Source organism: Streptomyces sp. NPDC056222 (assembly GCF_042264065.1).
Lineage (GTDB): Bacteria > Actinomycetota > Actinomycetes > Streptomycetales > Streptomycetaceae > Streptomyces.
Genome location: NZ_JBHJTL010000050.1, coordinates 1 through 57,386 on the forward strand (window position 1 = coordinate 1; position 57,386 = coordinate 57,386).

At 71.0% G+C, this 57,386-nt stretch carries 51 protein-coding genes (1 of these 51 running past the window's edge); 40 read left to right on the forward strand and 11 right to left on the reverse strand.

Annotated features, from left to right (window positions below; all coding sequences use genetic code 11):
- The 6 genes from ACFC0D_RS22805 to ACFC0D_RS22830 form a co-directional block, all read left to right on the forward strand.
- On the forward strand, positions 1-997 hold a 997-nt coding region (locus ACFC0D_RS22805), incomplete at its 5' end, for an ABC transporter permease (protein WP_376438842.1).
- Complete coding sequence (locus ACFC0D_RS22810; RefSeq protein WP_376438844.1) at positions 994-2,115, forward strand: ABC transporter ATP-binding protein; 1,122 nt, start codon at positions 994-996, stop codon at positions 2,113-2,115. The genes ACFC0D_RS22805 and ACFC0D_RS22810, both read left to right, overlap by 4 nt.
- Positions 2,085-3,269 carry an ABC transporter ATP-binding protein gene (locus tag ACFC0D_RS22815; protein WP_376438978.1) on the forward strand — a complete coding sequence of 395 codons (1,185 nt, stop codon included), beginning with the start codon at positions 2,085-2,087 and terminating at the stop codon, positions 3,267-3,269. The genes ACFC0D_RS22810 and ACFC0D_RS22815 overlap by 31 nt, the downstream gene beginning before the upstream one ends.
- Before the next feature lie 154 nt (positions 3,270-3,423).
- Positions 3,424-4,101 carry a trimeric intracellular cation channel family protein gene (locus ACFC0D_RS22820; RefSeq protein ID WP_376438847.1) on the forward strand — a complete coding sequence of 226 codons (678 nt, stop codon included), beginning with the start codon at positions 3,424-3,426 and terminating at the stop codon, positions 4,099-4,101.
- 23 nt (positions 4,102-4,124) lie between these two features.
- Positions 4,125-4,973 (forward strand): thioesterase family protein, encoded by an 849-nt coding sequence (locus ACFC0D_RS22825; protein ID WP_376438849.1) that lies wholly within the window; start codon positions 4,125-4,127, stop codon positions 4,971-4,973.
- 855 nt (positions 4,974-5,828) lie between these two features.
- A complete protein-coding gene (locus ACFC0D_RS22830; protein WP_376438852.1) occupies positions 5,829-6,992 on the forward strand; it encodes a cysteine desulfurase family protein in 1,164 nt (387 codons plus the stop codon).
- 44 nt (positions 6,993-7,036) lie between these two features.
- Here the strand turns inward: ACFC0D_RS22830 and ACFC0D_RS22835 are convergent, their stop codons facing one another.
- Positions 7,037-7,687, reverse strand: coding sequence for an N-acetylmuramoyl-L-alanine amidase (locus ACFC0D_RS22835; RefSeq protein WP_376438855.1), 651 nt, complete (start codon positions 7,685-7,687; stop codon positions 7,037-7,039).
- Positions 7,688-7,748: 61 nt separating this feature from the next.
- On the opposite strand from ACFC0D_RS22835, the gene mnmA reads away from it, so the two are divergent.
- Positions 7,749-8,876, forward strand: a complete 1,128-nt coding sequence (mnmA, locus tag ACFC0D_RS22840) for a tRNA 2-thiouridine(34) synthase MnmA (protein WP_376438857.1) — start codon at positions 7,749-7,751, stop codon at positions 8,874-8,876.
- A gap of 44 nt (positions 8,877-8,920) precedes the next feature.
- Here the strand turns inward: mnmA and ACFC0D_RS22845 are convergent, their stop codons facing one another.
- Positions 8,921-9,730 carry an alpha/beta fold hydrolase gene (locus tag ACFC0D_RS22845; RefSeq protein WP_376438860.1) on the reverse strand — a complete coding sequence of 270 codons (810 nt, stop codon included), beginning with the start codon at positions 9,728-9,730 and terminating at the stop codon, positions 8,921-8,923.
- 98 nt (positions 9,731-9,828) lie between these two features.
- Here ACFC0D_RS22845 and ACFC0D_RS22850 point away from each other — a divergent pair, with 98 nt between their 5' ends.
- From ACFC0D_RS22850 to ACFC0D_RS22930, 17 genes are all read left to right on the forward strand, one after another.
- Positions 9,829-10,392, forward strand: coding sequence for a TIGR00730 family Rossman fold protein (locus tag ACFC0D_RS22850; RefSeq protein WP_376438862.1), 564 nt, complete (start codon positions 9,829-9,831; stop codon positions 10,390-10,392).
- Between the two features lie 7 nt (positions 10,393-10,399).
- On the forward strand, positions 10,400-11,098 hold the full coding sequence (locus tag ACFC0D_RS22855) for an SDR family oxidoreductase (protein ID WP_376438865.1): 699 nt from the start codon (positions 10,400-10,402) through the stop codon (positions 11,096-11,098).
- 5 nt (positions 11,099-11,103) lie between these two features.
- On the forward strand, positions 11,104-12,117 hold the full coding sequence (locus ACFC0D_RS22860) for a methionine synthase (protein WP_376438868.1): 1,014 nt from the start codon (positions 11,104-11,106) through the stop codon (positions 12,115-12,117).
- 32 nt (positions 12,118-12,149) lie between these two features.
- Positions 12,150-14,330, forward strand: coding sequence for an NAD-dependent DNA ligase LigA (ligA, locus tag ACFC0D_RS22865; protein ID WP_376438871.1), 2,181 nt, complete (start codon positions 12,150-12,152; stop codon positions 14,328-14,330).
- Positions 14,331-14,569: 239 nt separating this feature from the next.
- Positions 14,570-16,684 carry a putative bifunctional diguanylate cyclase/phosphodiesterase gene (locus tag ACFC0D_RS22870; protein WP_376438873.1) on the forward strand — a complete coding sequence of 705 codons (2,115 nt, stop codon included), beginning with the start codon at positions 14,570-14,572 and terminating at the stop codon, positions 16,682-16,684.
- Between the two features lie 118 nt (positions 16,685-16,802).
- On the forward strand, positions 16,803-17,099 hold the full coding sequence (gene gatC / locus ACFC0D_RS22875) for an Asp-tRNA(Asn)/Glu-tRNA(Gln) amidotransferase subunit GatC (protein WP_015036350.1): 297 nt from the start codon (positions 16,803-16,805) through the stop codon (positions 17,097-17,099).
- 4 nt (positions 17,100-17,103) lie between these two features.
- Positions 17,104-18,597 (forward strand): Asp-tRNA(Asn)/Glu-tRNA(Gln) amidotransferase subunit GatA, encoded by a 1,494-nt coding sequence (gene gatA / locus ACFC0D_RS22880; RefSeq protein WP_376438876.1) that lies wholly within the window; start codon positions 17,104-17,106, stop codon positions 18,595-18,597.
- A 5-nt stretch (positions 18,598-18,602) separates the two neighbouring features.
- Entirely contained in the window at positions 18,603-18,836 is a 234-nt protein-coding gene (locus ACFC0D_RS22885; RefSeq protein ID WP_189513203.1) for a hypothetical protein, read from the forward strand.
- A gap of 16 nt (positions 18,837-18,852) precedes the next feature.
- A complete protein-coding gene (gene gatB, locus ACFC0D_RS22890; RefSeq protein WP_329115609.1) occupies positions 18,853-20,364 on the forward strand; it encodes an Asp-tRNA(Asn)/Glu-tRNA(Gln) amidotransferase subunit GatB in 1,512 nt (503 codons plus the stop codon).
- A 114-nt stretch (positions 20,365-20,478) separates the two neighbouring features.
- On the forward strand, positions 20,479-20,772 hold the full coding sequence (locus ACFC0D_RS22895) for a metalloregulator ArsR/SmtB family transcription factor (RefSeq protein WP_329115607.1): 294 nt from the start codon (positions 20,479-20,481) through the stop codon (positions 20,770-20,772).
- Complete coding sequence (locus tag ACFC0D_RS22900) at positions 20,769-21,155, forward strand: VOC family protein (RefSeq protein ID WP_376438881.1); 387 nt, start codon at positions 20,769-20,771, stop codon at positions 21,153-21,155. The genes ACFC0D_RS22895 and ACFC0D_RS22900 overlap by 4 nt, the downstream gene beginning before the upstream one ends.
- 174 nt (positions 21,156-21,329) lie before the next feature.
- On the forward strand, positions 21,330-23,420 hold the full coding sequence (locus ACFC0D_RS22905; RefSeq protein ID WP_376438883.1) for a phosphocholine-specific phospholipase C: 2,091 nt from the start codon (positions 21,330-21,332) through the stop codon (positions 23,418-23,420).
- 201 nt (positions 23,421-23,621) lie between these two features.
- On the forward strand, positions 23,622-25,892 hold the full coding sequence (locus ACFC0D_RS22910; RefSeq protein WP_376438886.1) for an MMPL family transporter: 2,271 nt from the start codon (positions 23,622-23,624) through the stop codon (positions 25,890-25,892).
- Positions 25,870-26,436, forward strand: a complete 567-nt coding sequence (locus tag ACFC0D_RS22915; protein ID WP_376438889.1) for a GNAT family N-acetyltransferase — start codon at positions 25,870-25,872, stop codon at positions 26,434-26,436. Before ACFC0D_RS22910 ends, ACFC0D_RS22915 begins: the two co-directional genes overlap by 23 nt.
- A 35-nt stretch (positions 26,437-26,471) precedes the next feature.
- Positions 26,472-27,059, forward strand: coding sequence for a hypothetical protein (locus ACFC0D_RS22920; protein WP_376438893.1), 588 nt, complete (start codon positions 26,472-26,474; stop codon positions 27,057-27,059).
- 129 nt (positions 27,060-27,188) lie between these two features.
- Positions 27,189-27,371, forward strand: coding sequence for a hypothetical protein (locus tag ACFC0D_RS22925; RefSeq protein WP_329115595.1), 183 nt, complete (start codon positions 27,189-27,191; stop codon positions 27,369-27,371).
- Between the two features lie 7 nt (positions 27,372-27,378).
- Positions 27,379-30,438 (forward strand): AAA family ATPase, encoded by a 3,060-nt coding sequence (locus ACFC0D_RS22930; RefSeq protein WP_376438897.1) that lies wholly within the window; start codon positions 27,379-27,381, stop codon positions 30,436-30,438.
- On the opposite strand, the gene ACFC0D_RS22935 is transcribed toward ACFC0D_RS22930, so the two are convergent.
- From ACFC0D_RS22935 to ACFC0D_RS22945, 3 genes are all read right to left on the reverse strand, one after another.
- Complete coding sequence (locus ACFC0D_RS22935) at positions 30,322-30,639, reverse strand: DUF6191 domain-containing protein (RefSeq protein WP_376438900.1); 318 nt, start codon at positions 30,637-30,639, stop codon at positions 30,322-30,324. The genes ACFC0D_RS22930 and ACFC0D_RS22935 overlap by 117 nt on opposite strands.
- A 10-nt stretch (positions 30,640-30,649) precedes the next feature.
- Positions 30,650-31,768 carry a PQQ-dependent sugar dehydrogenase gene (locus ACFC0D_RS22940; RefSeq protein WP_376438903.1) on the reverse strand — a complete coding sequence of 373 codons (1,119 nt, stop codon included), beginning with the start codon at positions 31,766-31,768 and terminating at the stop codon, positions 30,650-30,652.
- A gap of 68 nt (positions 31,769-31,836) precedes the next feature.
- Positions 31,837-32,838 (reverse strand): aldo/keto reductase, encoded by a 1,002-nt coding sequence (locus ACFC0D_RS22945; protein ID WP_376438907.1) that lies wholly within the window; start codon positions 32,836-32,838, stop codon positions 31,837-31,839.
- A gap of 75 nt (positions 32,839-32,913) precedes the next feature.
- Between ACFC0D_RS22945 and ACFC0D_RS22950 the strand changes: the two genes are divergently transcribed.
- The 7 genes from ACFC0D_RS22950 (at position 32,914) to ACFC0D_RS22980 (ending at position 43,405) form a co-directional block, all read left to right on the forward strand.
- Positions 32,914-33,876: a 2-hydroxyacid dehydrogenase gene (locus ACFC0D_RS22950; RefSeq protein WP_376438910.1), complete on the forward strand. Its 963-nt coding sequence runs from the start codon at positions 32,914-32,916 to the stop codon at positions 33,874-33,876.
- Positions 33,877-34,079: 203 nt separating this feature from the next.
- On the forward strand, positions 34,080-37,112 hold the full coding sequence (locus ACFC0D_RS22955; protein WP_376438913.1) for a putative bifunctional diguanylate cyclase/phosphodiesterase: 3,033 nt from the start codon (positions 34,080-34,082) through the stop codon (positions 37,110-37,112).
- 205 nt (positions 37,113-37,317) lie between these two features.
- Complete coding sequence (locus ACFC0D_RS22960; protein WP_376438916.1) at positions 37,318-39,201, forward strand: acetolactate synthase large subunit; 1,884 nt, start codon at positions 37,318-37,320, stop codon at positions 39,199-39,201.
- A gap of 32 nt (positions 39,202-39,233) precedes the next feature.
- Positions 39,234-39,758, forward strand: coding sequence for an acetolactate synthase small subunit (gene ilvN / locus ACFC0D_RS22965; RefSeq protein ID WP_215065241.1), 525 nt, complete (start codon positions 39,234-39,236; stop codon positions 39,756-39,758).
- A 128-nt stretch (positions 39,759-39,886) separates the two neighbouring features.
- Positions 39,887-40,888, forward strand: coding sequence for a ketol-acid reductoisomerase (gene ilvC, locus ACFC0D_RS22970; RefSeq protein WP_329115580.1), 1,002 nt, complete (start codon positions 39,887-39,889; stop codon positions 40,886-40,888).
- Between the two features lie 237 nt (positions 40,889-41,125).
- Positions 41,126-42,715, forward strand: coding sequence for a phosphoglycerate dehydrogenase (gene serA / locus ACFC0D_RS22975; RefSeq protein WP_376438921.1), 1,590 nt, complete (start codon positions 41,126-41,128; stop codon positions 42,713-42,715).
- 108 nt (positions 42,716-42,823) lie between these two features.
- Entirely contained in the window at positions 42,824-43,405 is a 582-nt protein-coding gene (locus ACFC0D_RS22980) for a TetR/AcrR family transcriptional regulator (protein ID WP_376438924.1), read from the forward strand.
- On the opposite strand, the gene ACFC0D_RS22985 is transcribed toward ACFC0D_RS22980, so the two are convergent.
- Together ACFC0D_RS22985 and ACFC0D_RS22990 are read right to left on the reverse strand one after the other, a co-directional pair.
- Entirely contained in the window at positions 43,377-44,369 is a 993-nt protein-coding gene (locus ACFC0D_RS22985; RefSeq protein ID WP_376438927.1) for an NAD(P)-dependent alcohol dehydrogenase, read from the reverse strand. The two genes, ACFC0D_RS22980 and ACFC0D_RS22985, sit on opposite strands and share 29 nt — an antisense overlap.
- A gap of 124 nt (positions 44,370-44,493) precedes the next feature.
- Positions 44,494-45,798, reverse strand: coding sequence for a PucR family transcriptional regulator (locus ACFC0D_RS22990; RefSeq protein WP_376438930.1), 1,305 nt, complete (start codon positions 45,796-45,798; stop codon positions 44,494-44,496).
- Positions 45,799-45,980: 182 nt separating this feature from the next.
- On the opposite strand from ACFC0D_RS22990, the gene ACFC0D_RS22995 reads away from it, so the two are divergent.
- From ACFC0D_RS22995 to ACFC0D_RS23010, 4 genes are all read left to right on the forward strand, one after another.
- Entirely contained in the window at positions 45,981-46,907 is a 927-nt protein-coding gene (locus ACFC0D_RS22995; RefSeq protein ID WP_376438933.1) for a proline dehydrogenase family protein, read from the forward strand.
- 30 nt (positions 46,908-46,937) lie between these two features.
- On the forward strand, positions 46,938-48,569 hold the full coding sequence (gene pruA / locus ACFC0D_RS23000; RefSeq protein ID WP_376438936.1) for an L-glutamate gamma-semialdehyde dehydrogenase: 1,632 nt from the start codon (positions 46,938-46,940) through the stop codon (positions 48,567-48,569).
- Positions 48,570-48,693: 124 nt separating this feature from the next.
- Positions 48,694-48,930, forward strand: coding sequence for a hypothetical protein (locus ACFC0D_RS23005; RefSeq protein ID WP_376438939.1), 237 nt, complete (start codon positions 48,694-48,696; stop codon positions 48,928-48,930).
- 495 nt (positions 48,931-49,425) lie between these two features.
- Positions 49,426-49,938: a hypothetical protein gene (locus ACFC0D_RS23010; RefSeq protein ID WP_376438942.1), complete on the forward strand. Its 513-nt coding sequence runs from the start codon at positions 49,426-49,428 to the stop codon at positions 49,936-49,938.
- Between the two features lie 160 nt (positions 49,939-50,098).
- Here the strand turns inward: ACFC0D_RS23010 and ACFC0D_RS23015 are convergent, their stop codons facing one another.
- The gene (locus ACFC0D_RS23015) at positions 50,099-51,031 is read right to left on the reverse strand and encodes an alpha/beta fold hydrolase (RefSeq protein WP_376438945.1); all 933 of its coding nucleotides are present in this window, start codon (positions 51,029-51,031) and stop codon (positions 50,099-50,101) included.
- A 79-nt stretch (positions 51,032-51,110) separates the two neighbouring features.
- Between ACFC0D_RS23015 and ACFC0D_RS23020 the strand changes: the two genes are divergently transcribed.
- The gene (locus ACFC0D_RS23020) at positions 51,111-51,680 is read left to right on the forward strand and encodes an aminoglycoside 2'-N-acetyltransferase (protein ID WP_376438948.1); all 570 of its coding nucleotides are present in this window, start codon (positions 51,111-51,113) and stop codon (positions 51,678-51,680) included.
- Positions 51,681-51,693: 13 nt separating this feature from the next.
- Here ACFC0D_RS23020 and ACFC0D_RS23025 read toward each other — a convergent pair whose 3' ends face one another.
- The 3 genes from ACFC0D_RS23025 to ACFC0D_RS23035 form a co-directional block, all read right to left on the reverse strand.
- Positions 51,694-52,419, reverse strand: a complete 726-nt coding sequence (locus ACFC0D_RS23025) for a hypothetical protein (RefSeq protein WP_376438951.1) — start codon at positions 52,417-52,419, stop codon at positions 51,694-51,696.
- On the reverse strand, positions 52,416-52,754 hold the full coding sequence (locus ACFC0D_RS23030) for a PadR family transcriptional regulator (RefSeq protein WP_376438954.1): 339 nt from the start codon (positions 52,752-52,754) through the stop codon (positions 52,416-52,418). Before ACFC0D_RS23030 ends, ACFC0D_RS23025 begins: the two co-directional genes overlap by 4 nt.
- Positions 52,755-52,837: 83 nt before the next feature.
- Entirely contained in the window at positions 52,838-53,845 is a 1,008-nt protein-coding gene (locus ACFC0D_RS23035) for a zinc-binding dehydrogenase (RefSeq protein ID WP_376438957.1), read from the reverse strand.
- A gap of 101 nt (positions 53,846-53,946) precedes the next feature.
- On the opposite strand from ACFC0D_RS23035, the gene ACFC0D_RS23040 reads away from it, so the two are divergent.
- The 4 genes from ACFC0D_RS23040 to ACFC0D_RS23055 form a co-directional block, all read left to right on the forward strand.
- Complete coding sequence (locus ACFC0D_RS23040) at positions 53,947-54,822, forward strand: LysR family transcriptional regulator (RefSeq protein ID WP_376438960.1); 876 nt, start codon at positions 53,947-53,949, stop codon at positions 54,820-54,822.
- Positions 54,823-55,031: 209 nt separating this feature from the next.
- Complete coding sequence (locus ACFC0D_RS23045; RefSeq protein ID WP_376438963.1) at positions 55,032-55,166, forward strand: hypothetical protein; 135 nt, start codon at positions 55,032-55,034, stop codon at positions 55,164-55,166.
- Between the two features lie 477 nt (positions 55,167-55,643).
- Positions 55,644-56,684 (forward strand): 3-isopropylmalate dehydrogenase, encoded by a 1,041-nt coding sequence (locus ACFC0D_RS23050; protein ID WP_329115547.1) that lies wholly within the window; start codon positions 55,644-55,646, stop codon positions 56,682-56,684.
- Positions 56,685-56,925: 241 nt separating this feature from the next.
- On the forward strand, positions 56,926-57,386 hold the 5' portion of the coding sequence (locus ACFC0D_RS23055) for a branched-chain amino acid aminotransferase (RefSeq protein ID WP_376438967.1). The gene runs 628 nt beyond the window's last position; only the first 461 of its 1,089 coding nucleotides appear in the window; it begins with the start codon at positions 56,926-56,928; its stop codon lies beyond the right edge, outside the window.

Sequence of the window (57,386 nt, forward strand, 5' to 3'; positions counted from 1 at the left end):
CAGTGCATATCTCGTCCGACGGCTGTTCGCCGTCGCAGTGATGCTGATGGTCGTCACCCTGGCGACGCTCAGCATCTTCTTCCTCATCCCCAAGATGACCGGCAGCGACCCTGCCGCGATGTTCGTCGGCAAGCAGGCGGATCCGGCTTCCATCGAAGCTGTCCGGCAGAAGCTGGGCCTGGACGAGCCGATCCTGGTGCAGTTCTGGCACTTCGTCTCCGGAATCTTCGTCGGCCGCGACTACACCGGCGGAGGCAGCACCATCCACTGCGAGGCGCCGTGCTTCGGCTACTCGTTCCGTACCGAGCAGGACGTCTCGACGATGCTGGTCGACGCCTTCCCGGTCACCATCTCCATGGTCATCGGTGCAGCCGTGCTGTGGCTGGTCATGGGCGTCTCCACCGGTGTGATCTCCGCCCTCAAGCGGGGCACCATCGTCGACCGCGCCGCGATGGTCACCGCCCTCGCCGGTGTCTCGCTCCCCATCTTCTTCACCGCCATGCTGGCGATGCTGATCTTCCGCACCCAATTGGGCTGGCTCAACGCTTCGTACGTGCCGATCAGCGAGTCCTTCGGCAGCTGGTTCGGCGGACTGCTGCTGCCCTGGATCACCCTCGCCTTCCTCTACGCGGCGATGTACGCGCGGCTCACCCGCGCCACCATGCTGGAGGTCCTCGGCGAGGACTACATCCGTACCGCACGGGCCAAGGGTCTGCCGGAGCGGGTCGTGCTCGGCAAGCACGCCATGCGCTCCACGATGACCCCCATCCTGACCATCTTCGGCATGGACCTCGGCGCCCTCGTCGGCGGCGCGATCCTGACCGAGACCGCGTTCAACCTCCAGGGCCTCGGCTGGATGGCGATCAAGGGGGTCAGCGAGCGCGACCTGCCGCTGATCATGGCGGTCACGCTCATCACCGCGGCCGCCGTCGTCATCGCCAACCTCGTGGTGGACCTTCTGTACGCGGTGATCGACCCCCGAGTGAGGCTCGCATGACGGACAAGCTGACCAAGACCGGCGCGGCGCTGGGAGAACCGGTCGCGTCCGGGAACGCCCCGTCCGACGCCTTCCTCGACGTCCGCGACCTGAAGATCCACTTCCCGACCGACGACGGTCTGGTCAAGTCCGTCGACGGACTCTCCTTCCAGCTGGAGAAGGGCAAGACCCTCGGCATCGTGGGCGAGTCCGGCTCCGGCAAGTCGGTGACCTCGCTCGGCATCATGGGTCTGCACACCGTCGGCCAGTACGGGCGGCAGAAGGCGCGGATCTCCGGCGAGATCTGGCTGAACGGCCGTGAGCTGCTCTCGGCCGACCCCGAAGAGGTGCGCAGGCTGCGCGGCCGCGACATGGCGATGATCTTCCAGGACCCGCTGTCGGCGATGCACCCGTACTACTCCGTCGGCGCACAGATCGTGGAGGCCTACCGGGTCCACCACCCGGTCGACAAGAAGACCGCCAAGAAGAGGGCCGTCGAACTCCTCGACCGGGTCGGCATCCCCGAGCCGGCCAAGCGCTTCTCCAACTACCCGCACGAGTTCTCCGGCGGTATGCGCCAGCGCGCGATGATCGCGATGGCGCTGGTCAACAACCCCGAGCTGCTCATCGCGGACGAGCCGACCACCGCGCTCGACGTGACCGTGCAGGCGCAGATCCTGGACCTGATCCGGGACCTGCAGAAGGAGTTCGGCTCCGCGGTCGTCATCATCACGCACGACCTCGGCGTCGTCGCCGAGGTCGCCGACGACATCCTCGTGATGTACGGCGGCCGGTGCGTGGAGCGCGGACCGGCCGAGGCGGTCTTCTATGAGCCGCAGCACCCCTACACCTGGGGCCTGCTCGGCTCGATGCCGCGGATCGACCGCGACCAGACCGACCGGCTCATCCCGGTGAAGGGCAACCCGCCCAGCCTGATCAACGTGCCCAGCGGCTGTGCCTTCAACCCCCGATGCCCGTACGCGGACGTGCCCAAGGACGGCATCACGCGCACCGAGCGCCCGGAGCTGCGGCTCGCGCCGACGGGCGGCGAGGGCGCAGACCGCCACTACTCCGCGTGCCACATGTCGTCGGAGGAGCGGACCCGGATCTGGACCGAAGAGATTGCGCCGAAGCTGTGAGCGACAACAAGAGCACTGAGCCCCTGCTCAAGGTCAACGGCCTGGTGAAGCACTTCCCGATCAAGAAGGGGCTGCTGCAGCGCCAGGTCGGGGCGGTCAAGGCGGTCGACGGCATCGACTTCGAGGTCTTCCCCGGGGAGACCCTCGGCGTCGTCGGCGAGTCGGGCTGCGGCAAGTCGACGATGGGCCGGCTGATCACGCGGCTGCTCGAACCGACGGGCGGCACGGTCGAGTTCGAGGGCGTGGACGTCTCGCACCTCGGTGTGGCCAAGATGCGCCCGCTGCGCCGCGACATCCAGATGATCTTCCAGGACCCGTACGGCTCCCTGAACCCGCGCCACACGGTCGGCACGATCGTCTCGGCGCCGTTCAAGCTCCAGGGCGTGGAGCCCGAGGGCGGGGTCAAGAAGGAGGTCCAGCGCCTGCTGGGCCTGGTCGGCCTGAACCCGGAGCACTACAACCGCTACCCGCACGAGTTCTCGGGTGGTCAGCGCCAGCGCATCGGCATCGCGCGGGCGCTCGCCCTGAAGCCGAAGCTGGTCGTCGCCGACGAGCCGGTCTCGGCCCTGGACGTCTCGATCCAGGCGCAGGTGGTGAACCTCCTGGACGACCTCCAGGAGGAGCTGGGTCTGACCTACGTGATCATCGCCCACGACCTGTCGGTGATCCGGCACGTCTCGGACCGGATCGCGGTGATGTACCTCGGCAAGATCGTGGAGCTCGCGGACCGCAAGTCCCTGTACGAGTCGCCGATGCACCCGTACACCCGCGCGCTGATGTCGGCGGTCCCGATCCCGGACCCCCGCCGCAAGGGCGCGAAGAGCGAGCGCATCCTGCTGAAGGGCGATGTCCCCTCCCCGATCGCGCCGCCGCCGGGCTGCCGCTTCCACACGCGCTGCTGGAAGGCGACGGAGGTCTGCAAGACGGTGGAGCCCCCGCTGATCGAGCTCCGCCCGGGGCAGCGCGTGGCCTGCCACCACCCGGAGAACGCGGACGGCCTGACGGTGCCGTCGGCGCGGGAGTCGGTGGAGGTGTCGGTCACGAAGCCGGAGGCGTCGGCTGCGGAGGCCGTCGCGAAGGCGGAGGCCCCGGACGTCCCGGCCAAGGACGCCGAGAGCGCCGAGAACACCGAGGGCGACGCCCCGAAGGCGTGACCTCACGCAAGGCCCCCGCCGCCCCACGGCAGCGGGGGCCTTGCCGTGCGCGGGGCGCCCGAGGCCGCCGCCCTGGAGGGTGCGGGCCGGGCCCGGGGCCGGGGAGCGTCGTACGGCGCCGTCGCCCCTGCGGGGACCCGTCACAATGGTCGCCGTGCTCCACGACCTCTTCAGCCCCTCCGTACAACACGCCCTCGACCTCGTCGGCATCTTCGTCTTCGCCATCTCCGGCGCCCTCCTCGCCGTCCGCAAGAACTTCGACGTCTTCGGCATCGCTGTCCTCGCCGAGGTCACCGCCCTCGGTGGCGGCCTCCTCCGGGACCTGATCATCGGCGCCGTGCCCCCGGCCGCCTTCACCGATCTCGGCTACTTCGTCATGCCGCTCGTCGCCACGGTCCTCGTCTTCTTCCTCCACCCCGAGGTCGAGCGCACCCAGAACGCCGTCAACGTCTTCGACGCCGCCGGCCTCGGCCTCTTCTGTGTCACCGGCACCACCAAGGCGTACGAGTACGGCCTCGGCCTCACCGCCTCCGCCGCGCTCGGTCTCGCGACCGCCGTCGGCGGCGGTGTCCTGCGCGACGTCCTCGCCAACGAGGTCCCCTCGCTCCTCCGCTGGGACCGGGACCTCTACGCCGTGCCGGCGATCGTGGGCGCCACGATGGTCGTCATCTGCATCCGCTTCGACGCCCTCAACACGTACACCACCGGTGTGGCCGTCGCCACGGCCTTCGTTCTCCGCCTGCTCGCGATGCGCTACCACTGGCGCGCGCCCCGAGCCTGGAACCGCCGCTCCTCCGCCCGCGAGGAGCCCGAAAAAGCTACCGCTCAGTAGTTTCCTGCTGTACCGTCGAAACCATGAGCACGAGCATCGAGACGATCGCGGGGACCAGCGAGTTCGACCGCGACACCGCCGTCACCCTCCGCGCCCCCGGCGTCTACGACGCCGATCTCTCCGCCGGGTGGACCATCATCAGCGCCGTCAACGGCGGCTACCTCCTCGCCCTGCTCGGCCGCGCACTCGGTGACCACCTCCCGCACCCGGACCCGTTCACGATCTCGGCGCACTACCTCACGCCGTCCGTGCCCGGCCCCGCGGTGATCCGCACCGAGACCGTCCGCACCGGCCGCACCCTCTCCACCGGCCAGGCGTCCCTCTTCCAGTACGCCGAGGACGGCACCGAGGTCGAGCGCATCCGGGTCCTCGCCTCGTACGGCGACCTCGACGCGCTCCCCGACGACGTCCGCACCACTGCAACGCCCCCCGCGATCGCGCCCATCGAGCACTGCTTCGGCGCCTCCGACGGCCCCAAGCCCCCGATCCCCGGATCCAGCGCCATCACGGAGCGGCTCGACCTCAAGCTCGACCCGGCCACCGTCGGCTGGGCGATCGGCGCGCCGTCGGGCAAGGGCGAGATGCGTGCCTGGTTCGGCCTCGCCGACGGCCGCGAGCCCGACGCGCTCTCCCTGCTCCTCACCGTCGACGCGCTGCCGCCGACCTCCTTCGAGCTGGGCCTCAAGGGCTGGACGCCGACCGTCGAGCTCACCACCCACATCCGCTGCCGCCCGGCCCCCGGCCCGCTGCGCGTCTCCATCACCACGCGCAACCTCGCCGGCGGCTTCCTGGAGGAGGACGCGGAGGTCTGGGACAGCGCGGACCGGCTCGTCGCCCAGTCCCGCCAGCTGGCCCGAGCGCCGCGCGGCTGACGCCGGCGCCCGCCTGGGGCCGCCCTCCTTTCACCACCCCGGGGTCGGTCCCGACCGGTGAAGTCCGACAGGCTGCTCTCGCCCTCCTGCTGCTCCTCCGCGCCCCGGGGCCCGGCCCCCGCCACGGAGCTCGCCGAGCGCCTCGATGTCTTCGTACGCACCATCTGCGGGGCGCCGGGGCGCTTTCGGCGTCCGGTGTGCGGCAGCCCGGCCGGGCCCGTCGCGCCGACACGGTGGCATCGCCCTCCTGCCCGGCTTCCGTACGGATGTCATGGGGCCGACCGGCGACGAGTCCCGTGCTCTTGTCCGTACGTGCCGCCCGGGGCGCCCACCGCGGCCCTGCGCAAGATGGCCGCTCCCGCCGCTCCCGCCGAACCCCACCGGCCCGCCACCGAACTGACGACCCGGCACGACCCGGCACGGGAAGGCGCCGAACTGGCCCATGCGTGGGAGCAACTGCGCCGCCGGTGTCCTGGTGCGGGCCCGGTGCCGGCACGAAGCCTGGACCCGAAGGGGAGCCGACGGAGGTGGAACCGGCCCCGCCACAGCAGTCCCCGAACCGGGCGACGCCCGCCCGCTGCTTGCCCTGGGCGGCAGTATGGAGGTCCTGGAACCACCGGAGGCGCGCACCCTGCCGGCGGAGGCGGCAGCGGAAATCCTCGCCCTGCGCGCAGATCCTCGCCGAGGGAACTCCCACGCCGCGCCGCGGCCGACGCCCGCGCCGACGGGCCCCGCGGCCGGCCTCCTCGACCGCTCGGCGCCACGCCCCGCCCGCGCCCAACCCCCCAAAGGCCGGCCCACCCTCCCCGGGCCCCCGACCAACCGGCCTCCACGCCCTCGTAGAATCGAGGCACCATGGCTTACCTCGACCACGCCGCGACCACGCCCATGCTTCCCGAGGCGATCGAGGCGATGAACGCCCAGCTCGCCGTCACGGGCAACGCCTCCTCGCTCCACGCGGCCGGGCGGCGCGCCCGGCGGGCCGTCGAGGAGGCGCGCGAGACCCTCGCCGCCGCCCTGGGCGCCCGGCCGAGCGAGGTGGTCTTCACCTCCGGCGGAACCGAGGCCGACAACCTCGCCGTCAAGGGCCTGTACTGGGCCCGGCGCGACGCCGACCCCGCCCGCATCCGCGTCCTCGCGAGCCCCGTCGAGCACCACGCCGTGCTCGACGCCGTGGACTGGCTCGCCACCCACGAGGGCGCCACCGTCGAGTACCTCCCGGTCGACCGGTACGGCCGCGTCCACCCCGACGCCCTGCGCGAGGCGATCGCGCGCGAGCCCGAGACGGTCGCGCTCGCCACCGTCATGTGGGCGAACAACGAGATCGGCACGATCATGCCGATCCGCGAACTCGCCGACGTGGCCCGCGAGTTCGACGTCCCGCTGCATGCCGACGCCGTCCAGGCCTTCGGCCAGATCCCTGTCGACTTCGCCGCCTCCGGCCTCGCCGCCCTGACCGTCTCCGGCCACAAGATCGGCGGACCCTACGGCATCGGAGCACTGCTCCTGGGCCGCGAGTACAGCCCCGTACCCGTCCTGCACGGCGGCGGCCAGGAGCGTCACGTCCGCTCCGGCACCCTCGACGTACCTGCCATCGCCGCCTTCGCCGTCGCCGGCCGGCTCGCCGCCGAGCGGCGCGAGGAGTTCGCCCGCGAGATCGGCGCCCTGCGCGACGAGCTCGTCGCCGCCGTCCGCGCCGCCGTCCCCGACGCCATCCTCGGCGGCGACCCGGACGACCGGCTCCCCGCCAACGCCCACTTCACCTTCCCCGGCTGCGAGGGCGACTCCCTGCTCCTGCTGCTCGACGCCCAGGGCATCGAGTGCTCCACCGGCTCCGCCTGCACCGCGGGCGTCGCCCAGCCCAGCCACGTCCTGCTCGCCACCGGCACCGACCCGGACCTCGCCCGGGGCACCCTGCGCTTCACCCTCGGCCACACCTCCACCAAGGAGGAGGTCGCGGCGGTCGCCGAGGCCATCGGCCCGGCCGTCGAGCGGGCCCGCACCGCCGGCCTGGTCTGACGAGTCAGGAGTTCCGTCGGGCGTCCACCCGGGCGACCTTCCGCTCAGGCGACCTTCTTCGAAGCCTCCCGTACCAGCTTCATGTAGCGGTTCCAGTCCCAGTGCGGCCCGGGGTCCGTGTGATCGGTCCCGGGCACCTCGACATGTCCGATGATGTGCTCCCGGTCGACGGGAATGCCGTACCGGGCGCATATCCCGGCCGTCAGCCGCGCCGACGACGCGTACATCGCCGGCGTGAAGTCCTGCGGCCGGTCGACGAAGCCCTCGTGCTCGATCCCGACGCTCCGCTCGTTCATGTCCCGGTTCCCGGCGTGGAAGGCCACGTCGAGCTCGCGGATCATCTGCGCCACATGTCCGTCCTTACGGACGACGTAGTGCGTGGCGGCGCCGTGCCCCGGATTCTTGAAGACCTTCAGCGCGCTCGCGTAGCTGCCCTGGACGACATGGATCACCACCCGGTCGATCGTGTAGTCGGCGGGCCGGTCGGCCCGTCGCCAGTTCGCCCGGGACGCGGCCGACCAGTCGGCCCCCTTGTGGTCGAGCTCGCCCTCCACCCGGTCCTTCTCGGTGCCGGGCAGCCGCCACCAGGCGCGCGCCAGCTCGTCGCGGGCCAGCGCCGCCGTACCCAGCACGGCCACGCCGCCGCCGAGCAGGACGGCCCGCCGCCCCACCCCCCGCTTCTTGTCAGTCCCCATGTGAACGTGAACGCATACTCACGCGACCACGGTTCCCGGAGCCCCGTACCCTGGTAGAGCTATGACTCAGACTCCGCCGCCGCGCCCCCTCCGTGTCCTCGCCGCCATGTCCGGCGGAGTGGACTCCGCCGTCGCCGCCGCCCGCGCCGCCGAAGCCGGGCACGACGTGACCGGAGTGCACCTGGCGCTCTCCGCGAACCCGCAGTCGTTCCGTACGGGCGCGCGCGGCTGCTGCACCATCGAGGACTCCCGCGACGCCCGCCGCGCGGCCGACGTCATCGGCATCCCCTTCTACGTCTGGGACCTCGCCGAGCGGTTCCGCGAGGACGTCGTCGACGACTTCGTCGCGGAGTACGAGGCGGGCCGCACCCCCAACCCGTGCCTGCGCTGCAACGAGAAGATCAAGTTCGCGGCGCTGCTCGACAAGGCGCTCGCGCTCGGCTTCGACGCGGTCTGCACCGGCCACTACGCCACGGTCGTGCTCGACGAGGACGGCTCGCGCGAGCTGCACCGGGCGTCCGACATGGCCAAGGACCAGTCGTACGTCCTCGGTGTCCTGGACGAGAAGCAGCTCGCACACGCGATGTTCCCGCTGGGCGACACCCTCACGACCAAGGACGAGATCCGGGCGGAGGCGGAGCGCCGCGGGCTCGCGGTGGCGAAGAAGCCCGACAGCCACGACATCTGCTTCATCGCCGACGGCGACACCCAGGGCTTCCTGGCCTCCCGGCTGGGCCGGGCGGAGGGCGACATCGTCGACGAGTCGGGGACGAAGGTGGGTACCCACGAGGGTGCGTACGGCTTCACCATCGGCCAGCGCAAGGGCCTGCGGATCGGCCACCCGGCGCCGGACGGCAAGCCGCGCTACGTCCTGGACATCTCGCCGGTGAACAACACGGTCACGGTGGGCCCGGTCGAGGCGCTCGACGTCACCGGCCTGACGGCGATCAAGCCCCGCTGGTGCGGCACGGCCCCGGAGGGCTCCGGCCGCTACACCGCCCAGCTGCGCGCCCACGGCGGCGAGACGGCGGTGACGGCCGCCCTGGAGGGCGGCGAGCTGACGGTCACCTTCGACGAGCCGGTCCGGGGCGTGGCCCCCGGCCAGGCGATCGTGCTGTACGACGGCACGCGCGTGGTGGGCTCGGCGACGATCGCGACGACGGTACGGAGCACGGCGGCGACGGTCTGACGCCGTAGCGGCGCTCCGACCCCGAAGGGCACCGCCCCTCACTCCTACTCCTCCTCGAAGAACTCCGCCAGGACCGGCGCCAGGACGTGTGGTGCCACCTGGTGCGTCTGGCCCGTCAGGGTGCGATGGCGGCCGCGGGGGAGGGACGTCGAGACGACGTGGGCCGCCCGGCGCATCCAGGCGGGGCTCGCGCCGCCGTCGACCACCAGCACGCGCGCGTGGAGCCGCCGCAGGCGCTTGGCCGGCACCGCACCGTCGCCCAGCAGCGCGTGGTCGTAGGCCAGGGTGTGCGCCACGGCCTCGAGCCGCGGCCACTCCGCCCCGCCGCGCATCCCGGCCGGCGCCCCCGGCGCCATCGCGTCGGCGAGGAAGAGTTCGAGCGCCGCCGCCCGCTGCCCCCGGTCGAGGAGACCCGTCAGCCGGCGCCGGTGATCGGTGTGCGTCTCGCGCGCCCCGGCCTCCGCCGAGAACGGCGGCTCGTAGACCGACAAGCGGTCGATCGGCAGCCCCGCGTCCGCCGCGGCCAGCGCCAGTGCCCCGCCCGACGACGTGCCGTGCACGATCACCCGGCCGCCCACCTCGTCGATCAGCGCCGCCAGATCGTCGATCTCCCGTTCCACGGTGTACGGGCCGGTGTCGCCGCTCCCGCCGCGCCCCCGCCGGTCGTAGGTCACGACAGAGAAGCGCGGTGCGAGGAGCTCGGCCAAGGGCGCCTCGGTCGCGGCGGTGCACAGGGCCCCGCCCACCAGGACCACCGGCTGTCCCTCACCGCACCGCTCGTACGCGATCCGGGTGCCGTCCCCCGATGTGACCCGGCCCCGGGACCTGCTCAGCGTGCTGTTCACCTCGTCCATGCCAGATAGGACCGGAGCCGCTCCCGGAACTCATCGCGACTCGGCGGGATTTCCCGGAAATTCTTGGAAGTCGCAGGTCGGCGCCTACCGTGGAGGCCATGAACATCTGCGTCTTCCTCTCCGCCGCCGACCTCGACGAGCGCTACACCGCCCCCGCCCGCGACTTCGCGGAACGCCTCGGAAAGGCCGGCCACACGCTGGTGTGGGGCGGCTCCGACGTCGGTCTGATGAAGGTCGTCGCGGACGGCGTCGAGGAGGCGGGCGGCCGGCTCGTCGGCGTCTCGGTCGACTTCCTGGCCGCCAAGGCCCGGCCGGGTGCGGACGAGATGATCATCGCCAAGGACCTCGCCGAGCGGAAGGCTCTGCTTCTGGCCAGGTCCGACGCGATCGTGGTCATGGTCGGCGGCACCGGCACCCTCGACGAGGCCACCGAGGTCCTGGAGCTGAGGAAGCACGGCAAGCACACCAAGCCGGTGGTACTGCTGAACACGGCCGGGTTCTACGACGGCCTGAAGACCCAGTTCCACCGCATGGAGGCCGAAGGATTCCTGCCTCTCCCGCTGACGGACCTGGTCTTCTTCGCCGAGGACGGCGTGTCCGCTCTCGCCTACCTGGAGGCTGCGACTTCGACGGCTGCCGCCGGGGGCAACGCCGCACAGTGATGGGACCATGGTCCCCATGGCTACACATGTGATCACCGGGGCTGGTTCCGGCATCGGCGCCGCCGTCGCCCGTCGTCTGCACGCGCGCGGGGACGAGCTCGTGCTCCACGCGCGCGATGCCGGCCGGGCCAAGGAGCTCGCCGCCGAATTCCCCGGCGCCAGGACACTCGTCGGAGACCTCGCCGACCCCGACCGGCTCTCCTGGGCGTTCTCGCACCAGAGCCTGCCCGAGCGGGTCGACAGCCTTCTGCACATCGCCGGTGTCGTCGACCTCGGGCCGGTCGGCGACCTCACCCCGAAGACCTGGCGCCACCAGCTCAACGTCAACCTCGTCGCCCCCGCCGAACTGACCCGGCACTTCCTGCCCCAGCTGCGCGTCTCCCAGGGACACGTGGTCTTCGTCAACTCCGGCGCCGGGCTCAACGCCCATGCCGAGTGGAGCGCCTACGCCGCCTCCAAGCACGGTCTGAAGGCGCTCGCCGACTCCCTGCGCCACGAGGAGCACGGCAACGGGGTGCGCGTCACCTCGGTCTACCCGGGGCGGACCGCCAGCCCGATGCAGGCCAAGGTCCACGCGCAGGAGGGCAAGGAGTACGACCCCTCCCGGTGGATCGACCCGGAGTCCGTCGCGACGACGATCATCACGGCCATCGATCTGCCGCGCGACGCCGAGATCAACGACCTGACAGTCCGTCCGGGACGGTAGGAACAGTGAGCGAGACCAGCGAGCAGGCAGAATTCACCTGGGGGCCCGCCACCGGCGTCGGCTCCCTGCCCGGTGGCGACGCCCGCGAGGCGGCCAGGACGGTCACGGGCTCCTTCGAGGACTTCCCCTTCCTGGCGGAGCTCCCTGCCCGCGGGCCCGGCGCCGACATGATCGGGCGGACCATCGGGATGCTCGTCGAGATGTACGCACACGTGGAGCCGAGCGGATGGCGGGTCAGCGACCGGCCGGGCCGCGACACCCGGCGCGCCCACTCCTGGCTCGGCGAGGACCTCGACGCCCTCGAGGAGTTCACCCAGGGTTACGAAGGCCCGCTGAAGGTCCAGGCCGTGGGCCCCTGGACGCTCGCCACCGCCCTGGAGCGGCGCGGCGGCGAGGCGGCGCTCGGCGACCCCGGCGCCTGCCGGGACCTCGTGGGCTCCCTCGCCGAGGGGCTGCGCGACCACCTCGCCGATCTCCACAAGCGGGTCCCCGGCGCCCGGCTCGTCCTCCAGCTCGACGAGCCCTCCCTGACGTCCGTGCTGCGTGGACAGGTCCGTACCGCCAGCGGCTACCGCACCTACCGCGCCGTCGACCGGCAGGTCGTCGAGAGCGCCCTGCGCGAGATCATCGCGGTGCACGACGGCCCGGTCGTCGTGCACTCCTGCGCCCCCGACGTCCCGTTCGGACTGCTGCGCCGTGCCGGCGTCGCCGGGGTCTCGTTCGACTTCGGGCTGCTCACCGAACGTGACGAGGAGCCCATCGGCGAGGCGGTGGAGTCCGGCACGAAGCTCTTCGCGGGCGTGGTGTCCTCGACCGACGCCCCATTGTCGGACCCGGGCGGTAGCGTCATGGGTGTCAGGACGCTGTGGCGCAGGCTGGGGCTGAATCCGGGGACTCTCGCCGAGTCCGTCGTGGTCACTCCGACGTGCGGGCTCGCGGGTGCTTCGCCGGCATATGCCAGGGCGGCGCTCGCCCACTGCGCCCGGGCGGCGAGATCGCTCGCGGACAACCCTGAGTGACGGGGTCCGAGTCAACGGGAGGACGAGTAACGGTGGCAGTCGAACAGGGGGCCCTGCCCGCCGAGGCACGGGAGAGGCACGCCGAGCTGGCCGAGCAGGTCGAGGAGCACCGCTTCCGGTACTACGTGAAGGACCAGCCCGTCATCAGCGACGGCGAGTTCGACAGGCTCCTGCGCTCCCTCGAGGCGCTGGAGGAGGAGTATCCCGAGCTGCGCACGCCGGACTCGCCGACCCAGAAGGTCTCGGGGGACTACGAGACGGGCCTGGCCAAGGTCGACCACCGCGAGCGCATGTACTCGCTGGACAACGCCTTCGACGACGCCGAGCTGTCCGCCTGGGCGGAGCGGGTGGCCAAGGACGTCGGCACGTCCGCGTACCACTTCCTGTGCGAGCTCAAGGTCGACGGCCTCGCGATCAACCTGACGTACGAGAAGGGCCGGCTCACCCGGGCCGCCACCCGGGGCACCGGCGTCACCGGTGAGGACATCACGCCCAACGCCCGGACCATCCACGGCATCCCGGACCGGCTGTCCGGCGACCGGATCCCGGACCTGGTGGAGATCCGGGGCGAGGTCTACTTCCCGATGGAGGCCTTCGCCGACCTCAACGCCCGCCGGGTGGCCGCCGGCGAGCAGCCGTACGCGAACCCGCGGAACTCCGCCTCCGGTTCACTGCGGCAGAAGGACCCGAAGGTCACGGCCACACTCCCGCTGCGCATGGTGGTCCACGGCATCGGCGCCCGCGAGGGCTTCGACATCGACCGCCTCAGCCAGGCCTACGACCTGCTGCGTGAATGGGGCCTGCCGACCGCCCAGCACAACCGGGTGGTCGGCTCGCTCGACGCGGTACGGGAGTTCATCGCGTACTTCGGCGAGAACCGGCACTCCGTCGAGCACGAGATCGACGGGGTCGTCGTCAAGCTCGACGAGATCCCGCTCCAGGGCCGGCTCGGCTCCACCGCGCGCGCCCCGCGCTGGGCCATCGCGTGGAAGTACGCGCCGGAGGAAGTCAACACCAAGCTCGTCGACATCAAGGTCGGCGTCGGCCGGACGGGCCGGGTCACCCCGTACGCCCAGGTCGAGCCGGTCAAGGTCGCCGGCTCGGAGGTCGAGTTCGCCACCCTCCACAACCAGGAGGTGGTGAAGGCCAAGGGCGTGCTGATCGGCGACACGGTCGTGCTGCGCAAGGCCGGTGACGTCATTCCGGAGATCCTCGGCCCGGTCGCCGATCTGCGGGACGGCACCGAGCGGGAGTTCGTGATGCCGGCCGAGTGTCCGGCATGCGGGACACCGCTGCGGGCCATGAAGGAGGGCGACATCGATCTGCGCTGCCCCAACGCGCGGACCTGTCCTGCCCAGTTGCGTGAACGTCTCTTCTACCTGGCCGGCCGCGAGTGCCTGGACATCGAGAACTTCGGCGCGGTCGCAGCAGCGGCGCTGACCCGCCCGCTGGTGCCTTCCGAGCCGCCGCTCGTCGACGAGGGCGATCTCTTCGACCTCACCATCGAGCAGCTCCTTCCCATCAAGGCGCACGTCCTCGACCAGGACAGCGGGCTGCCCAAGCGGGACCCGAAGACCGGCGAGGAGAAGGTCGTCACGGTCTTCGCCAACCAGAAGGGCGAGCCGAAGAAGAACGCGCTCGCGATGCTGGCGAACATCGAGGCGGCCAAGGCGCGGCCGCTCGCCCGGTTCATCAACGGCCTGTCGATCCGCCATGTGGGGCCGGTGGCGGCCCAGGCGCTGGCCCGCGAGTTCCGCTCCCTGGAGCGGATCGAGCAGGCGACCGAGGAGGAGCTGGCGGCCGTCGACGGGGTCGGCGGGATCATCGCGGCCGCGGTGAAGGACTGGTTCTCGGAGGAGTGGCACCGGGAGATCGTGCGCAAGTGGCGCGCCGCCGGGGTCACGTTCGAGGACGAGGGTGCCGGCGAGGAGCAGGGGCCGCGTCCGCTGGAGGGAATGACCGTCGTCGTGACGGGCACCCTGCAGAACTTCACCAGGGATGGCGCAAAAGAGTCGCTCCAGAACCTCGGGGCGAAGGTGACCGGTTCCGTTTCAAAGAAGACCGACTTCGTGGTCGTCGGTGACAACCCTGGTTCGAAGTACGACAAGGCGATGCAGCTGAAGGTTCCGGTTCTGGACGAGGACGGCTTCGCGGTGCTGCTCGCAGAGGGTCCCGAGGCCGCTCGGGAGGCGGCAGTCCCCGTAGCGGGATAGGCGGGAGAGAGGCAAGGGACAGCCGGGAACGTCACCCGTTCGGCGCATACCAGATCGTTAGGGGTGGCCGGGTCGCATTCGGGCAAGACATGGAGAGCGCTGCCCGTCGGAGCCCTCCGCGGCCTACTGTTGAGACCGTGCGTCTGCCGTGCACGGCCGTGTGAGGGCTCTGCCGGTCGTGGAGGCATGACAACGGCCCATCGCGTTGCGACGGCACCGCCGGCTGTGAGAGGGACGGAATGAAACCGACCGAGAGTGCCGCCCCGGTCTCACGGCCGCGTGGCCGTGAGACCTTCGTGGGCATCACCTCCGGGCTGCCCGGAGTCGTGGTGGGCATCGCCGCCGTCGTGCTCGCCACCGGGTTCTACCGGGCCCTGAGCACCGGCCACGGACTCTTCCCCGGCGGCGCCGCGGGCTGGTCCCTCGCCGTCCTCACCGGGTTCATCGTCGGACACCTGGTCGCCCTCGGCCGCGACCGCTGGTGGGGCGGCACCGGCTCCGGCGCCGCCCTCACCCTCGCGGTCCTGCTGCTCTACGGCTGGGTGCCCGCCGGCCTCGTCTCCATGGCCGTCGTCGTCCTGGTCGGCGCGGCCCGCCGCCACCGCTGGCGCCAGGGACTCCTGCACGGCGCCGTGGACGTCCTCGGCATAGGCGCCGCCGCCCTGGTCCTCGCCGCCTTCGGAGACGTACCGACCGTGGAGAGCCCCTGGCAGCCCCTCGACTGGGGGATCGCCGACGTACCGGAAGTCGCGCTCGCCGCGGCCGCCTATCTCGCGGTGACCCGGCTGCTCCTCTGGTACGCCCTCTCGCCCCAGGGCGGCGGCCTGCCGACCGTCGCCCGCACGGCCCTGCTCCGGCAGGGACTCGTCGCGGTCGCACTGCTCGGCATCGCCCCGCTGATCTGCGTCGTCGCGGTCTCCCAGCCGGTCCTGCTGCCGCTCTTCGCCGTCCCGCTCATCGCCCTCGACTCCACCCTCTGGATCGCCCGCGCCCGCGCCGAGGAGCAGCTGCGCGACCCGCTCACCGGACTGCCGAACCGTCAGTGGCTCCTGGAGCGGGCCTGGGCGGCCCTCGAGGAGGCCGAGGGGGAGGGCGCGCGCTCCGCCCTCGTCCTGATCGACCTCGACCGTTTCCGATCGGTCAACGACACCCTGGGGCATCTCGCCGGAGACCGGCTGCTGCTCCAGATCGCCGAGCGGCTCAAGCTCGCCCTGCCGCGCGGGGCGGAGGCCGCGCGGCTCGGCGGCGACGAGTTCGCCGTCCTGCTCCCCATCGCCGACTCCACCACCAGCGCCCAGCGCGTCGCCCGCCACCTCGTCGCCGAACTCTCCTCGCCGCTCGACCTCGACGGGCTCACGCTCGTCCTGGAGGCCAGCGCGGGCGTCGCCGTCTTCCCCGACCACGCCCTCGACGCCGAGGGGCTGCTGCGCCGGGCCGACGTGGCGATGTACCAGGCCAAGCGGGACCGTACGGGCGTGGAGGTGTACGAGTCGAAGCGCGACTCCAACACCCCCGACCGCCTCGGACTCCTCGGCGACCTGCGCCGCGCCCTGGACGCCGGCGAGGTCGAGCTCCACTACCAGCCCAAGGTCCGCTTCGACGGACAGGTCGCCGGCCTCGAGGCCCTGGTGCGCTGGGTGCACCCCGAGCGCGGCCGGGTCCCTCCGGACGAGTTCATCGCGATCGCCGAGTCCTCGGGCCTGATGCCCCACCTCACCGAGTACGTCCTCGAGACCGCGCTCGCGCAGGTCGCCCGGTGGCGGGCCCAGGGGTTGAACGTTCCTGTCGCCGTCAACGTCTCTCCCCGCGACGTCCACACCCCCGGCTTCGCCGGTGCCGTCGCCGCCCGCCTGGCCCGCCACGGGGTCCCGGCCGGCGCCCTGCAACTGGAGATAACGGAGCACGTGCTCCTGGAGGACCCGCAGCGGGCCGCGGACACCATGGCCGGCCTGACCGGCCACGGCGTGAAGATGTCGCTCGACGACTTCGGCACCGGCTACTCCTCCCTCGTGCACCTGCGGCGTCTCCCGGTGAGCGAGCTCAAGATCGACCGCTCCTTCGTCGCCCGGCTCGCCGTCGACGCCGAGGACGCCGAGATCGTCCGCTGCACCCTCGACCTCGCCCACTCGCTCGGCCTCCTCGTCGTCGCGGAGGGCGTCGAGGACGACGAGACCTGGGAGCGCCTGCGGGACCTGGGCTGCGACGCCGTCCAGGGCTGGCTGGTCGCCGCCGCGATGCCGCCCGGCGAGACCACGGCCTGGCTCCGTGCCCGCGGCGAGCACGGCTGGCGCCGCCCCTCGGAGGAGGCCGCGATCCAGGCCGTCGACCAGCCCACCGGACACGTGGTGCAGTAGCGGTGCGACGCCTCGGGGGCGCGCCCCCGAGGCAGCCGCGGCAAACCGTTTCACGGGTAGAGGTGCGGGCCCCATAGGATTGGGCCCAACACCATCAAACTCACCCCGTGAGGATCGCATGCCTGGCATCACGCGCGAGGAGGTCGCCCACCTCGCACGGCTGGCGCGTCTGGAGCTGAAGGGCGAAGAGCTCGATCACTTCGCCGGTCAGCTCGACGACATCATCGGCGCGGTCGCCCGCGTCTCCGAGGTCGCCGACCAAGACGTTCCGCCGACCTCCCACCCGCTGCCGCTGACGAACGTCATGCGCGCGGACGAGGTCCGTCCGTCGCTCACCCCCGAGCAGGCGCTCTCCGGCGCCCCGGCCCAGGAGCAGCAGCGTTTCAAGGTGCCGCAGATCCTGGGGGAGGACTAATCACATGACGGACATCATCAAGCTCACGGCCGCCGAGATCGCCGGGAAGATCGCCGCGGGCGAGCTCACCGCGGTCCAGGTGACCGAGGCCCACCTCGCCCGTATCGAGGCCGTCGACGAGAAGGTCCACGCCTTCCTGCACGTCGACCGTGAGGGCGCCCTCGCCCAGGCCCGCGCCGTGGACGAGAAGCGCGCCAAGGGCGAGAAGCTCGGCCCGCTGGCCGGCGTCCCCCTCGCGCTCAAGGACATCTTCACCACCGTCGGCATCCCGACGACCGTCGGCTCGAAGATCCTCGAAGGCTGGATCCCGCCGTACGACGCGACGCTGGTCAAGAAGCTGAAGGCCGCAGACGTCGTCATCCTCGGCAAGACCAACATGGACGAGTTCGCCATGGGGTCCTCCACCGAGAACAGCGCCTACGGCCCCACCGGCAACCCCTGGGACCTGACCCGGATCCCCGGCGGCTCCGGCGGTGGCTCCTCCGCCGCCCTCGCCGCGTACGAGGCCCCGCTCGCCATCGGCACGGACACCGGCGGCTCGATCCGCCAGCCCGCCGCCGTCACCGGCACCGTCGGCGTCAAGCCGACCTACGGTGGCGTCTCCCGCTTCGGCATGGTGGCCTTCTCGTCCTCCCTCGACCAGGGCGGGCCCTGCGCCCGTACGGTCCTGGACGCGGCGCTGCTCCACGAGGCCATCGCCGGGCACGACCCGCTGGACTCGACCTCCATCGACGCCCCGGTCCCGCCGGTCGTCGAGGCGGCCCGCAACGGCTCCGTCGCCGGAATGCGCGTCGGTGTCGTCAAGCAGTTCCGTGGCGAGGGCTACCAGGCCGGTGTCGTACAGCGCTTCGACGAGTCCGTCGAACTGCTGAAGTCGCTGGGCGCCGAGATCGTCGAGCTGGACTGCCCGACCTTCGACCTCGCCCTTTCGGCCTACTACCTGATCGCGCCGTCGGAGTGCTCCTCCAACCTGGCCCGTTTCGACGCCATGCGCTATGGCCTGCGGGTCGGCGACGACGGCACCAAGTCGGCAGAGGACGTCACCGCCCTCACCCGTGAGGCCGGCTTCGGCGACGAGGTCAAGCGCCGCATCATCCTCGGTACGTACGCGCTGAGCTCCGGCTACTACGACGCGTACTACGGCTCGGCGCAGAAGGTCCGTACCCTCATCACCCGCGAGTTCGAGAAGGCCTTCGAGCAGGTGGACGTGATCGTCTCCCCGACGACCCCCACCACCGCCTTCCCGATCGGCGAGCGCGCCGACGACCCGATGGCGATGTACCTCGCGGACCTGTGCACCATCCCGACCAACCTGGCCGGCAACTCCGCCATGTCGCTGCCCTGCGGCCTCGCGCCGGAGGACGGTCTGCCGGTCGGTCTGCAGATCATCGCCCCCGCCATGAAGGACGACCGGCTGTACAAGGTCGGCGCCGCCGTCGAGGCCGCCTTCGTGGAAAAGTGGGGTCACCCGCTGCTTGAGGAGGCTCCGTCGCTGTGAGTGCCATGGCAAAGAAGGCCAAGAACTTCAAGAAGTCGAAGACCGGCGTCTACGTCTCGCTGGCGACCACCGCGTTCGGTGCCATCAGCGTCGCGAAGCAGGCCAAGATGGCCCGCAACGACAACGACATGCTGCGGCTGATCGACTCCGCCGTGTCCGCCGCCGCCATCGTTACCGGCCTGGCGATCCTCTACCGGGAGCTGAAGCGCCTGGGCGACGACGACGTCCTGCTGGGCTGAGAGGGAAAGTCTCACTGTGACCGTCACTGAACTGCTGTCGTACGACGCGGCGCTCGCTGCGTACGACCCCGTCATGGGCCTGGAGGTCCATGTCGAACTCGGTACGAAGACCAAGATGTTCTGCGGCTGCTCGACCGAGCTGGGCGCCGAGCCCAACTCGCAGACCTGCCCCACCTGTCTCGGTCTGCCCGGCTCGCTCCCGGTCGTCAACGCGATCGGCGTCGAGTCGGCCGTCAAGATCGGTCTCGCGCTGAACTGCGAGATCGCCGAGTGGTGCCGCTTCGCCCGGAAGAACTACTTCTATCCGGACATGCCGAAGAACTTCCAGACCTCGCAGTACGACGAGCCGATCGCCTTCAACGGCTATCTGGACGTCCAGCTGGAGGACGGGGAGATCTTCCGCGTGGAGATCGAGCGCGCCCACATGGAGGAGGACACCGGCAAGTCGCTGCACGTCGGCGGTGCCACCGGCCGCATCCACGGCGCGTCCCACTCCCTGCTCGACTACAACCGGGCCGGCATCCCGCTCATCGAGATCGTCACCAAGCCCATCGAGGGTGCGGGGGAGCGCGCTCCCGAGGTCGCCAAGGCGTACGTCGCCGAGCTGCGCGAGCTGATCCGCGCGCTGGACGTCTCCGAGGCGCGGATGGACAAGGGCCAGATGCGCTGCGACGTGAACCTGTCGCTGCGCCCGCACGGCACCAAGGTCTTCGGCACCCGCTCGGAGACGAAGAACGTCAACTCGCTCCGTTCGGTGGAGCGGGCGGCGCGCTTCGAGATCCAGCGCCACGCGGCCGTCCTCCAGTCGGGCGGCACGATCGTGCAGGAGACCCGTCACTTCCACGAGGAGGACGGCTCCACCACGTCCGGTCGGATCAAGGACAACGCGGAGGACTACCGGTACTTCCCGGAGCCCGACCTCGTCCCCGTCGCCCCGGCCCGTGAGTGGGTCGAGGAGCTGCGCGCCGGGCTGCCCGAGCTGCCGCGCGTGCGCCGCAACCGGCTCCGCGAGGAGTGGGGCGTGTCGGAGCACGACATGCAGTCGATCCTCAACGCCGGCGCGGTCGACCTCATCGTCGCGACCACGGACGCCGGTGCTCCGGCGGACCAGGCCCGCAAGTGGTGGATGGGCGAACTGGCCCGCTCCGCCAACGAGTCGGGCACGGCCCTGGACGAGCTGCCGATCACCCCGGCACAGGTCGCCCGGGTGACCGAGCTGGTGGCCTCCGGCGACCTCACCGACAAGCTGGCCCGCCAGGTCATCGAGGGCGTGCTGGCCGGCGAGGGCGGCCCGGACGAGGTCGTCGAGAAGCGCGGCCTGAAGGTCGTCTCCGACGAGGGCGCGCTCGGCACGGCGGTCGACGAGGCCATCGCGGCCAACGCGGCCATCGCCGACAAGATCCGCGGCGGCAAGGTCGCGGCGGTCGGCGCCCTGGTGGGCGCGGTCATGAAGGCCACCCGCGGCCAGGCGGACGCGGCGCGCGTGAAGGACCTGATTCTGGAGAAGCTGGGCGTCAGCGAGGGCTGATCGGCTGGTTTCGTACGAGGGCGGCCCGCACCGGAGGTTTCCGGGGCGGGCCGCCCTTGTCATGGGGAGGGCCGACCTTGATAGGCAAGTCGATACTTGCCTATGGTGGTGGGTATGACGGAGGATGTCTTCAAGGCACTGGCCGATCCCACCCGTCGGCGCATCCTCGATGAGCTGGTGGAACGGGACGGTCAGACCCTGTTCGAGATATGCACACGGCTGGTGACGAAGCACGGTCTGGGGCTGTCCCGCCAGGCGATCAGCCAGCATCTCGCCGTACTGGAATCCGCGGGACTGGTCGTCTCGCGGCGGCAGGGCCGCTACAAGTTCCACGATCTGAACACCGAACCCCTTGAGCGCATCGCGAGCCGGTGGCTCAGGCCCGAAACACCGGAGAGCACCCCATGAGGATCCACATCACCAGCGTCTTCGTCGACGACCAGGAGAAGGCCGAGCGCTTCTACACGGATGTGCTGGGCTTCGTGAAGAAGCACGACGTCCCGCTGGGCACGGACCGGTGGCTGACCATGGTCTCGCCGGAAGACCCCGAGGGGACCGAACTGCTCCTCGAGCCCTCCCGCCACCCCGTGGTGCAGGCGTACAAGACGGGGCTGGCGAAGGACGGCATCCCGGCTGTCTCCTTCGCCGTGGACGACGTGCGGGCGGAGTTCGACCGACTGCGCGGGCTCGGCGTCCAGTTCACCCAGGACCCGCTGGAGATGGGCCCGTCCACCACGGCGGTCCTGGACGACACCTGCGGCAACCTGATCCAGATCGTGCACGTCAAGTAGCGGCGGCCGCGGGCTCCGTGGCCGGAAATCGCTTGGACTTCCGTCACCGCCTGATGGACGTTCACCACCCCGCCGTCGTCGGGTCTTCTCACCGTCACTCGGTCTCACTACCGTCCCCCGCGTACCACCCAATGGCTCGAAGGCGAACCATTGGCCGTCGTCTGGAGGTCGTTCGTGTCACCCGAGATGTCTCGCAGAAGGCTCCTCGCACTGGGCGGTGGCGCCCTCGGTGTTGCCGCCGCCGGATCGTTGCTCCCGCCGTCGCTGCAGGAGGCGATCGCCGCGGGGCCACCGGCCGGCGGGATGTCGGCGGTGAAGCACGTCGTGATCCTCATGCAGGAGAACCGGTCCTTCGACCACTACTTCGGCACCCTCCGCGGCGTCCGTGGATTCGGTGACCGCAACGCCATCGAGCTCCCCTCCGGCAAGCCGGTCTTCGAACAGCCCGCCGCGCTCGGCCGGACCGTGCTCCCGTTCCCGATCAGGAACGCCGCCGAGGCTCAGAAGAAGGACCTCCAGTACATCGGCGACCTCGACCACTCCTGGAGCGGCGGCGCCAAGGCGTGGCACGACGGGTGGATGGACGGCTGGGTCTCCGCCAAGACCGCGGCGACGATGGCGTACTACGACCGCCAGGACATCCCGCTGCACCACGAGCTCGCCGACACCTTCACCATCTGCGACGCCTACCACTCCTCCATCCACACCTCGACGAGCCCCAACCGGAACCACCTGTGGTCCGGCTGGACCGGCTTCGAGGCCGACGGCAGCCGTGCGGTCACCAACGCCGCGTACGCCGAGGGCACCCATCCTGGCTACTCCTGGCCCACCTACGCCGAGCGGCTCGAAGCGGCCGGGCGGAGCTGGAAGACGTACACGGAGTGGGAGAACTTCACCGACAACAACATCGAGTTCTTCGCCGGCTTCAAGAAGATCGCCCGCAAGGCGCTCGCCGGCACCGGCGGGCACACCTTCATGGAGTCCTTCTACGCCGCTGTCCGCGACACGGACGACGCCGCCGAGCGGACCCGGCTCCTCACCGCCCTCGACGACGGCGTCGCCACCCTCACCGCTGCCGAGCGCTCGCTCTTCGAGCGCGGACTGCGCCGCGTCGAGACCGGGAGGCTCGCCGACGCCTTCCGCGCCGACGTGGCCGCCGGGACGCTGCCGGAGGTCTCGTACCTCGTCCCCTCCGCGATCGACTCCGAGCACCCCGGCTCCTCCTCACCGATCGCCTCCGCCACCCTCGTCTACAAGGTGCTCGACGCCCTCGGCGCGCACCCCGACGTGTGGCGCCACACCGTCGTGCTGATCAATTACGACGAGAACGACGGCTTCTTCGACCACGTGCCGCCGCCCGTCCCGCCGGCCGACAACACGGACGAGCGCTACAAGGGTCTGCCCACCGGCCTCGGCATCCGCGTCCCGCTGCTCGTCGTCTCCCCCTGGTCGGTCGGCGGCTACGTCTGCTCCGAGACCTTCGACCACACCTCCGTGATCCGCTTCCTGGAGAAGCTCACCGGGATCCAGGAGCCCAACATCACCCCGTGGCGCCGCGCCGTCACCGGCGACCTGACCTCCGCCTTCGACTTCCGCCGCGGTCACCGCCGGCCCGGGATCGAGCAGCCCGGCCCGATCCCGCCCTTCTCCGGCCGGTGGCGGCCGCAGCCGCCGGCCGTCCAGCAGATGCCGGTGCAGGAGCCGGGCAGCCGCCCCGCCCGCCCGCTTCCGTACCAGCCGGACGCCGCCGCGACGGTGGGGGAGAAGGAGATCACCGTCGCCCTGCGGAACAGCGGGAAGGCGAGTGTCCACTTCGCGCTCTATCCGTACGCCGGCGAGTTCACCGTCCCCCAGCACCAGGACGTAAGGGGCGCGGCGCAATGGGCGGTACCCCTTACCCGCGATCATTACCGGTTCACGATCACCGGTCCGAACGGCTTCCGCCGCGAGTTCGAGGGCCCGGCGGCGGGCGGCGCCGAGGTCGCCTCGCACATCGACCATCATGACCGTGACCTGCATCTCACCGTACGGAACACGGGCGCCGCCCCGGTCTCCTTCACCGTCCGCCCGCTCGGTTACGTCGACCGGGACGACCTCCGCGACTGGACCCGCACCGTCACCGTCAAGCCCGGCCGGAGCCGTACGGTCGTGCACTCCGCAGCCGACGCGCACGGCTGGTACGACGTCGAGGTGACCGCCCCGGGCGGCTTCCGCCGACGGCTCATGGGGCACATCGAGAACGGGCGGGCGAGCGTCTCCGGCTGAGGCCGCGCACCAGACCTTCCGAACGCGCTGCGCGGGAGCCCAGGACCAAAGGCCTGAGCTTCCGCGCAGCCCTGTGAGTAACGACACGAAACGGGCAAATGATCTCTTAAGGCTGCAACAGTGGCCTGACGTAGGTCATGCGTTCTTTGCGGGCAGTTCCCCGGTAAAGATCCACGAACCACCCACCAGGGAGCCCGTCCTTTGGCAGCCATTGCACGGTGGTGCATCAAGCACCGCCTCGTCGTCGTTCTGCTCTGGCTCATCGCCCTCGGCGGAGCAGTCGCCGGCGCAGCGGTCGCGGGCAACGCGTACTCCAACGACTACGAGGTGCCAGGCACCGAGTCCGGCCGTGCCACCGCTCTCCTCGATCAGGGGTTCCCCGGCGCGGGCGGTGACAGCGACACCATCGTCTGGCACGCCGGGACGAGCAGTGTCCGCGCCACCGGCATCGAGCAGCGCATGACCGAGATGCTCGACGAGGTGGCCGAACTGCCCGGCATCGCGTCGGTGGCCTCCCCGTACGGGGACAGCCCGGCCGCCCAGGCACGGATCAGCGAGGACGGGCACACCGCCTACGCCGCGGTCACCTTCCACGAGCAGGCCGACGACATCCCGAAGGCCCAGGCCCAGGCGCTCGTCGACACGGCCCGCACAGCCGCGGGCGACGGCGTCCAGGTCGAACTCGGCGGCACCGCCATCGCCCTCACCGAGGCCCCCGGCGGACACACCGCCGAGGCCGTCGGCGTGGTCGTCGCGGCCGTCGTCCTCTTCCTCGCCTTCGGCTCGCTCGCCGCCTCCGCGCTCCCCATCGCCACCGCCCTCGTCAGCGTGGGCATCGCGTACTCCGGGATCGCGCTGCTCGGCCACGTCATGACGGTCGCCGACTTCGCGCCCATGCTGGGCCTGCTCATCGGCCTGGGCGTCGGCATCGACTACGCCCTGTTCATCGTCACCCGGCACCGCAAGGGCCTCAAACGAGGGCTCTCGGTCGCCGAATCCGCGCAGATCGCCGTCGCGACCACCGGCCGTGCCGTCGTCTTCGCGGGCGCGACCGTCTGCATCGCACTGCTCGGCATGCTGATCCTCAGGCTCAGCTTCCTCAACGGCGTCGCCATCGCCGCCTCGCTGACCGTGGTCCTCACCGTCGCGGCCTCCATCACCCTGCTGCCCGCGCTGCTCTCCCTCATCGGCATGCGGGCGCTCAGCCGACGCGAACGGCGGCACCTCACCGAGCACGGCCCGCAGCCCGAGCTGCCGACCGGCTTCGCCGCTCGCTGGTCCGCCTTCGTGGAGCGCCACCCCAAGCTGCTCGGCGGGGTCGCCGCCGTCGTCATGCTGGTCCTGGCCCTGCCGACCCTCTCGCTCCATCTCGGTACGTCCGACCAGGGCAACGGCCCGGCCACGGCGACGACGCGGCAGGCGTACGACCTGCTGGCCGACGGATTCGGGCCCGGAGTGAACGGGCCGCTCACCCTCGTCGCCCAGATCGACGGCGCCGACGACAGGGTCGCGCTCGCGGAGCTGCCGGCCGAGCTCGCGAACACCCGGGGCGTCGAGTCCGTCTCGCCGATCACGTACAACAGCGCGGGGGACACGGCCGTCCTGACCGTCGTACCGGACTCCTCTCCGCAGTCGAAGGCGACGAGCGAGCTCGTCGACCGGCTGCGCGCGGACGTGCTGCCCTCGGCCGAGCAGGGCACCTCGCTGGACGTGCACGTCGGCGGCGTCACGGCCTCGTACGACGACTTCGCCGAGATCATCGTCGGCAAGCTGCCGCTCTTCGTGGGCGTCGTCATCGCGCTCGGCTGTCTGCTGCTCCTGCTCGCGTTCCGTTCGATCGGCATTCCGCTGAAGGCGGCGGCCATGAACGTGGCCGCCGTAGCCTCCTCCTTCGGGATCGTCGTCGCGATCTTCCAGTGGGGGTGGGGGAGCGAGCTGCTGGGGCTCGGCAGCGCCGGCCCGATCGAACCGTTCCTGCCCGTGATCATGGTGTCGGTGCTCTTCGGGCTCTCCATGGACTACCAGGTCTTCCTGGTCAGCCGGATGTACGAGGAGTGGCTGGAGACGGGCGACAACCGTCGGGCGGTCCGGGTCGGGCTCGCCGAGACCAGCCGGGTGATCAACTCCGCGGCGGTCATCATGATCTCCGTCTTCCTCGCCTTCGTGCTCAGCGGGGACCGGGTCATCGCGATGTTCGGCATCGCGCTCGCCGCCGCCGTCGCCCTCGACGCCTTCGTCCTGCGGACGCTGCTCGTCCCGGCGCTCATGCACATGCTCGGAGGGGCGAACTGGTGGCTGCCGCGCTGGCTCGACCGCCGACTGCCGAGGATCAGCATCGAACCCGCCGAGTCCCGCGCCGCAGCCGACGCGCGGGACGCCGAACGGGACGACGACCGTGCGAAGATCCCCCTGCAGCGTGTGACTGTTTCGAGCGCGGAGGACAACGAGGATGTTCGCGATATCGCTGGGTGACGACGGTGCCGTGCTGAGGCCTCTGGAGCCTTCGCACGCCGAGGAGTTCCTCACCCACATGAACCGCGGCCGGGAGTACGTCGGAGAGCACATCGCGCTCCCCGACTTCGTGGCGGACCTCGACTCGGCCCGCTCCTTCCTCAAGGCGTACGCCGAGAAGGCCGCGAACGACGCCGGCCGGATCTACGGCATCTGGACCGGGGGCACCCTCGTCGGCGGCGTGCTCTTCCGCACCATGGACGTGACCCTCGGGACGGCCGAGGCCGGGTGCTGGCTGGAGCCGTCGGCGGTCGGCAAGGGCCTGGTCACCAGGGCCGCGCGCACCATCATCGACTGGGCGGTCGTGGAGCGCTCCATCCACCGCGTCGAGTGGCTGGTCTCCTCGAAGAACGAGGCCAGCATCGCGGTGGCCCGGCGGCTCGGCATGACGAAGGACGGCGTGCTGCGGGAGAGCTACCCGTACCGCGGGCAGCGCCTCGACATGGAGGTCTGGTCGGTGCTCGCGCCGGAGTGGAAGACGCTCAGGGCCGGGCAGGCTTCTTAAGGCCCCTCTCATACGCGGCACCTAGCGTGCCGTGCATGACTGCCAAGACTGACGAGAACACGGAAACCGAGAAGACCGCCGAGGCCGCGCGGACCGCGGAGGCCGTGAAGACCACGGAGGCCGTGAAGACCAGGGAGGCCGTCGACCCCGGCGACGGCCTCGACGCCGTCGACGAGCTGGACGAGCAGGGAGACCTGGACGACCTGGACGACCTGGACGAGCTGGAGGCGGCCGACGAGGCCCCCGCCGCCTCCAGCGGCGTCGGCGCGGGCGCCGCGGCCGTCGTCTCGGCCGGCCTCGGGCTCGCCGCCCTGAGCGGCACCTGGGTCGGGAAGGTCGGCAGCGAGCGCGAGACGCTCATCGGCCAGATCAATGCCCAGGGCGGCACCGCCGCCCAGCAGATCTCCGAGATCTACGGAGACGCCTGGCACACCACCGCACTCGTCAACGGCCTCTTCTCGCTCCTCGCCCTGATCACCGCCGTGGTCGTCCTCACCCGCCCGCAGCGCCCCGTCTGGATCCGGGCCGTGGCCGTCGCCGGTGCCGTACTGGGCGGAATCGGACTGTTCCTGTCGGCGGGCATGTACTTCGACCTGTTCCTGAGTCTCCCGTCGGCGCCCTAAGTACCCCCTAGGACCCTCCTAAGGCCCCCCGTCCCCCGAACATGCGGCACTCTCCCGATGTGGCGACACCCCCTGGGAAACGAAAGTAGAGGCATCGCAAGGAGCGATACCGACACCAGGGAGCATCGAATGTTCGCGTACGAACTGCACCGCATGAACCACGACGAGCGCGTCCGTGAGGCCGCCGCCGAGCGCCTGGCCCGCCAGGCCGTCAAGGCGCGGCGGGCCGCGAAGGCGGCCGCCCGGTCCGGAGGCCATGATTCCGAAGGGCGGGTGGGAGCCGAGCGAGGCCGCTTCGTCCGGGCCGCGTGACCCCCGTATGAGCACGACCCCGGACGTCTGTGCGATGCTCGGCGCCGTGGAGACCAGGTCAGTCAGCCCCGTGTTCGTCGGCCGGGCCGGCGAACTCACCGCCCTCACCGACGCGCTGGCCCGCGCCGGTGAGGGAGAGCCCCAGGCCCTGCTCATCGGCGGCGAGGCCGGCGTGGGCAAGACGCGGCTCATCGAGGAGTTCGTCGCCGCGGCCTGCGACCGCGGCGCCTTCGTCGCGGTCGGCGGCTGTGTCGAAGTCGGCGCGGACGGGCTGCCGTTCGCGCCCTTCTCCACCGCCCTGCGCGCGCTGAGCCGCCGGCTCCCCGACGAACTGGCGGCCGCGGCCGCCGGGCAGGAGGGCGAACTCGCCCGCCTCCTCCCCGAACTCGGCGACGTCGGCAGCCACGAGCCCTCCAACGAGGACTCCACCGCCCGCCTCTTCGAACTGACCGTACGTCTCCTGGAACGGCTCGCCGCCGACCGGACGATCGTGCTCGTCCTGGAGGACCTGCACTGGGCCGACGCATCGACCCGGCACCTCCTCGCCTACCTCTTCCGCACCCTGCGCCGCGGCAGGATCGTGGTCGTCGCCACCTACCGCGCCGACGACATCCACCGCCGCCACCCGCTGCGCCCCCTGCTTGCCGAACTGGACCGGCTGCGGACCATCCGGCGCATCGAACTCGCCCGGTTCACCCGCGCGGAGGTCCGCCGCCAGCTCACCGGCATCCTCGCCGCCGAACCCGACGCCGCCCTCGTCGACGAGGTCTTCGACCGCTCCGACGGCAACGCCTTCTTCGTCGAGGAACTCGTCGTCTCCCACGAGTCCGGCTGCGCTCCAGGCGCCCTCACCGACTCCCTGCGCGATCTGCTGCTCGTCCGGGTCGAGACGCTCCCCGAGGACGCCCAGCGGGTCGCCAGGATCGTCGCCGAAGGCGGCTCCACCGTCGAGTACGCGCTGCTCGCCGCCGTCGCCCGGCTCTCCGAGGACGACCTCATCGAGGCGCTGCGCGCCGCCGTCGGCGCCAACATCCTGCAGTCCGTCCCGGACGGCGACGGCTACCGGTTCCGCCACTCCCTGGTCCGCGAGGCCGTCAGCGACGACCTGCTGCCCGGTGAACGCTCCCGCCTCAACCGGCGCTACGCCGAAGCCCTGGAGGCCGACCCCTCCCTCGTCCGCGCCGACGAACGCGCCACCAGGTCCGCCAGCTACTGGTACCACGCCCACGACCCCTCCCGGGCGCTGCCGGCCGTGCTCCGCGCCTCCGCCGAGGCCCGCAAGCGCTACGCCTACGCCGAACAACTGCGGCTCCTCGAACGGGCCATGGAACTCTGGGACGAGGTCCCCGCCGAGGTGCGCGACTCGCTGCGGCCGATGGACTACGCCGAGGCGTACCCTCCGTGCGGCTGCGACCCCGAGACCACACCGCTGCGCTATCTCGACCTGCTCGCCGAGGCCGCGTACGCCGCCCGGCTGTGCGGAGAGCGCGAACGCGCCCTGAAGATCGGCAAGATGGCCCTGCGGCTCCTCGAAGGGGAGGAGGACGAGGACCGCGACCCGCTGCGCTCCGCCTGGTTCTGGACCGAACGCTCCCGCATCGTCTCCGGACTCGGCCGCTCCGACGGCTGGGACGAGATCGCCACCGCCCAGGAACTCGTCAAGGGCCTGCCTCCGTCCGGTGTGCACGCCCGCATCCTCGCCGTGGCCGCCGGCTGGGGGATGCTCCACAAGCCCGGCCCGGAGAGCCTGGCCGCCGCCGAGCGGGCCGTCGAGTACGCCCGCCTCGTCAAGGACGAGTCCATCGAGCTCAGCGCCCGACTGACCCTCGGCACCCTCCAGGTCGGCGCCGGAGACCGCGAGACGGGACTCGCCACGATGTACGAGGTACGCGACCGCACGCGTGCCCTCGGCCTCCACCACGAGTCCTCCCGCGCCCACGTCAATCTCTCCCACTCCCTGGAGAACCTCGGCCGCTCCCAGGAGGCCGTCGACGTCGCCGAGGAGGGCATCCGGCTCACCCGCGACCACGGCCTCCTCGACAGCCAGGGCTGGATCCGCTCCAACCAGGCCGAGTCGCAGCTCTCCCTCGGGCTCTGGTGCGATGCCCAGCGCAACTGCGAGTGGCTGGAACAGAACGGCATCCGATCCAAGCCGCGCGGCTCCGTGGCCCTGCGCCTCGCCCAACTGGCCCTCGCCCGGGGCGAGCTGGACACCGCCGTCACCCAGCTCGCCGCCGCCCGCGAGCACTTCGGCGAGGCCGACCCCATGCCGCAGTACACCGTCCCGACGCGCATGGTCGAGCTGAGCATCGCCGCCGTCGGCGGCCGGATCCAGGACGTCCGCACCGTGCTCGCCGCCGCCGTGGAGTCCGGCTTCCCGCTCGGCACCCACCGAGAGGCCTGGCCGCTGCTGCTCGCCGCCGCCACCGCGGAGGCCGACTCGCTCGGCCTGCCCGCCGCCGAGGAGGGCCGCACGGAGGCGACCGCCCTGATCCGCCGCTGCGTACGGGGGCTGGCGACCCCCGCGCCCGTGTGGGAGGCGTACTCGCTGTACACCTCGGCGGAGCTGGACCGTGCGGAGGACCGCCGACCCGTCGAACGCTGGGCCGAGATCGTCACCGCGTACGAGCAGCTGGAGCGCCCCTACCTGCTCGCCCAGGCGCGTCATCGCCTCGCGGACGCCCTGCTCGCGGAGGGCGGCCTCCGCGAGGAGGCGGCGGCCCTCCTGCGCGAGGCCCATGCCACGGCCGTCCGCCTCGGCGCGCACCCCCTTCGCGAGGACGTCGCACTCCTGGCCGCCCGGGCCCGTCTCTCCCTCACCACCCCGGATCACGCCCCCGAACCCGAGACGGGAGACGACGCCTTCGGCCTGACTCCCCGGGAGCAGGACGTCCTGCGCCTGGTCTCCGCCGGCCGCACCAACCGCCAGATCGCCGAGGAACTCTTCATCTCACCGAAGACGGCGAGCGTCCACGTCTCCAACATCCTCGCCAAGCTGGGCGTCTCCGGCCGCGGCGAGGCGGCCGCCCTCGCCCACCGCCTCCGCCTCCTGGAGCCGACTCCCTGAGGCGGGCGCACCCTGGGCGCCCTGATCCTTCGTGGCGGCCGGCCCCGGGACGCGTATCGTGACCCGGCCCGAGGTCAGGTCTATCGGTCCCTTCCCGGGATCGCCGTCGCCCTGGTCCTCCCTGGTCAGGGCGAGCCGCTGACGCTCGTCCTCGGTGTGCTTGCGGCCCGGTGCGAAGAGCTCTTCCGCCAGGTTGAACATCTGCCCGCCCCTATCTCACCTCCAGCCGGAGGATCTTGTCGTCGCCGGGCCCGGGGGTGCCCCGGGAGTCGGTCTCGCTCGTCGTCAGCCAGAGCCGGCCGTCACCCGCCGCCAGGACCGTACGCAGGCGGCCGTACTCCTCCACGAGGAACGCCTCGGGCTCCCCCGCGCGTTCCGCCCCCGAGAGAGGAATCCGCCAGAGTCGCTCGCCTCGGAGCCCGGCCATCCAGATCGCGCCCTCGGCGTACGCGATACCGCTCGGCGAGGCCTCGTCCGTCCTCCACTGGGCCACCGGGTTCACGAAGCCGGACACGTCCGACGAGCCCTCCACCGTCGGCCACCCGTAGTTCTTGCCGGGCTGGATCAGATTGAGCTCGTCCCAGGTGTTCTGGCCGAACTCGGCCGCCCACAGCCGTCCGTCCGTGTCCCAGGCCAGGCCCTGCACATTGCGGTGGCCGTACGAATACACCAGCGAGCCGGGGAACGGATTGCCGGGCGCCGGCTTCCCGTCCGGTGTCATCCGCAGGATCTTGCCGCCCAGCGACTCCAGGTTCTGCGAGAGGCCCGTCTCGCCCCGCTCGCCCGTCCCCGCGTACAGCATCCCGTCCGGGCCGAACCCGATCCGCCCGCCGTTGTGCACACTCCCCTTCGGGATACCCGACAGGACCACCTCGGGCGCGCCCAGCCGGTCCGTGCTCCCGCCTCCGTACGGCATCCGGACAATGCGGTTGTCCGACTCGGCGGTGAAGTACGCGTACACCAGGCCGTCCCGCACGGCGAGGCCCATCAGCCCGCCCTCACCGCCGGGGACCACCCCCGGCACCTCTCCGACCAGCGTCTTCGTCCCCGTCTTCGCGTCGACGCGGGTGATCGTCCGCTCGTCGCGCGAGGCGACGAGGAGATCCCCGCCGGGCAGCGCGGCCACGCCCCACGGCGACTCCAGATCCTCGGTCAGCGTCCCGGCGACCCGCACCTCGGCCGGCGCCCCTCCCGTCCCCGACCGCGACGCCGACGGGGGCGCGGACGTGGGCGAGGACGCGGGCCCGCTCCCGCCCTCGCCCGACGAGCACCCCGTCACGAGCCCCAGCACGGCGGCGGCACACACAGCTCCCACAAAAGCTCGGCCCACGGTCCCGATCCCTTCGAACGGCGCTCACTACCCTTGATACACCGCTCGGGTCGATCGGGTTCCCGCGCTCAGTCCCACGATCCCCGCGGCGCGGGCAGTCGCGCGATCTCCGCCAGATCCGCGGCCGTCAGCACCAGCTCCGCCGCCCGCGCGTTCTCCACCGCCCAGACCTCCCGCTTCGCCCCCGGGATCGGCACCACGTGCGGCCCCTGCGCCAGCGCCCACGCCAGCGCCACCTGGGCCGGAGTGACCTTCGCGCCGTGCCGGGCCGCCACCCGCCGCAGACCGGCCACCAGCGGCTGGTTGGCAGCCATCATCTCGGCGGTGAAGCGGGGGTGCCGGGCCCGCGGGTCGTCCGGCTCGAAGCCGCCGCCCGGCGTCAGCGTCCCCGTGAGGAAACCGTTCCCCAGCGGCATTGCGGCCAGGAACCCCACACCCCGTGCCTCGCACCACGGCAACAGCCGCTCCAGCGCCTCGGGCGACCACACCGACAGCTCGGCCTCCACCGCGCTCACCGGGAAGACCTGCTGGACCCGCTCCAGCTGCCGAATCGTTCCCTCGTGCAGATGCGCCGGCCCGCCGCGCCGGGCCGCACGGGCCCCCACCGCGCAGAACCCGAGCGCCCGCACCTTGCCCGCGGACACCAGCTCGGCCATCGCGCCCCAGGTCTCCTCGACCGGCACCTCGGGATCGGCGCGGTGCAGCTGGTAGAGATCGATCACATCCGTCTGCAGCCGGCGCAGCGAGGCGTCGCAGGCCCGTCGTACGTATCCCGGCCGGCCATTGGCCACCACGTGCTGATCGCCCACGAGCAGACCGCACTTGGTCGACACGAAGGCCTCCGCCCGGCGTTCCTTCAGAGCCCGTCCCACCAACAGCTCGTTGGTGAACGGCCCGTACATGTCCGCGGTGTCGAGCAGGCTCACCCCGGCGTCCAGCGCCGCGTGCACCGTCCGCAGCGAGCGGTCGCCACGCTGCTGCGAGGCGTTGTAGGCCCAGTTCATCGGCATACAGCCCAGGCCGACCGCGCCCACGTCGAGCGCCGCCGCCCCGATAGTCCTGCGCTCCACCTGCCGGTACCCCTCCCTGTGCCGCCCCCCAAAGTAACCAATGGTGAGCGGGGTTCTTCGCATAGCCTCCCGGTCATGACACTCGATGACACGACCGCTGACGTGTGGCTTCCGATTCCCGCGGACGAGATCGAAGGGCTTCCCGATTCGGGCGCGTCGGGGCTGAACTACCGCTTCTGGGACGGCGGTCCCGACTTCCCGGCCGATCCGGCGCGCTGCGCCTTCTACGTGGTCCCGTACATGAAGGGCACGGAGATCGCCGTCCGGCCGCTCGCCGCGATGACCTCGGTGCGTGCCGTGCAGACACTGTCGGCCGGCACGGACCACGTGACCCCCGGACTCGGCGCGCTGCGCCCGGGGGTCGAACTCTGCAACGCCAAAGGCGTGCACGAGGCCAGCACCGCCGAGCTGGCGCTCGCCCTGATCCTCGCCTCTCTGCGCGGGATCCCCGGCTTCGTGCGCGGCCAGGACGCGGAGGAATGGCGGTCCGGCTTCTACCCGGCGCTGGCCGACAAGTCCGTGCTGATCGTGGGGTACGGGTCGATCGGTGCCGCCATCGAGGACCGGCTCGTTCCGTTCGAGTGCGCGCGGGTGGCGCGCGTCGCGCGCTCCGCACGCACCACGGAGCGCGGTCCGGTCCAGCCGATGTCCGCTCTGGCCGACCTGCTGCCGCAGGCGGATGTCGTCGTGCTGTCCACCCCTCTCACGCCCGAGACCAGGCATCTCGCCGACGCGGGGTTCCTCGCGCGGATGCGGGACGGGGCGCTTCTGGTCAACGTCGCCAGGGGCCCCGTGGTGGACACCGCCGCGTTGCTCAAGGAGGTCGAGAGCGGCCGGATCGCCGCCGCGCTCGATGTCACCGACCCCGAACCGCTGCCGCCCGGCCACCCGTTGTGGCACGCTCCCGGTGTCCTGGTCAGTCCCCATGTCGGCGGTTCCACTTCGGCGTTCCTGCCCCGTGCCAAGCGGCTGATCGCCGGCCAGCTGACCCGGTTCGCGGCGGGGGATCGGCTGGCCAACGTGGTCCTGACCACCTGAGTCGCCGGCCCAAGACGCGCGCCCCCTCGGTGCGCCCGTCGTGAGCCCCAGGGCCGTCACTGAGAGTACAGCAGCCCTGTCCCTGAGTGACGGTCCTGGTGTATCGTCCCGGAGCGGGGGGCTGCGTCGAGTACGAGCTGGCGCTGGGGAGCGAAGTGACGGGTCAACAGAATCCGAGGGGGGCGACGGGTGAAGTACGGCCGATGGACCGACGATCCGACGCGGCGGGGCCGCCGTCGACGACCCTCGCGCGCCCCATTCCGGCACAGGAGGCGCCCGAAGACAGCGGCATGCGCAGGGGAGCCCCGGTGAACGCCCCCGGAGCGCTCATCGGCCGCAACCCGGTCGCCGCGGGCACGGCCCAGGGCGGCACGGCGACGGGCGGTGCCGCGTCCGCGTCCGCGACCGTGAGCGGCACTCCGACGAAGAAGGCGGGAGACGGTGCGAGCGGCACCCGGGGCCCGGACCCGACACCGTCCGACACCGGCGGCGTCCTCACCCAGGTGGTCCTCGGACTGATCTGCGCGGGCTACGCGACAGGAGCCGCCCTCGGCTGGGGATCCGAACAACTGTCGCTCATCATGGGCGACTTCGGCTTGAGCGCCGCCGCCCTCGCCGCAGGCGTCTCCTGCTTCCTCTACGCCCGCCTCCGCGAGAGCCGCTTCCGCCCCGCCTGGATGCTGTTCGCCTTCTCCTCCACGATGGCCGCCGCCGGGAACGGAGTCTGGGGGTGGTACGAAGTCGTGCTCGACCGGGAGGTGCCCAGCCCCTCCGTCGCCGACCTGTTCTTCCTGCTCTTCGCCCCGCCCGCCATCGTCGGCCTGCTCGTCCTCGCCAAGAAGCCCGTCACCCGGGCCGGCTGGGTCTGCCTCGGGCTCGACGCCTGGCTCATCGGCGGCTCGCTGCTCACCCTTTCGTGGAGCCTCGCCCTCGCGCACACCGCGCACTTCCAGGGCGAGAGCGTCGCCGAGGCCGCCCTCTCGCTCGCGTACCCGCTGCTCGACATCGTTCTCGTCAGCATGGTCCTGGCCCTGCACTTCCGCCGCTCCAACGTGAACCGCTCGGCGACGAACACGGCCATCGCGGCCCTCGCCCTCACGGTGCTGTGCGACGCCCTCTTCACCTCCCCGCTGCTCCGCGAGAACTACACCTCCGGGCAGCTGCTCGACGCCGGCTGGTTCGCCGGATCGCTGCTCCTGGCGTACGCCCCCTGGGGGGTGCGCCGGGGCGTCGAGAGCACCTCCTCCCCGCGCGGCCAGCGCCTCCCGAGCCGCCCCGTGGCCGGTTCGCTGGCCGCCCTCACCCCGTATCTCGCCGCGGCGGTCTGCACGCTCGGCATCCTGTACAACGTCGTCGAGGGACGCAGAGTGGACCGCGTGGTCGTCTTCACCGGCTGTACGGTCGTCCTCGCCCTGGTCGTCCGGCAGGGCATCATGCTCCTCGACAACATCGCCCTCACCCATGAACTGGCCCAGAAGGAGAACCACTTCAGGTCCCTGGTGCAGGGCTCCAGCGACGTCATCATGATCGCCGCACCCACCGGCATACTCCGGTACGTGAGCCCCGCCGCCTCGGGGGTCTACGGGCGTGAGGCCGAGGATCTGATCGGCTCCGAACTGGCCTCCCTCATCCATCCGGAGGATCTCGGCGGCGTGGTCCACGAAGTGCGCCGGTTCCTCGCCGCTCCTCCCTCGGAGGAGCCGACGACCCGGATCGAGTGCCGCTTCCGCTCGGGCCGCGGTGACTGGCTCAATGTCGAGTCCACCGTCAACCGCCACCAGGGCGGGCTCATCTTCAACAGCCGCGACGTCACCGAACGGGTCAGACTCCAGGCGCAGTTGCAGCACAACGCCGAGCACGACCCGCTCACCGACCTGCCCAACCGGGCGCTGTTCACCCAGCGGGTCCGCAAGGCCCTCACCGGCCGACGCTCCTCCGACCCCGGCACCGCCGTGCTCTTCATCGACCTCGACGGCTTCAAGGGCGTCAACGACCGGCTCGGCCACCAGGCGGGCGACGAGCTCCTCGTCCAGGCCGCCCGCCGCCTCCAGGACTCCGTACGGGCCGGGGACACCGCCGCCCGTCTCGGCGGCGACGAGTTCGCCGCGCTCATCCTCGGCGACGGCTCGCGGGACACGTCGGCACGCGAGTACCAGGTCCACGAGATCGCCGACCGGCTCCGCCTCACGCTCTCCCAGCCGTACCGCCTCGACGGCGGGAACGAGGTGCGGGTCGCCGCCTCCATCGGCGTCGCCTTCGCCGAGCCCGGCATCAGCGCCGGGGACCTGCTCCGTAACGCCGACCTGGCCATGTACCGGGCCAAGGCCGCCGGCAAGGACCGCGTCGAGATGTACGCCCCGCAGATGCAGGCCGAGGTCGTCCGCAGGACGGAGCTGGCCACCCGGCTGCGCACCGCTCTCGACGACGGCGAGTTCGCCCTGCTCCACCAGCCCGTCGTGGACCTCACCAGCGGCCGTATCACCGCCGTCGCGGCCCAGGCCCGCTGGCGCTCCGCCCAGGGCATCCTCTTCACCCCCGCCGAGTTCCTGCGCGTCGCCGACGACAGCGAGCGCGTCTCCGAGCTCGGCCGCTGGCTCCTGGAGCAGGCCGTCGAGCAGGCCGCCGAACGGGCCGGACTCGGCCATCGGGCGCCGGTCTCCGTGCGACTCTCCGCCCGCAGGCTCCTGGACCGCTCGCTGCCGCTGGCCACCGTCGAGGCGCTGCTGACCCGACACGGTCTCCCCTCGGGCTCCCTGATGATCGAACTCGCCGACAGCGACCCCCGGGTCTCCCTCGACGACCTGGAGCAGCGCCTGGTCGCCCTGCGCCGCCTCGGTGTACGGATCGCCCTGGACGGCTTCGGCAGCGGCCACGCGGCGATCAACGCGCTGCGGCGCCTCCCTGTCGACGTACTGAAACTGGACAGAGGTCTGGTCGAGGGCGTGGTCGAGTCGGCCCGGCTGCGCAAGATCACCAGCGGGCTGCTCCGGATCGCCCGCGACCTCGGGCTGCAGTCCGTCGCCGACGGTGTGGACGTCCCCGAGCAGGTGATCGCCCTGCGCGCCATGGGCTGCACGCACGGACAGGGCATGGCCTTCTCAGGTCCGCTGGACGAGTACCGGCTGCGCCGTGCGCTCGTGCGGGACGAGTACCCGGTCCCCGGAGGGGTGGCGATTCCAGCCGGAAACCATCCCCCGTTCCGCTCAAATAGTGAGACGCCCGTCCCACCCCCTTGACACTGATGGTGCGTCGGGGAGAGGGTCAGTGCCATGCGCACCCGAATTCTCGTACTTGGAAAGCGCGTCGGCTGAAGCAGGGCCATAGAAGGCCCGGCTTGAACGCTACCGACGCGCTCCCCTCGCTTGCCTCCCGGCACGAGGGGTTTTTTGTTGCACCGGCTCCCCCCAAACCCTCGCAAAAACCCTCTGCTTCGAGAAGAGAATGCTGATGACCGAGCAGGCCTCCGGGCACCATCCGCAGCCGCGGGCCCGTAGCGGCGGACAGTCCGCCACCACCGTCGAGCACGTCACGGGTGCGCAGTCCCTCATCCGTTCTCTCGAGGAAGTGGGGGCCGACACCGTCTTCGGTATTCCGGGCGGCGCCATCCTCCCCGCGTACGACCCGATGATGGACTCCAAGAAGGTCCGCCACATCCTGGTCCGCCACGAGCAGGGAGCGGGCCACGCCGCCACCGGCTACGCCCAGGCCACCGGCAAGGTCGGCGTCTGTATGGCGACCTCCGGCCCCGGCGCCACCAACCTGGTGACCCCGATCGCCGACGCCCACATGGACTCCGTCCCGCTCGTCGCGATCACCGGCCAGGTCGCCTCCAAGGCGATCGGCACGGACGCCTTCCAGGAGGCGGACATCTGCGGCATCACGATGCCGATCACCAAGCACAACTTCCTGGTCACCAAGGCCGAGGACATCCCGCGGACGATCGCCGAGGCGTTCCACATCGCCTCCACCGGCCGTCCCGGCCCGGTCCTGGTCGACATCGCCAAGGACGCCCTGCAGGCGAAGACCACCTTCAGCTGGCCGCCGCAGACCGACCTGCCCGGCTACCGCCCGGTGACCAAGCCGCACGCCAAGCAGATCCGCGAGGCCGCCAAGCTGATCGCCGCGGCCAAGCGCCCCGTCCTGTACGTCGGCGGCGGCGTCCTGAAGGCCGGCGCCACCGGCGAGCTGAAGGTCCTCGCCGAGCTCACCGGCGCCCCCGTCACCACCACCCTGATGGCGCTGGGCGCGTTCCCCGACAGCCACCCGCTGCACGTGGGAATGCCGGGCATGCACGGTGCGGTCACCGCCGTCACCGCGCTGCAGAAGGCCGACCTGATCGTCGCCCTCGGAGCCCGCTTCGACGACCGCGTCACCGGCAAGCTGGACAGCTTCGCGCCCTTCGCCAAGATCGTCCACGCCGACATCGACCCGGCCGAGATCGGCAAGAACCGCGCCGCCGACGTCCCGATCGTCGGTGACGCCCGCGAGGTCATCGCCGACCTGGTCCAGGCCGTCCAGGCCGAGGCCGCAGAGGGCAACAAGGGCGACTACACCGCCTGGTGGAGCGACCTGAACCGCTGGCGCGAGACCTACCCGCTCGGCTACGACCTGCCGGAGGACGGCAGCCTCTCGCCGCAGCAGGTCATCCAGCGCATCGGCCAGCTCGCCCCGGCCGACACCATCTACGCGGCCGGCGTCGGCCAGCACCAGATGTGGGCCGCGCACTTCATCGACTACGAGAAGCCGGCCACCTGGCTCAACTCCGGCGGCGCCGGGACGATGGGCTACGCGGTCCCGGCCGCCATGGGTGCCAAGGCCGGTATGCCGGACCGCCCGGTCTGGGCGATCGACGGCGACGGCTGCTTCCAGATGACCAACCAGGAGCTGGTCACCTGCGCGCTCAACAACATCCCGATCAAGGTCGCCATCATCAACAACGGCGCCCTCGGGATGGTCCGCCAGTGGCAGACCCTCTTCTACAACCAGCGCTACTCCAGCACCGTCCTGCACGCCGACGACACCGGTCACGAGGCCGCCGGCTCCCAGGTCGGCGCGAGCACGGCGCCCCGCAAGGGCACCCGCATCCCGGACTTCGTCAAGCTGTCCGAGGCCATGGGCTGTGTCGCGCTGCGCTGCGAGGACCCGGCCGACCTGGACAAGGTCATCGCCGAGGCCAACGCCATCAACGACCGCCCGGTCGTGATCGACTTCATCGTCCACGAGGACGCCCAGGTCTGGCCCATGGTCGCCGCCGGCACCTCCAACGACGAGGTCATGGCCGCCCGGGGCGTCCGCCCCGACTTCGGCGACAACGAAGACGACTGAGACCGAGAGCCGTAGGAAGAGGAACGACGCACATGACTAGGCACACGCTCTCCGTCCTGGTGGAGAACACCCCCGGCATCCTGGCCCGGATCGCCGCCCTGTTCTCCCGCCGCGGCTTCAACATCGACTCGCTCGCCGTCGGTGTCACCGAACACCCCGACATCTCCCGCATCACCATCGTGGTCAATGTCGAGGACCTGCCGCTGGAGCAGGTGACCAAGCAGCTCAACAAGCTGGTCAACGTCCTGAAGATCGTCGAACTCGAGCCCTCCGCTGCGATCCAGCGCGAGCTCGTCCTGGTGAAGGTCCGCGCCGACAACGAGACCCGCTCCCAGATCGTCGAGATCGTCCAGCTGTTCCGTGCCAAGACCGTGGACGTCTCGCCCGAGGCGGTCACCATCGAGGCCACCGGTTCGAGTGACAAGCTCGACGCGATGCTCAAGATGCTGGAGCAGTTCGGCATCAAGGAGCTCGTGCAGTCCGGCACGATCGCCATAGGGCGTGGTGCCCGGTCCATCACGGACCGCTCCCTGCGGGCCCTCGACCGCAGCGCCTGACCCTTCCGGGCGTCAACAGGAACGGACCGCCGGTCCATCCGGCGGTCCGCCTGGCGAGACCCGAAGACTTCCCTCCCGCTCCCCGCCGTACGGTGGGACGCAACACCAGCACATCAAGGAGATTCCCAGTGGCCGAGCTGTTCTACGACGACGACGCCGACCTGTCCATCATCCAGGGCCGCAAGGTCGCGGTGATCGGTTACGGCAGCCAGGGCCACGCCCACGCGCTGTCGCTCCGTGACTCGGGTGTCGACGTCCGCGTCGGTCTGCACGAGGGCTCCAAGTCCAAGGCCAAGGCCGAGGAGCAGGGCCTGCGCGTGGTGACGCCGGCCGAGGCCGCCGCCGAGGCCGACGTCATCATGATCCTGATCCCGGACCCGATCCAGGCCCAGGTCTACGAGGCGTCCATCGCCCCGAACCTGAAGGACGGCGACGCGCTGTTCTTCGCCCACGGCTTCAACGTGCGCTTCGGCTTCATCAAGCCCCCGGCCGGCGTCGACGTCGCGCTCGTCGCCCCGAAGGGCCCGGGCCACCTGGTCCGCCGCCAGTACGAGGAGGGTCGCGGCGTCCCCGCGATCGCCGCCGTCGAGCAGGACGCGACCGGCAACGCCTTCGCCCTGGCGCTCTCCTACGCCAAGGCCATCGGCGGCACCCGCGCCGGCGTCATCAAGACGACCTTCACCGAGGAGACCGAGACCGACCTGTTCGGTGAGCAGGCCGTCCTCTGCGGTGGTGCCTCCGCGCTGGTGAAGGCGGGCTTCGAGACCCTGGTCGAGGCCGGCTACCAGCCGGAGATCGCCTACTTCGAGTGCCTGCACGAGCTGAAGCTCATCGTCGACCTCATGTACGAGGGCGGCCTGGAGAAGATGCGCTGGTCGGTCTCCGAGACCGCCGAGTGGGGCGACTACATCACCGGCCCGCGGATCATCACCGACGCCACCAAGGCCGAGATGAAGAAGGTCCTCACCGACATCCAGGACGGCACCTTCGCCAAGAACTGGATGGACGAGTACCACGGTGGCCTGAAGAAGTACAACGAGTACAAGACCCAGGACGAGCAGCACCTCCTGGAGACCACCGGCAAGGAGCTGCGCAAGCTCATGAGCTGGGTGAACGACGAGGAGGCGTAAGCCTCCGGCACGGGGCCGGACACACTGTCCGGCCCCGTGCCACATCGTTGGACAGGCCGTCCAACCACGGACGAGTGATCCTTCCAACGAGGCGCATGAACTGCGCCGACGCACCACTACACTGCTCAACAACATTCGCGTTCAGGCCCACAGCGTCGTGCGCTTTCACGCGGCAAGCCCCCTCCACCGCCTGCGGCCGTCGGGACGGCCGTCCGCACTGGATCTGTGAGGACTCACGTGAGCTCGAAACCCGTCGTACTCATCGCTGAAGAGCTGTCGCCCGCCACCGTCGACGCACTGGGCCCGGACTTCGAGATCCGGCACTGCAACGGTGCCGACCGCGCCGAACTGCTGCCCGCCATCGCCGATGTGGACGCGATCCTCGTCCGCTCCGCGACCAAGGTCGACGCGGAGGCCATCGCCGCCGCCAACAAGCTCCGGGTCGTGGCCCGCGCCGGTGTCGGCCTGGACAACGTCGATGTCTCCGCCGCCACCAAGGCCGGCGTCATGGTCGTGAACGCCCCGACCTCCAACATCGTCACCGCCGCCGAGCTCGCCTGCGGCCTGCTCGTCGCCACCGCGCGCAACATCCCGCAGGCCAACACCGCGCTGAAGAACGGCGAGTGGAAGCGCTCGAAGTACACGGGCGTCGAGCTCAGCGAGAAGACCCTCGGCGTCGTCGGCCTCGGCCGCATCGGCGTCCTGGTCGCCCAGCGCATGTCCGCCTTCGGCATGAAGATCGTCGCGTACGACCCCTACGTGCAGCCGGCCCGCGCCGCCCAGATGGGGGTGAAGCTGCTGGCCCTGGACGAGCTCCTGGAGGTCGCCGACTTCATCACCGTCCACCTGCCGAAGACCCCGGAGACCCTCGGTCTCATCGGCGACGAGGCGCTGCACAAGGTCAAGCCCAGCGTCCGGATCGTCAACGCCGCGCGCGGCGGGATCGTCGACGAGGCGGCGCTGTTCTCCGCCCTCAAGGAGGGCCGGGTCGCCGGCGCCGGTCTCGACGTGTACGCGAAGGAGCCCTGCACGGACTCCCCGCTCTTCGAGCTCGACCAGGTCGTCTGCACCCCGCACCTCGGCGCGTCCACGGACGAGGCCCAGGAGAAGGCCGGTATCGCGGTCGCCCGCTCGGTGCGTCTCGCGCTCGCCGGTGAGCTCGTGCCGGACGCGGTCAACGTCCAGGGCGGTGTCATCGCCGAGGACGTCAAGCCGGGTCTGCCGCTCGCCGAGAAGCTCGGCCGCATCTTCACCGCGCTCGCGGGCGAGGTCGCGGCGCGTCTCGACGTCGAGGTGTACGGCGAGATCACTCAGCACGACGTCAAGGTGCTCGAACTCTCCGCGCTCAAGGGCGTGTTCGAGGACGTGGTCGACGAGACCGTGTCGTACGTCAACGCCCCGCTGTTCGCGCAGGAGCGCGGTGTCGAGGTCCGTCTGACGACCTCCAGCGAGTCCCCCGACCACCGCAACGTGGTCACCGTGCGCGGCACGCTCTCGAGCGGCGAGGAGGTCGCGGTCTCCGGCACGCTGGCCGGCCCCAAGCACCTCCAGAAGATCGTCGCCGTCGGCGACTACGACGTGGACGTCGCGCTCGCCGACCACATGGTGGTGCTCCGCTACGAGGACCGCCCCGGTGTCGTCGGCACGGTCGGCCGGATCCTCGGCGAGGCCGGTCTGAACATCGCCGGTATGCAGGTGGCGCGCTCGGAGGAGGGCGGCGAGGCGCTCGTCGTGCTCACCGTGGACGACACGGTGCCCGCCGCGGTGCTCACCGAGATCTCGGAGGAGATCGGCGCGGCCTCGGCCCGCTCGGTCAACCTGGTCTGATCCCAGGCAGGCTCGGCCCGGACCGGTCCGGGCCGACCCGGGTACCCGTACCCGGTGCGCTAGACGGTCGTCTTACACGACCGTCTAGCCGCCGGGTACAGTGCTGTCATGGGACACAAGGAAGACCTGCTCGAAGGCGCCAAGCGCTGCCTCCTGGAGAAGGGCTACGCCCGCACCACGGCCCGCGACATCGTCGCCGCCTCGGGCACCAACCTGGCCTCCATCGGCTACCACTACGGCTCCAAGGAGGCTCTGCTCCAGCAGGCCTTCCTTACGCTGACGGAGGAGTGGGGCAACCAGGTCGGCCCGGCCGGGAGCGGCGAGGAGAAGAAGGCGCTGCCGGCCGACCCGTACCAGCGGTTCCACGACCTCTGGGAGCAGGTCATCGCCGCGGCGGACGCCAGCCGACCGGTCTGGAAGCTCCAGACGGAGATCGTCACCCGCCTCGACGACGACGAGAAGCTCCGCGAGGCCATCAAGGAGCCCCAGCGGGAGGGCCGTCTCGGCATGGCCGAGGGCTTCCTCGGTATCGACGCGGAGGCCGACCCGGAGAAGGCCCGGGTGGCGGGGCTGCTCTGCCAGGCGCTGGTGACCGGCGTGATGATCCAGTGGATGGTGGACCCCGAGACGGCGCCGACCGCCGACGACCTGACCGAAGGGCTCAAGGTCCTGATGGCGGAGGGGAACTGACGACGACCTTCGCACGGGCGTGCTCGATCTCCACGTAACGGATGGCCTCCGGCACCTCGTGGAGCGGATAGGTCCGGTCGATCACCGGTGTGATGCTCCCGTTCTCGGCCAGATCCCGCAGGGCCGCCAGCTTCTCCCTGCCGGGGGAGGCCGAGAGCACGAGCAGCCGTTGGCGTACGAAGCGGGACAGCAGCTGTCCCTTGAGGAGAAGCCCCATCGGCCCGACCACACTGCCCCCTTCGAAGACGCCGCCGCCGGACAGGACGAGCGTCCCGGTGGGGGTCAGGGCGCGTCGGCACTCGGCCAGCGATCGATTGCCCACCAGGTCGAAGAGGAGGTCGTAGCGCTCCGCGCCCGTGGCGAAGTCCTCCTGCGTGTAGTCGACGACACGGTCCGCCCCGAGCGAGCGGACCAGCTCCACGTTCCGCGTACTGCACACACCGGTGACGGCCGCGCCGGAGGCCTTCGCGATCTGGACGGCGAACGTCCCCACACCTCCTGACGCACCGTTGATCAGCACCTTCTGACCCTGCCGCACGCCCCCCAGATCGCGCAGCCCCATGAGGGCGGTGGTGCCGGCCAACGGAATCGCAGCCGCCTGTTCGAACGACAGGTTCGCCGGTCTTCGCTCCACGACGTCCTCGGACGCGCACATGTACTCCGCGAACGCCCCTTCGGCCTCGCCGAACACCTCGTCACCGGGGCGCAGTCGCGTCACCCCCGCTCCCACCGCCTCCACCCGGCCCGCGAAGTCCGTACCGAGGATCTTGGCCTTCGGTCTGCGGACTCCGAGCACCAGACGCGCCAGATACGGATCGCCCCTCATGAGATGCCAGTCGCGCGCGTTGACCGACGCCGCGTGGACCCGTACGAGCACCTCGCGGTCGCCCGGCACCGGCGTCTCGACGTCCTTGAACTCCAGCACGTCCGCCGAGCCGTACCGGTCCTGAACGATTGCCTTCATGCGGCCCTCCCTCATCTACCCACGACGGTAGGGGCCCGGGTGGCCGGGGGATATCGGGGACGCCCCCGAGAACATTCGCACAGACCCCTGAGGAATCCCGGGGGTGGGACAGCCGTCAGGGTGACTACAACTTCGCCGCCTTGAGCGCCATGTGGAGCAGCAGCCGGTCCTCGCCCGCGTCCAGGTCCAGCCCCGTCAGCTGCTCGACCCGCGAGAGCCGGTAGTAGAGGGTCTGGCGATGGATTCCCAGGGCCGCAGCGGTGCGTCCCGCCTGGCCCGCGTTGTCGAGGAACACCTCGGCGGTGCGGGCCAGTTCGACATGGGTGGGGGAGAGCAGGGCCTGCACCGCCGGGTCGGGGGCGGTCCGGGGGAGTGCGGTGAGCAGACGGTACGGGCCGATGGCCGACCACTCGGCGAGTGGGCCGAGCCCCGGCTGGGCCGCGGCCGCCCGGGCGGCCGCCGCGGCCTCATGCCAGGCGGCGTCCAGGTCGGCGAGACCGCGACGCGGGAGCCCGATCCCCGCGACGGCCAGGGCGCCGGCCCCTGAGACGGCCGTCGCCGCGCCGGCCTTCGTCCTGGCCTTCGTACCGGCCGTCGGCCCGGAACCCGCCCCGGCCGTCCCGCCCGCGGCGTCCCGCAGTCGGCCGGGACCCGCCCCGTCCGCAGCGTCCCGCAGCCGCCCGGCCGCCGCCGCGGCCGGCGCGAGATTGTCCGCCGCCCGCAGGCGCACCAGCACCGCGAGCGCCCGTCCGTCCGCGCGCTCCCCGCTCCCGACCGTCGTCCCGGCCGCCGTCGCCGTGGCGTGCCACGGCACCGTGCAGAGCGCCGCCGCGGCCGGGACCGTACGGGCCGAAGGGCTGTCCTCGCCCGGCCACGGGGTCACGGCCACCATCGCGTGCAACCCCTCGGCGTCAGGGCCCAGGGCCGTACGCAGCGCGGCGAGCGCCATGTCGTACTGCCAGCCCCGCTCGGCGGTCAGGGCGGCCCTCAGCTCCCGGGAGAGGTCCGAGCCCGCCCGCTCCTCGTCCGCGAGGAGGCCGCCGATCCGGGCCGCGACCTCCATGGCCGCCGTGAGCTGGGCGGGCGTGGGATGCGGCTCGGCGTCCAGCAGCCAGACGTACCCGAGGACGACGCCCCGATGCCGTACGGGAAGGCAGATCCGGTCCCGGAACACCCCGGCGTCCGGTGCGGCCGGGATGCGGACCGGGCCCGTCGCCCGGGTGATGCCGAAGCCCTCGAACCAGGCGCGTACGGCGGGCGTCGACTTTCTCGTCAGGATCGAGCGGGTGCGGACCGGGTCCATGGCGCTGTCGTCGTCGCTGTCGTGGGCCCCGAAGGCGATCAGCCCGAAATCGCGGTTCTCCAGGGTCGCCGGGGCGCCGAGCAGCGCCGAGATCTCGTCGACCAGTTCTTGGTAGTCGCCCTTCACGGCGCCATTCTCGCACCCTCTCAGACATATGTATGAGATGCCGCCCACGGATGCGTGACAGCTGTCGATGGCAGACGATCGGAGCGATCCTTAGGTTTCACGGTGGTTCTCCGTGCTGTTCCCGGTTCCTTACGAAAGATCGGGTAGGCACCCTTCGTCACCCTGCCCCTCTGGAGGTCCCCGTGCTGGGTCCCGTGATCCTCGCCGCGTCGCGCAGCGACAAGATGCGCCGTTTCGTGTCGGCCGCCCCCGGGACCAAGCAGGTCGTCGACCGGTTCATCGCGGGCGAGACGGTCGAGCACGTCATCCCGATCGTCGAGGACATCACCGGCCGCGGCCTTGAGGCCACCCTCGACGTCGTCGGTGAGGACATCACCACCGTCGAGCAGTCCTACGCCGCCCGTGACGCCTACCTGGAGCTGATCGGACGCCTCAAGGAGCTGGGTCTCGGCGAGCGCGCCGAGATGTCCGTGAAGCTGTCGATGTTCGGACAAGCGCTGGAGGGCGGCCACGAGCTCGCTCTCGCCAACGTCCGCCCCGTCGTCGCGGCCGCCGCCGAGATCGGCACCACGGTCACCCTGGACGCCGAGGACCACACCACCCTCGACTCGATGTTCGCCATCCACGAGGAGCTGCGGAAGGACTTCCCGCAGACCGGCTGCGTCATCCAGGCGTACCTCTTCCGCACCGAGGAGGACGCCCGCCGCCTCGCCGCCAACGGCTCCCGCGTCCGGATCGTGAAGGGCGCCTACAAGGAGCCCGCCGCCGTCGCCATCCAGGACAAGCCCGAGATCGACAAGGCCTACGTCCGGATCATGAAGATCCTGATGGAGGGCGAGGGCTACCCGATGATCGGCTCCCACGACCCGCGCCTGATCTCCATCGGCCAGGAGCTCGCCCGCCGTGCCGGGCGCAAGCTGGACGAGTACGAGTTCCAGATGCTCTACGGCATCCGCAGCGAGGAGCAGAACCGTCTCGCCGCCGAGGGCCACCGGATGCGCGTCTACACGGCCTACGGCACCGACTGGTACGGCTACTTCATGCGCCGCCTCGCGGAGAAGCCGGCCAACCTGCTCTTCTTCGCCCGCTCCATCCTCACCAAGGGCTGAGCCCACCCCTCAAAAGGAGTTACGAGACTCATGGACGCTGTAACCCAGGTCCCCGCTCCGGTCAACGAGCCGGTGCACAGCTACGCCCCCGGTTCCGCCGAGCGCACCCGTCTCGAGGCCAAGCTCAAGGAGCTGGCCGAGAACCCGCGCGACCTCCCGATGACGATCAACGGTGTCAAGCGCATGGGCGGCGGCGAGCGCGTCGACGTCGTGCAGCCGCACAACCACAAGGCCGTCATCGGCACCTTCGCCGGCGCCACCCAGCAGGACGCCCAGGACGCCATCGACGCCGCCCTGGCCGCCGCCCCGGCCTGGCGCGCGATGTCCTTCGACGACCGCGCCGCGATCATCCTGCGCGCCGCCGAGCTGCTGTCCGGTCCGTGGCGCGAGACGCTGGCCGCCTCCACCATGCTCGGCCAGTCGAAGACCGCCCAGCAGGCCGAGATCGACACCCCCTGCGAGCTCGTCGACTTCTGGCGCTTCAACGTGGCCTACGCCCGCCAGATCCTGGCCGAGCAGCCGCCGGCGAACTCCCCGGGTGTGTGGAACCGACTGGACCACCGCCCGCTCGAGGGCTTCGTCTACGCGATCACGCCGTTCAACTTCACGGCCATCGCGGGCAACCTGCCCACCGCCCCCGCCCTCATGGGCAACGTGGTGATCTGGAAGCCGTCCCCGACCCAGACCCACTCCGCCGTGCTCCTCATGGAGCTCCTGGAGGAGGCCGGTCTGCCCAAGGGCGTCATCAACCTGGTGACGGGCGACGGCATCGCCGTCTCCGAGGTGGCCCTGAACCACCCCGATCTGGCCGGCATCCACTTCACCGGCTCGACCAAGACCTTCCAGCACCTGTGGAAGACGGTCGGCAACAACATCGAGTCGTACCGCTCCTACCCGCGGATCGTCGGCGAGACCGGTGGCAAGGACTTCGTCGTCGCCCACCCGAGCGCCGACCGCGCGATCCTGAAGACCGCGCTGACCCGCGGCTCCTTCGAGTTCCAGGGCCAGAAGTGCTCCGCGTCCTCGCGTGCGTACGTCCCGGCCTCCATCTGGAACTCGGGCTTCAAGGAGGAGTTCGCGGCCGAGGTCGACGGCATCAAGATGGGTGACGTCACCGATCTGACGAACTTCATCGGCGCCGTGATCGACGAGCGTTCGTTCGCCAAGAACAAGGCTGCGATCGACCGCGCGAAGGCCGACGAGACCTGCACGATCGTGGCCGGCGGCACCTACGACGACTCGGAGGGCTACTTCGTCCGTCCGACCGTCATCGAGTGCTCCGACCCGGCGAACGAGGTCTTCACGACCGAGTACTTCGGCCCGATCCTCGCGATCCACGTCTACGAGGACGACAAGTACGACGAGATGCTGACCCAGATGGAGTCGGTCTCGGACTACGCGCTGACCGGCTCGGTCATCTCCGGTGACCGCGCCGCCACGGCGTACACGATGGAGAAGCTCCGCTTCGCCGCGGGCAACTTCTACATCAACGACAAGTCGACCGGCGCCGTCGTCGGCCAGCAGCCCTTCGGTGGCGGCCGCGCGTCCGGCACGAACGACAAGGCCGGCGCGCCGCAGAACCTGATGCGCTGGACGCTGACCCGCGCGATCAAGGAGACCCTGGTCCCGCCGACCGAGTACGGCTACCCCCACATGGGCTGACGCCCCCCGCCTCACCGAGGCCCCCTGACACCGCCCCCCTCCTAGGTCCCCCAACCGAGGACGGGGGCGGTTCTCATGGCGTGGGCATACGCTGCTTGGAGGGGGCTTGGTGAGGAGGTACGACATGCCTGGTTCGACGACCCTCGGCCCCGGGCACGGGGTCGACGCGATCGAGCACCTCGACGCGCTGCGGATGATGTCCCTGATGAAGGAGCTGCACCGGCTGCTGACCGTGCAGGGAGCTGACCGGATCACGGACGCGCAGGTCGCGGCCCTGCGTGGGGGCGAGGCCCACGATCGCGAGGCCTTCACCGACTGGGTGGAGCGGGTGGCCCGCGACCTGGAGAAGGCTACGGCCTGAGGGGACGCGCCGCGCGAGGAAGTCGCCGATCAGCCCGGCGACTTCCTCGAACGGGCTGTCGGAGGCGCTGTGTAGGGTGACGTGGATTGACGCCGATCTCAACGGGGGTGGATATGGCGTTCGACGACGAGTGGTCGCAGATCAAGACCGAGACGACCACGATGCGGCTCAACCAGCTCGACGGGGGCGGGGGTGGCGGCGGGGGAACGTCGCAGCCGGACCTGAAGACCGCGCCGGCCGAGAAGAAGGCGGCGGCCAAGGCCATCCACGACATCCTGGAGCCGGAAACGAGGACCGCGGGCGATCACGCCGACGCGTCCACGACCGCTGCGAAGACGGAGTTCGCGGGGTGGCAGACGGCCTCCGCGCTGAAGACCGTCGAGGAGACCTGGACCGGTCAGGTGAAGATGCTGCGTCCTCGACCCCGGTGCCCGACACCGATCCGGGCCGGGACGGCACGCGCAAGGACCCGGACCGCACCAGGGAGGCGAACCGATGACGTGGCCCGCCCGTTCCAGGCGAACGGTCCTCGCGGCGACCCTTGCCGCCGCCGTGCTGCTCACCGGCTCCGGCTGCTCGTCCGGGGCGGACGAGCAGCGCGGGCCGGAGTGGAAGAAGGGCGCCGGAGCGCCCGAGACCGCGGCCTACATGAAGGTCGACGTGCCCGCGGGGGCCACCGAGGTGAAGGGAGCGGTGAAGCTCGTCCCCCAGGACGCGGTCCAGCTGCTGACCTTCGTCACCACGCCGAAGGAGGCCGAGGCCCTCGGGCAGCAGTTCGAGGGGCAGGGTCCGCTGATCGTTCGGCCTGCGCAGAGCGCGCAGCCCACGACCGACCCGTCCTTCGCCCACCTCGGGACCCCCGAACCGGAATCCCTCACCGGTCTGCGCTGGGCCGGCGTCTGTCCGCCCTGCGTCAAGGACAAGCAGCGCACGCACATGCAGTGGATCGAGATCTACCTCCAGAAGCTGGACGCCGACCGCACCCGGGTCTACCTGCGCGCCTGGTGATCGCGACGGCCCGGGCGTGAAGCAGCTGCACCGGCTGCTGACCGTGCAGGGAGCTGACCGGATCACGGACGCGCAGGTCGCGGCCCTGTGTGGGGGAGAGGCCCCGATCGCGAGGCCTTCGCCGACTGCGTGGAGCGGGTGGCCCTTGACCGGGAGAGGGCTACGGCCTGAGGGGGACGCGCCGCGCGAGGAAGTCGCCGATCAGCTCGGCGATCGCCGGTGCGTGGGTCTCCAGGGCGAAGTGGCCCGTCGGGAGCAGGTGGATCTCCGCGTTCGGGAGGTCGCGGCGGAAGGATTCGGCGCCCTTCGGTACGAAGACCTCGTCGCCCTCGCCCCAGACGGCGAGCAGGGGGACCTGGGTCGTGCGGAAGTAGTCGTGGAAGTCGGGGTAGAGCGCGAAGTTGGAGCCGTAGTCGCCGATCAGGTCGAGTTGGATGGCGTCCTGGCCCTCCCGTGCCATCAGGGCTGCGTCGTGGTGCCAGGCGTCCGGGCTGAGCAGGTCGCGGAACTCGGCCGGGACGCCCGTCTCGTACTGCCACTTGATGCCGTCCAGGGAGCGGATGCCGCGCACCGGCTCCTCGGTCTCCGGCGTGCGGTCGGCGATCATCGCGAGGACGGGGGCCCAGGCGTCGGCCCCGAGGCCCTCCTCGTAGGCGTTGCCGTTCTGGGTGACGATCGCGGTGATCCGCTCCGGGTGGGCGAGGGCCAGGCGCAGGCCGATGGGGGCGCCGTAGTCCTGGATGTAGAGGGCGAACCGGTCCAGGCCGAGGGTCTCCGTGAACTCCGCGGTGACAGAGGCCAGTTCGGCGAAGGTGTAGTCGAACTCCTCGGCCGAGGGTGCCGCGCTGCGACCGAAGCCGATGTGGTCCGGGGCGATCAGTCGCAGGGGGTACCTCCCTGCTCGAGCGGAGCCGAGAGTTCGGGGGCCGTCGGCGAGGAGCGGCATCAGGTCGCGGAACATGTGCGAGCTGGTGGGGAAGCCGTGCAGCAGCAGGAGGACCGGGGCGTCCGTGGGGCCCGCCTCCCGGTAGTGGATCTCGTGGCCGCGGACGGTGACGCTGCGGTGGTGGACCGGCTGGACCGGAGACGTCATATCTAACCCCTCAATTCACTCTGACCAGTTGGCAGTGAGAGTGAATCAGTGCTGGGTCTAACCTGTCAATAATCATTTGATGGTTAGCCATGGAGGGGAGGAGACTCGAGGGGTGAACGTGACTGTCGCCGCCACGCATGAACTCGGGCCCGAACGCCTGCGCTTGATCAGGGAGATGCTCGACACCGCCTTCGACGGCGACTTCGGTGACGAGGACTGGGACCACACCCTCGGTGGCATCCATGCCTGGATCGAGGACGCGCGCGGTATCGCCGCACACGGCAGCGTGATCATGCGGCGCGTGCTCCACGACGGGCGTTCGTACCGCATCGGTTACGTCGAGGGCGTGGGTGTGCGCGGCGATCGGCGCCGGCAGGGGCTCGGCGGGCTCGTCATGGGCGAGCTGGAGCGGGTGATCGACGGGGCGTACGCCTTCGGGGCGCTGTCCGCGTCGGACGAGGGGGCCGCGCTCTATCTGGCTCGCGGCTGGCAGCCGTGGAGTGGGCGGATCGAAGTGATCGGCCCCGAGGGGGTCGTCCGCCTTCCGGACGAGGAGGGGTCCACCTATCTGCGCCCGGCGGCCGGCGGAACGCTCCCGGACCCCGCCGCCGCGCTGCTCTTCGACTGGCGCGACGGCGACGTGCTCTGAGCTTTCGGAGCGCTCAGCCCTGGCAGCCCTTGGCCGCGTCCCGCTTCAGGCCGATCAGTGCGCCCGCCGCACCGAACAGCGCGACGAAGGGTGTCGTGTAGGCCGGCATGTCGAAGACGTCGACGAGGGTCACCCCGACCGCGCCGATGACCAGCAGCATCCAGACCGTCAGCAGCACCTTGCCCTTGCGGCTGAGGAAGAGCCACCGGCCGGGCCGCTCGGGCAGCGTGTCGAGAGCCGCGGCCGGCCCTTCGCTCGCCGCCTTCGGGCGCTTGAAGTAGGCGAAGATCATCCACTCCCCGCACATCTCCCAGCCCTCCGGCGTCAGCCGGTCGAGGACCTCGTCGCGCCGCTTCCCGCTGATCAGCTCGCGGCGGTACTCCCAACGCAGGGCGGCGCCGGGTACCCGGCGGCACATGAACCGGCCGAGCGTGTCGAGTCCTTCGACCTCCCAGCCCTGGTCGCCGTGGACCGCGAGCAGCCGCCGGTCGCTGTAGATGTCGGCCGTCCACAGCCAGGTCTCGGCCTGCTCGGCGGGCTCCACCGCCACCGGTGCCGTGCCGCCCAGTCGCGCCGCGAAGTCCGCGGCCGGACCGAACTCGTCCTCCGGTGACGAGTCCGTCTCGGCGAGGTGTCCGCGCAGTTCGGCGACGGTGGAGGCGATCTGCTCCGCCGGAACGCCGGCCTCGCGCAGTGCGGCGGTCAGCGTGTCGAAGTAGGTGCTCGGCTCGGTGTTCATCGTGTTCCCCCGGTGTTCAGCATGGTCTGTACGGTGGTGTGGAAGGTCAGCCACGCCCCGCTCTCCGTGGCGAGGTGGCTCCGGCCCTGCTCGGTGAGCCGGTAGTAGCGGCGCCCCGGACCCCGCTCGGCGGCCCGGAACTCGGCCTCCACCAGCCCGGCTTCCTCCAGCCGGTTCAGTACGGGATAGAGGGTCCCGCCCTTGATCTCCCCGAGCCCCGCCTCGGCGAGCGCCTTGGAGATCTCGTACCCGTAACTCTCGCCCTCTGTGAGGCAGGAGAGGACGAGGAGGTCCAGGACGCCCTTGAGCCAACTTGATCTGCGGTCTGCGGCCATGGCTGTATTTCAGCACTAGCTAGATAGGAATGCAACCTAGCTGGCTTGGCTAGTTGGATCGGATCGCCAGCTGGATCGGAGCGCTAGTTGGATCGGGACACCAGCATCTTCCCGATGTTCTCGCCGCGCAGCATCCCCAGGAACGCGTCCACGATGTGCTCGAAGCCGTCCACGACCGTCACATCCAGCGGCAGCCGCCCGCTGCGCAGATGCGGCACGGCGAAGTCGTACAACTCCTGTTGCGCGTCCGCGTGGTTGCTGACCAGGAAGCCTTCGAGTCGGATGCTCTTCTCCACCAGGTCGAAGAGGTTGCGCGGGGCGGGTGGGGGAGTGGAGAGCGAGTGGTACTGCGCGACGGCCCCGACCCAGGCGATCCGGCCGTGCTCGCGCAGCGCGGCGATCGACGCCTCCAGGTGGTCCCCGCCCACCCCGTCGAGCACCGCGTCCAGGCCTTCCGGTGCCGCCTTCGCGAGCAGTTCGGTGACCGGACCGTCGTGGTAGTCGAAGGCCGCGTCGAAGCCGACCTGTTCGGTGAGGTGCGCGACCTTCCGTGCCGACCCCGCGCTGCCGACGAGCCGTCCGGCGCCCAGGAGTCGGGCGAAACGGCCCGCCGCCGTGCCGACCCCGCCGGCCGCGGCCGAGACGAACAGGTCCTCGCCCGGCTGGAGTCGCGCGATCCGGGTCAGGCCGACATAGGCCGACAGGCCCGTACCGCCGAGCACACTCAGATGTGCGGCGAGGGGAACGCCCTCGAAGTCCGGGACGGGGCGCACCTCGTCCGACCCGACGACGGAGTGGGTGCGCCAGCCCCTGCGGTGCTGGACCAGGTCGCCGGGAGAGAGCGCGGGGGTGCGGGATTCCACGACCCGGCCCAGGGTGCGGCCCTCCATGGGGGAGTCGAGGGTCCAGAGGAAGTCCCCGTCCATCGCCTCGCGGTGGTACGGGTCCACGGACCAGAGGAGGTTCTCGACGAGCGCCGTGCCGGGCGCCGGGTCGGGGACCGGGGCCTCGACGAAGGCGAAGTGGGCAGGGGCGGGGAAGCCGTCCGGGCGGGCGGTCTGCTGGACGGTGATCATGGTCTCGTGCGTCATGGGGGAGACCGTAGGAAGGAATTCCGCAGCGGGGCAGTAGGTTGCTCCGATGGATCGCAGCGATCCATGAAAGTTCCTCATACTCCGAGGTGGGACCCCTGATGACCGACCTCGCGCCGCACGAACTGCGCGTCCTGCTCGCTGTCGGGAGCGAGGGTAGCTTCTCGGCCGCGGCCGTCGTCCTCGGCATGACACAGTCCGCCGTCTCCCACTCGGTGCGGACCAGCGAGCGCAAGCTGGGCGCGGTCCTCTTCGACCGGGGGCGGACCGGGGCCACGCCCACCGTCGCAGGTGAGCAGGCCCTCGGCCATGCCCGGCGGGTGCTGAGGCTCCTGGAGGTGATGGCGGCGGAGGTGCGAGGTGCCGAGACGGGTACGGCCGCCGGGCCGTTGCGGATCGCTGCCTTCCGTAGCGCCGCCCTGCATCTGCTGCCGCGCGCCCTGGAGCGACTGGCCGCCCGCCATCCGGAGATCGCCCCGGAGGTGCGGATCGTACGGGAGGTGGGGCCCGGGACCGCGGGTGAAGTCCTGGAGGGGCGGGCCGACCTCGGCATCGCGACCATCGGGACGACATCGCCCGTGCCGCCGCAGCTCGTCGGGGGCGTGCTGGTCGAGGAGGGATACGCGCTGGTGCACCCGGCCGGTCATGTCGCGCCGCGCTCGCTGCCGTTGGTCGACTGGACGGAGAACTGCACCTCGTACACCCGGGAGTGGTGGGCGGAGCAGGACTGGCTGCCGGCGGCGACCGTCGAGGCCGAGGACGACGGAGCGGTGCTCTCGATGGTGAGCACTGGTTTCGGCATGGCCGTGATGCCGGAACTCTCCCTGATCGGAGCACCGCCCTCCGTGCAGATCACCGATCTCGGTCCGGATCGCCCGACGCGGTCCGTCGGCTATGTCACCACCCCTGAACTGGCGAAATCCCTCGCCGTGCGGGCGCTCATCCGCGAACTGAGGGCCGCACGGCAGTCGCGGTGAGTCGATCGCCGTCTCAGATAGTAGGAAGTCCGAGTAATTGTGGAGACAGATGCGACCGCCTGTCCTAGCTTTGTAGGAGCCGAACGTCTCGCTTCATCAGCGAATGGCGGTCGAGAGCGCGATGCCCCTGTGCAGGCAACCCCTGCGGCGGCGCTCCCCGCCCCTTCCGGCGCCTTCGATCACCACTGATCTCAAGGAGTCGATCCCCCATGGCCGCTGAGACCGCCCGTCGTGTCCGCCACTCCGTCGCCCGCCCCATCGCCGACGACGCCCGCAAGAACGCCGCCGCCGCGCTCCAGCGCGCCCTCGACCGCCGCGACAACGGCGGCTCCACCGGCCACTAGGCGCGGCCCGTCCGAGCGTCGCCTGTCCAGGTAGGCGCGGCCCGTCCGAGCATCGCCTGTCCAGGTAGGCGCAGCCCGTTCAGGCGCCGCCGTCCGAGCGCTGCCCGTCCAGGTACAGCCCGTCCGGGTGCAGCCGCTCGGGTGCAGCCCGCCCGAGTCCGGCCCGCCCCCGCCGAGCCGTGTCCGCATCGCGCCGACACGGCCCAGGGTGTCGGGCCGGCCCGTCAGGCCGTGCGCCGGACCTCGAAGGAGTCGACGTGTTCGCCGCTCTCGGCGATCGCGGACACCTTTCAGGGCCGGCGACACGCCGACCACCGTCACGTACACGGTGCCGTCGCGCGCGACGGCACCGTCGTCCCACCGATCGGTACCGGCCTGGTCGCCTCGCCGAGCCGCCGGTCGAGCCAGGCCAATTCGCGTCCGTCCGCATGATGGACACCGAGTGTCAGACACTGGGACGAGGAGTAGGGTGCCGACATGTCTCACAGCATCAATCTCGCAGTCATTCCCGGCGACGGCATCGGCCAGGAGGTCGTGGCCCAGGGCCTCAAGGTCCTCGCCGCCGCGCTTCCGCAGGACGTGAAGCTGGAGACGAAGGAGTACGACTTCGGCGCCAAGCGCTACCACGCGACCGGTGAGACCCTCACCGACGCGGACGCCGAGGCCCTCAAGCAGCACGACGCCATCCTGCTCGGCGCGATCGGCGACCCGTCGGTCCCGTCCGGAGTGCTGGAGCGCGGCTTCCTGCTGAAGCTCCGCTTCCTCTTCGACCACCACGTCAACCTGCGTCCCTCGAAGCTGCTCCCCGGCGTGTCGACCCCGCTCAAGGGCCAGCCCGAGATCGACTTCATCGTGGTCCGAGAGGGCACCGAGGGCCCGTACACCGGCAACGGCGGCTCGATCCGTACCGGCACCCCGCACGAGGTCGCCACCGAGGTCTCCGTCAACACGGCGTTCGGTGTCGAGCGCGTCGTCCGCGACGCCTTCGCCCGCGCGCAGGCCCGCCCGCGCAAGAAGCTGACGCTGGTCCACAAGAACAACGTCCTGGCGTACGCGGGTCACCTGTGGACCAATGTCTTCAACAAGGTGGCCGAGGAGTTCCCCGAGGTCACCACCGACTACCTGCACGTGGACGCGGCGACGATCTTCCTCGTCACGCAGCCCGAGCGGTTCGACGTGATCGTCACCGACAACCTCTTCGGTGACATCATCACGGATCTCGCCGCGGCCGTCTCCGGCGGCATCGGCGTCGCCGCCTCCGGCAACATCAACCCGAGCGGCGAATTCCCGTCCATGTTCGAGCCCGTCCACGGTTCCGCGCCGGACATCGCGGGCCAGGGCAAGGCCGACCCGACGGCCACCGTTCTCTCCGTCGCGCTCCTGCTGCGCCACCTCGGCCACGAGACCGAGGCCGCCCGCATCGAGGCCGCCGTCGCCGCCGATCTGACCGAGCGCGGCGACTCCGTCCGCACGACGGACGAGATCGGCGACGCGCTCGCCGTACGCGTAGCGAGCTGACCCGTCGACCGACGTCACACAGCCGCCGGGTCGCACAAGCACCCGGCGGCTGTACCTATGCGGCCGTGGGGTGCCACCATCAACTCATGGATCGCATGCACGCCGTTTCCGTGCACCGTCCCCCACGGGCGATAATCGAACGTGGGGCCGCGGCATGCGGGGAAGCTCGGACGTCCTAGCAGAGCACTGATAGCGGCGTGAGCGCGGTCCGTCACACACAACCGGTGAAGGACTAGCACTCATGACGACGCCCACGATCGAGCTCAAGCCCTCCTCCAGCCCGCTGTCGGACACGGAGCGCGAGGCGATCCTGGCCAACCCGGGATTCGGCCGCCACTTCACCGACCACATGGTGACCATCCGGTGGACCGAGGGCCGCGGCTGGCACGACGGCCAGCTGGTGCCGTACGGCCCGCTCTCTCTCGACCCGGCCACGAACGTCCTGCACTACGCGCAGGAGATCTTCGAAGGCCTCAAGGCGTACCGCCGTCCCGACGGGACCGTCGCCACCTTCCGCCCCGACGCCAACGCCCGGCGCTTCCAGGCCTCCGCGCACCGGCTCGCGATGCCCGAGCTGCCCGTCGAGACGTTCATCAAGGCCTGCGACGTCCTCGTCCAGCAGGACAAGGCATGGGTCCCGGCGCACGGCGGCGAGGAGTCCCTCTACCTTCGCCCGTTCATGATCGCGACCGAGGTCGGCCT

Bases quoted from the DNA above. Each gene is read 5' to 3' on its own strand.
- ACFC0D_RS22810 (WP_376438844.1), top strand. From the start codon at position 994: ATGACGGACAAGCTGACCAAGACCGGCGCGGCGCTGGGAGAACCGGTC.
- ACFC0D_RS22825 (WP_376438849.1), top strand. From the start codon at position 4,125: ATGAGCACGAGCATCGAGACGATCGCGGGGACCAGCGAGTTCGACCGC.
- ACFC0D_RS22830 (WP_376438852.1), top strand. From the start codon at position 5,829: ATGGCTTACCTCGACCACGCCGCGACCACGCCCATGCTTCCCGAGGCG.
- ACFC0D_RS22835 (WP_376438855.1), bottom strand. From the start codon at position 7,687: ATGGGGACTGACAAGAAGCGGGGGGTGGGGCGGCGGGCCGTCCTGCTC.
- mnmA (WP_376438857.1), top strand. From the start codon at position 7,749: ATGACTCAGACTCCGCCGCCGCGCCCCCTCCGTGTCCTCGCCGCCATG.
- ACFC0D_RS22845 (WP_376438860.1), bottom strand. From the start codon at position 9,730: ATGGACGAGGTGAACAGCACGCTGAGCAGGTCCCGGGGCCGGGTCACA.
- ACFC0D_RS22850 (WP_376438862.1), top strand. From the start codon at position 9,829: ATGAACATCTGCGTCTTCCTCTCCGCCGCCGACCTCGACGAGCGCTAC.
- ACFC0D_RS22855 (WP_376438865.1), top strand. From the start codon at position 10,400: ATGGTCCCCATGGCTACACATGTGATCACCGGGGCTGGTTCCGGCATC.
- ACFC0D_RS22870 (WP_376438873.1), top strand. From the start codon at position 14,570: ATGAAACCGACCGAGAGTGCCGCCCCGGTCTCACGGCCGCGTGGCCGT.
- gatC (WP_015036350.1), top strand. From the start codon at position 16,803: ATGCCTGGCATCACGCGCGAGGAGGTCGCCCACCTCGCACGGCTGGCG.
- gatA (WP_376438876.1), top strand. From the start codon at position 17,104: ATGACGGACATCATCAAGCTCACGGCCGCCGAGATCGCCGGGAAGATC.
- ACFC0D_RS22885 (WP_189513203.1), top strand. From the start codon at position 18,603: ATGGCAAAGAAGGCCAAGAACTTCAAGAAGTCGAAGACCGGCGTCTAC.
- ACFC0D_RS22895 (WP_329115607.1), top strand. From the start codon at position 20,479: ATGACGGAGGATGTCTTCAAGGCACTGGCCGATCCCACCCGTCGGCGC.
- ACFC0D_RS22900 (WP_376438881.1), top strand. From the start codon at position 20,769: ATGAGGATCCACATCACCAGCGTCTTCGTCGACGACCAGGAGAAGGCC.
- ACFC0D_RS22915 (WP_376438889.1), top strand. From the start codon at position 25,870: ATGTTCGCGATATCGCTGGGTGACGACGGTGCCGTGCTGAGGCCTCTG.
- ACFC0D_RS22920 (WP_376438893.1), top strand. From the start codon at position 26,472: ATGACTGCCAAGACTGACGAGAACACGGAAACCGAGAAGACCGCCGAG.
- ACFC0D_RS22925 (WP_329115595.1), top strand. From the start codon at position 27,189: ATGTTCGCGTACGAACTGCACCGCATGAACCACGACGAGCGCGTCCGT.
- ACFC0D_RS22930 (WP_376438897.1), top strand. From the start codon at position 27,379: ATGAGCACGACCCCGGACGTCTGTGCGATGCTCGGCGCCGTGGAGACC.
- ACFC0D_RS22935 (WP_376438900.1), bottom strand. From the start codon at position 30,639: ATGTTCAACCTGGCGGAAGAGCTCTTCGCACCGGGCCGCAAGCACACC.
- ACFC0D_RS22950 (WP_376438910.1), top strand. From the start codon at position 32,914: ATGACACTCGATGACACGACCGCTGACGTGTGGCTTCCGATTCCCGCG.
- ACFC0D_RS22955 (WP_376438913.1), top strand. From the start codon at position 34,080: ATGGACCGACGATCCGACGCGGCGGGGCCGCCGTCGACGACCCTCGCG.
- ACFC0D_RS22960 (WP_376438916.1), top strand. From the start codon at position 37,318: ATGCTGATGACCGAGCAGGCCTCCGGGCACCATCCGCAGCCGCGGGCC.
- ilvN (WP_215065241.1), top strand. From the start codon at position 39,234: ATGACTAGGCACACGCTCTCCGTCCTGGTGGAGAACACCCCCGGCATC.
- ACFC0D_RS22980 (WP_376438924.1), top strand. From the start codon at position 42,824: ATGGGACACAAGGAAGACCTGCTCGAAGGCGCCAAGCGCTGCCTCCTG.
- ACFC0D_RS22985 (WP_376438927.1), bottom strand. From the start codon at position 44,369: ATGAAGGCAATCGTTCAGGACCGGTACGGCTCGGCGGACGTGCTGGAG.
- pruA (WP_376438936.1), top strand. From the start codon at position 46,938: ATGGACGCTGTAACCCAGGTCCCCGCTCCGGTCAACGAGCCGGTGCAC.
- ACFC0D_RS23005 (WP_376438939.1), top strand. From the start codon at position 48,694: ATGCCTGGTTCGACGACCCTCGGCCCCGGGCACGGGGTCGACGCGATC.
- ACFC0D_RS23010 (WP_376438942.1), top strand. From the start codon at position 49,426: ATGACGTGGCCCGCCCGTTCCAGGCGAACGGTCCTCGCGGCGACCCTT.
- ACFC0D_RS23015 (WP_376438945.1), bottom strand. From the start codon at position 51,031: ATGACGTCTCCGGTCCAGCCGGTCCACCACCGCAGCGTCACCGTCCGC.
- ACFC0D_RS23020 (WP_376438948.1), top strand. From the start codon at position 51,111: ATGGTTAGCCATGGAGGGGAGGAGACTCGAGGGGTGAACGTGACTGTC.
- ACFC0D_RS23025 (WP_376438951.1), bottom strand. From the start codon at position 52,419: ATGAACACCGAGCCGAGCACCTACTTCGACACGCTGACCGCCGCACTG.
- ACFC0D_RS23030 (WP_376438954.1), bottom strand. From the start codon at position 52,754: ATGGCCGCAGACCGCAGATCAAGTTGGCTCAAGGGCGTCCTGGACCTC.
- ACFC0D_RS23035 (WP_376438957.1), bottom strand. From the start codon at position 53,845: ATGACGCACGAGACCATGATCACCGTCCAGCAGACCGCCCGCCCGGAC.
- ACFC0D_RS23040 (WP_376438960.1), top strand. From the start codon at position 53,947: ATGACCGACCTCGCGCCGCACGAACTGCGCGTCCTGCTCGCTGTCGGG.
- ACFC0D_RS23045 (WP_376438963.1), top strand. From the start codon at position 55,032: ATGGCCGCTGAGACCGCCCGTCGTGTCCGCCACTCCGTCGCCCGCCCC.
- ACFC0D_RS23050 (WP_329115547.1), top strand. From the start codon at position 55,644: ATGTCTCACAGCATCAATCTCGCAGTCATTCCCGGCGACGGCATCGGC.